The organism is Marinobacter segnicrescens (assembly GCF_900111555.1).
Taxonomy (GTDB): domain Bacteria; phylum Pseudomonadota; class Gammaproteobacteria; order Pseudomonadales; family Oleiphilaceae; genus Marinobacter; species Marinobacter segnicrescens.
Genome location: NZ_FOHZ01000004.1, coordinates 182,356 through 240,026, shown reverse-complemented (window position 1 = coordinate 240,026; position 57,671 = coordinate 182,356). Strand labels below are relative to the sequence as shown.

The window sequence follows — 57,671 nt, the reverse complement described above, 5'->3', positions numbered from 1 at the left end:
CAGCCCAAGCGATGTCCCGATAGTCTGACCGATTTTGTCTCCCCATTTGCTGAATTGTGAAGTGGAGCACCGATCAATCCGCTCAATGCTGTGCAGACGCTTCAGCCCTTTACCAGCGAGCGCCTTATCCACATCTACCGCAAATTTGCAGAAGTTGGGAAACTGGCGGTCACCAAAGCCCAGTACCGCGAAAGTCAGGGCTTTGCCGGGGCGGAAATTATCAAGCCTGGCCATAAAGCGCCGGGCCGAGGCGGGTGCATCGCCATCACCGTAAGTGGAGGTCAGCACGAAAAGCCTGGAGGCCTGTGGATAATGCTCAGCCAGGGCATTCATCTCACTACAATGCACCTTGAATCCCACCTTGCCCAGACTGGCATGCAGTTCCCGGGCAAAGCCCCAGGTGGTGTTCCCTTCAGAGCCTACCAGGATAACTGTATCCGCCCGGGCGGCACCGATATTGTCAGGCAACTTCCCTGACGAGCGGCGGCGTTGCCACCAGATGGTTATTCCGGTCACCGAAAGTACCGGCACGATCAGTGCGGCAGCCCCGAGAATCAGGCCCAGCCACCATAACCCCTCGCCAGTGTGCAAACTCACAATCCACTGCTGCACCACGCTGCCCTTAGCTAGTGGCTGGTACTGCAGCAACTCGCCCGTAGCCTGATCCACAAAACCAGAGCCGCCTGAAGTTGTCAGGGAATAAACATCCTGTGGGTCACCGGGATAGGGAAACACCAGTTCACGAAGTCCGCCAAGATCAACATTACCGAGCGCTTTCAAACTACCCACCGGGGCAGGTTGTCCGCCCGAGACCTCAGCCGGAAACCTCGGCCCGATTTCGGGCGCTTCCGGCAGCAAACCAAAGCGCTGAGCCGACATAAAGGTGCCGGTCAGAGCCGATAACAACAAGCCCAGTACGGCAAACCGGGCTAGCTCGGCATGAATTCGTTTACTGCCAGAGCCGGAAAGCGGCCTTAACAAATTCGCCCAGCCACCGGTACGTCGGGCCAGCAAAAACATTCCTGAAATACACAGAATAAGCATAAAAACAGCGAGTACTCCGGCCATCGCCCTTCCAGCATCATCCAGCATAAACGCGCGATGCAGGTCCTTGACCCAGCCGAAAAAAGCCGAGGACCCGTAGGGTGCAATGCCCTCACCAGTCAGTGGGTTAACCAGGTCCGCACCGGCCTGGCCATCTCGGCTGTAATAAACGATGACGTTGCCGGAATAGGTCCGGACAATCTGTTCGGTCTGCGGGTAATGGGCAACTATCCGGCCAGCCAGCTCGGCAACACTGACTTGGCCGGCACCTGGAATGACCGCGGAGGCTCTATCGAGCGCAGGTGCCAAAGCCAACACAGCACCCGTAACTGAGAGGACTATCAGAAACAGCCCTGCAAACAGGCCCGGTAAGCCGTGAAACTTGCGCAACATGGTGTTAACTCCTGCCGGCTTATTGAAGATCGTAGGTGAGAGAGCGCACATACCCGCGCCCGGAAACCGGCTTGCCCGAACCTTCCGTGGTCAGAGGGGCCACGACATCTGCCCTGATATCGCGCATATCCTCAACGGCAGAGTCAACCCGGACCTCATAGCCGTTGTCGATCAACGAATCATCCAGGTTCAGTGTAATTTTAAGGGTGCGGCCACTGGTGACACTGGCACCGGTCAGGCCATCATACTCCGCCGGATTTAGTCCACTGCCGCGGGCCCAGCCACCCAAGTGCTTGTAGTATTTTGATTTTTTACCCGAAACCCAAAGGGTGCCCTGGTACTCGCCGGCCGCATCCGTAAGATACAGAGCCAGATAGGCTCCATCGCCGTTGTAACTCTGTAACTCGGTCGTGAATGTCACGTCACGGGCCTGGGCGTAAGCGGGTAAAGCCAGAGCGGTGAAAAGACTGAAAGCCAGAACGAACTTTTTCATAACTTGTCTCCGATAAACCGGCGTAATACTGAAACAAATGGACAGAATCGCCCCTTTACTCAACGGTGACTGTCGGGCGACCCTTGACGATACCGTTGCCTGGAATTTGTCTTCTGGCGTTGTCCTGACCATTCTTTCCGGACCATTTGCCGGGGTCCTGGTCATCATCGTCTGCTTCTTCGCGTTCCCAGCTCATCATCATCAGTGAAGCAGGGGCGAAAGAAGCCTCTGCCCTAACGCCATTGGAATCAAATCCCTTGACTTCATAGCAGCCGTCATCGACTTTGATTCTGTGCACGGTCCAGCCTTCCGCTTCCAGCTTTTCACGAAGATTTTCACGGGGCTGCCAATTAGCTACGGGGTCATCGCAGTCATCATCGGCCAGAGCAGTGCCGCTCATAAGCAGCAAAGAAAGGCTCAGAACAATGGGTTTGGTTTTCATGGTGTTTCTCCTACCGGTTGCGTTACATTCACTCTACGACGCTAACCTGACAGTACCCTGAACAAACCAGGCCTTATCAGCGGAACTGGAAGGCTTCTTTATGGAAGCGAGTCAGGCGGAAGGGTGCACCCCTCAAGCCTTTTCGGATAGCTTGCCCCAGGCCTGCCGGACCGCAGAACCAGACCTCTGCAGCTGACCTGCTATTGGTGGACAGCTTATCTGCTGACAACGCCTGCCCCTTGCTACTATCGTGAATCTCGAGATTAATGCCGGAAAAGTCACTGCAAAGCACCCGGAGTCGATCCACCATCGGATCCTGGTCTGCGTTGCGCGTGCAGTAATGCAGATCTGCCTCAGGCACGGTGGCGGTGCAGCCGTCCAGCTCATCAAGCCAGGCCAGGAACGGCGTTACCCCGATGCCCCCGGCTATCCAGACCTGGTGGGACTTGCGGTTGCGTCGGTCGAAGTTAAAACGGCCGTAGGGGCCTTCAATCTTCACTGTTTGACCCACGCTGATTTTTTGGCTGAGATTGCGGGTATAGTCACCAAGGGATTTGATAAGAAACGTGACGGTGCCATTTGCCCGATCCGCACTGGCAAGGGTGAACGGGTGCGCCCCCTCCATACTGTCAAAGGTCACAAAAGCAAACTGTCCCGCACGATGTCCGCGCCATGCCGGCCCCATGTGGCAGGTAACCTCGGTAACATCCCGAGCCGGGGTCTTGATCGCTGTGACCCTGCCGCAAAGCTGGCGACGCCGGCCGACTCTACCAGCCAGGGAAAGCCCGCTGGCAATGCTGCCGCCCAGGAGAAGAATCGCCATCAGCACACCGATTGGCTGCTGCCACCATTGCAACGGAGTGAGCCACGCCGCATGGAAAGCAAGTAACAAATAAAGCACTGGTGTGCCGCGATGCAGATAGCGCCAGTATTTGTAAGGGAACTTGCGCCACAGGGTAATAACCAGCATTGCAAACAACAGATAAACGGCGAATTCGCCTACCTCTTCCGCGGCATCGCGCATGGTGTCGATAAACCCGGAATAATCCTGGTCGAACTTACCGGCCTCACCGAAAATTGACTCTATGACATCGTCGCCCATTTCAATCAGCCAGTGAGCTGCTGCGAATACCACGGCCAGGATGCCGGCCCATTTGTGGGTCAGGTAGATCTGGTCCAGCCCGCCCAGTGGTCGTTCCAGCCAAACCGGGCGCAGCGCCAGCATCATGGCCAGTGACATGAAGGCAATGGATAACAACCCACTGAGCAGTAAGCCCTGGTCGTAGACCGTCCAAGGGGAGCCGGCTCCCGGGCCCGCAGAGAGATTCCAGGCCCACATGCCTGAAACCAACGCAAGGAAAGGCAAAATGATCCGCATCATGAAATCTCCTGCGACCGACACCTGAAATATTCTGAGCAAGGCTACCCCCCGAACCTGACAGCCAGCTGAACGCCGGCGCAGAGCTATAACAGCCTTCATAGCCATTCAGGCTGTTGTCAGGTTCCGGCTGTAGTATCTTGGCCCCAATGCGGGATCAGAGGTGGGTTATGCGGGTACTGTTGGTGGAAGATACGGAGGGATTGGGTGAAGCCGTTCGGGATCAGATCGCAGACGACGGCCACGCGGTGGACTGGGTGCAAACGCTTGGCTTTGCAGAAGCAAGTGTTCAGACCACAACCTACGACCTGATTCTGCTAGACCTTATGTTGCCCGACGGCCATGGTTTCGGCTTTTTACGGAGGCTAAGGGCAGCTGGAATAACAACGCCTGTGATTATTCTTACCGCCAGGGATCAGGTGTCTGACCGAATAGAGGGGCTGAATGCCGGCGCCGACGACTATCTGGTAAAACCCTTTGATCTTTCCGAACTGTCAGCCCGTGTGGCTGCAGTAGCCCGAAGGTACCGGGGTGACCCGAACCCTGTCATACGTTTGGGTGAGCTGGAGGTCGATCTTCGCGACCATCGAATCCATCGCAGCGGACTGCCGATAGAACTCACGGCCCGGGAATGGGCCTTATTCGAGGGCTTTATCCAACGGCCTGGAATGCTACTATCCCGATCGCAACTGGAGGACCGCCTTTACGCCTTCGGAGCCGAGATCGAAAGCAATACGATTGAGGTTTATATCAGTCGCTTGCGAAAAAAACTGGGGCGGGACACGATCGTCACCGTTAGGGGAATGGGCTATCGCCTGGACACTCATGGCCACTAGAAACAGCCTGCAAAAAACTCTCGGTATTGGCCTGACTCTGGGCGTCACCCTGCTCTGGCTGCTGGGCGTTACCGCTTCCGGACTTGTGGCACAGCATGAAATGGATGAGGTCTTTGACAGCGCCCTGGAAGAAACCGCCCAGCGCATACTGCCGTTGGCCGTCACCGACATCCTGAACCGGGAGAATGGCAACGGCAGCCAACGCGCGCCCGCCCTGAAAGATCACGACGAGTATCTGACTTACCTGGTACGAGACGCACAGGGCAATCTCCTGTTGCGCTCCCACGACGCCAACCCTGAGGTTTTTGGCACAACACCCAAAGAGGGGTTTTCAAGCACGCCGACACACCGGCTATATGGCGTGTCGGCGGTCAGTAACACAATCTTTCTGGAAGTGGCTGAACCCCTCGCGCATCGGAGGGAATCTGCACTGGAGGCCGGGCTAGCCTTGCTCTTTCCTCTGATAGTGCTGGTTCCGGTCAGCCTAATGGGTGTCTGGTGGATCGTCCGGCTGTCCCTTCGCAGGGTCGTCGATTTTCAACGAGGCATTGAATCCCGCGGCGCGGGGGATCTTTCCCCTGTTGCAGAGGATAAGTTACCCCGCGAATTTCAACCGATCGCAGTTGCCGTCAACCGGCTGCTCGACCGATTGCACCGTGCGCTTGAGTCAGAACGAAGTTTTACCGCCAACAGTGCCCATGAATTGCGAACTCCACTCGCAACAGCACTCGCCAAAGTGCAGCGACTGAAAATCAGGATATCCGATGATCAAGTCAAAAAGGATGTTACGGAAATTGAAGAGGCTTTGCGTAGCCTGTCGATGTTGTCTGGAAAGCTGCTGGAACTAGCGAAAGCGGAAGGCGGCGGCGCACTTTCACAAAACCAACACGATCTTGTGCCCATACTCGCAATGATTGCCTCGGATCTTGAGGAGCAGGCGCCCGGACGAATCGTGACATCGATGCCGGAAAATGAAGTGAATTCCTTCATTGATCCCGATGCTTTCGCCATTCTTGTACGTAACCTTATCGAGAACGCACTCAAGCATGGCTCCCCGAACGAGCCAGTGGAAGTCAGCCTGTGTGAAGATGGCAGGCTGATAGTGCGAAATGGCGGCCACACAATTTCACCGGAACAGCTCAAGTTGTTGCGGAACCGATTTGAACGCTCGAATACCAATACCTCCGGTTCTGGTCTTGGCCTGGCCATTGCCGACGCGATTGCCGAAGGTGCCGGCATGACCTTGTATTTACGATCGCCGGCAACCGGCCGGCAGGACGGTTTTGAAGCCGAGCTTGTTGCTGAGTGAAACCTTCACTTACTCTCAACTGTGTGATCTGTCACAACTCAATGTCACGCCAATGCTCAGCCACCTAATAAGCCTTGTGCAAAATAACCGGTAGCAAAAGCCAATCCTTCAGCGGCATTACCCATCAAAGGTGTGCAAGGTCCCGGTCGCGAAACTGGTACGCCGTAGACTGCGTTCTTTAGCATGCCGGTAGCTAAAAACACTATCCCCGCCAGGCCAGGACTCGCCATGAATTGTTTTCAATATAGATAAAGAGCAGAGAAGAACAGGTCAGTCAGTTCCATCTCCGCCAAGGCGTGCACTCGCCCATTGATCGTAGACAACCGGGAGAGCAACGAAGACTCCACTTAGTCCAGCAATGAGCCAGTCGTCGAAATGCAATGGGCGCAGTGCCAGTAGCGTCGAAAGCATCGGCACCTGAATGAAAATCAAGGCCGAGAGAAGGGCCCCCGCCATGACTACTGATGCCGCTATACCACGAAACCTGCTCAATGCCGCAGTAAGACCCGCACCAGCGAATATCAGTACGGCGAGTGCCATTGCTCTCGCATGCTCGATGTCGCGACCTAAACCCAGGCTTCGAGCATAACTCCAGTAGACCAACACCGTGACAAGTAATCCGGTAAAGCCGATGATGACCGTCTGACGAGCATCAAAAAAATGCTTCACGCGTCTTGATGGGTGGGATCGAAGGGAATCATGTTGGGCGGCATTCTGAAAAACCAGTAGCGCCGTCGGGTGAATAATCAACTCAAGCCAGACAATGTGGATCGGCAAGTAGAGAATCGGGAAACCCATCAACGGAATCAACGCGGCAGTCAGAACAAGCGGGATGTGAATCATAAGCAGGTATTGATAACTCTGCTGAAGATTATTGAAGAGCTGCCGCCCCTCCGCGATTGCATCCACAATGGTTCGGAAATTGTCGTCCATCAGCACGATGGAAGCCACTTCCCTCGCTGCGCGTGTCCCCCGCTCCCCCATTGCAATGCCAATATCGGCGCACTTCAGTGCTGGCACGTCGTTCACGCCGTCCCCCGTTACTGCAACGAGTTCTCCCTGGGCTTGCAGATGCTGCACCAATGCGTGCTTTTGTGCTGGAATGGCGCGGGCGACCACATCGACAGCACGTATGGCTGTTACATCGTTGTTCGCCAGGCGCATGCGAGCACCTTGTGACCTTCCGCTGCAAGCTGGCCTACCTGTGTTTGCCAACTGGTCATTTCGGTCGTTGATACAGTACACATGGAAAGCACTGTCTCCGGCGCCCCCTTAACCAGGGCCATTGCCTTGCCCTGTTGCTCAACAACCGTGGTCTCACGTTTCCGAGCCTCTGTGAACGGAAAACTGGCGAGGACTGTTGGCTCATCGTCACAGCCGGAGGCTTGAAACAGGGCATCGTCCAGTGGGTCACCAGAGTCGCGACGTGACGCCAGACAGGCCATCGTCAGCAAACGTTCGCGAGAGCTACCTTCGACCGGGAGCGGATGAGCCAGGGCGGTATGTACGATCTCACCGTATAATGTTTCCCGACCGGTAAATACAACCCGAAGGTAGGCGTTGCCAGTAAGCATACGGGTTCCCGCAAACCCCCAGGCCGAATCATCGAGGGCCATATCCTTACCGGGAACCCAGCTCGAGCAAGCCGCTACCTTGCGCACCGGGTAGGCTTCCCCGGTCAGCGCCGATTCATCAACCTGCGCCGATTCAACAGAGACTAACAGACCATCCGCCGGGAATGGCTGGCCACCGGAGACCTCCACCAGGTCGCCGGGCACCAGCTCCCTCGCGTCGACTACCTCCCTCTGCCCTTGCCGTACAACGGTGGCCCGTGCAGCCAACAGGTCGGCTAGCGTGGCGGTGGAAGCCTGGGTGCGACGGTGCAAGTATGCGTCCATGCAAAGAAAAGGAATCAGCGCAATCGCCAGCACCAGCGATTCAGTACGGCTACCGGTCAGAAAAAAAAGGATGCTCGTGCCCAGCAGAAACCACAGCATCGGATCCCGCAGCGTATCCTTGACCAGGGCTGACCAGCCGCCGCCAGGCGCTTCAACGATTATGTTGGTACCGAATTTCTGTCGATTTTGAAGGACGCCTTGCGCAGAGAGACTTGCTAGCCCTTCGGGCAATGACCCCAGACGGTCTAAAGGGATAATTCTTTTCACGGGCAACCCAAGCGCTGAGCATCTCACCAAGTTTGCTTAACTCATAGTTGGTGCTCTTGATTTGTGCAACCTCCCTGAGAGAAAGGGAGGTGATCCATCGTCTATGTTACCTGCATGGCGCCCGGATTATTGTCGAACTACCCTTTCCAGGGTCTTCTACTCGAAGTCACTTCAGCTGAGTTGATGGCGGCAACTCCGCCCAAATCCGGCATAGGTAAAACTTGCTAATTGCATCTAGCCGGTCAATACCGTGCAATCCACTGCGCTGGACACGGGAGTTCCGAACTATGCTGATTGCCCTGATTGCTGTTGTTGCCGGACTGGTGTTGCTGGTCTGGAGTGCCGGCCGTTTTGTTGGAGGCGCTTCTGCCACGGCCGCTCATTTTGGCATGCCGCCACTGTTGATTGGCATGGTGATAGTGGGCTTCGGCACGTCCGCGCCGGAAATGGTGGTGTCTGCCCTTGCCGCATCGCAGGGTAATCCGGGGCTAGCCCTTGGCAACGCCTATGGCTCAAACATCACCAACATTGCGCTGATACTGGGTATCACCGCAATGCTGGCACCTATTGCGGTGCACTCCCAGGTGATGCGCAAAGAACTGCCCATTCTCACAGTTGTGACGTTGTTTGCTGGCTGGCAACTGTTTGATGGCGAGCTCAGTCGCATGGATGCCGCTGTCCTGATCGGGGTATTTTTAGTGCTGATAGGCTGGAGCATCTGGTCTGGTCTTCGAAGCCCTTCTGACTCCATGGCAGCGGACGTCTCAACCGAGCTGGGGGTCCACTCCATGCCGATCCGCAAGGCGTTGATCTGGCTGGTGGCCGGGCTGGTAGTGCTGATCATCAGCTCCCGGATCCTGGTGTGGGGGGCGGTTGACCTGGCCACCGCTTTTGGGGTGAGCGACCTGGTCATTGGCCTGACAATCGTGGCCATAGGCACGTCCCTGCCGGAGCTGGCCTCGTCGATCATCGCGGCCCGCAAGGGTGAGCACGACCTGGCTCTGGGCAATATCCTGGGCTCCAACCTGTTCAACACCCTGGCGGTGGTGGGCATCGCCGGAACGATTTCACCCATGGCCGTCGCCGGCGACGTACTGACCCGGGATCTGCCGGTCATGGTGCTGTTGACCATCGGATTGTTCGTGCTGGGGTATGGCTTTCGTGGACCTGGCCGGATCAACCGGTTTGAGGGGGCGGCGATGCTGGCTGTCTTTATCGGTTATACCGGTTACCTTGCCGCTACCGCTTTCTGATCAAAGGGTCCGGGAGACCGGCCACGCAGGATGCGTGACTGGACCGGAGGTCAGGACTGCGACAACCGGAACTGTTCGATGGTCTTGCGCAGGGTTTCTGCCATGGCCAGCAGGTCACCGGCGATACGGGCAGTTTCCTGGGCGTCACTGGAGGTCTGCTCTGCCGAGCGGCTGATCTCGATCACATTCTGGTTGATGGAGTCCGAGACCTCGCTCTGCTCGTTGGCCGCGTTTTCCATCTGTTCATTCAGACCGGTGATCTCGCGCACCTCGGTGGCAATGGTCTGAAGTTCCTTTTCCACCCGCAGTATGGCGTCAACCTGTTGCTGGGCCATCTCTGAGGCATGGCGCATGGTACCCACGCACTCCACCACTTCCTTCTTGAGCCCTTCAATCGTGCGGCGAATCTCCTCGGTGGAATCCTGGGTACGAGAAGCCAGCGCTCGCACTTCATCCGCCACCACCGAGAAGCCACGGCCCTGCTCCCCTGCCCTGGCGGCTTCAATGGCAGCGTTCAGGGCCAGCAGGTTGGTCTGGTCAGCGATCTCGGAGATCAGTTCCAGGCGGGTGGCCATTTCCGTCGTGCGCTGGTCCAGTTGCCCGATGCGGTGGGCACCTTCCTGTACTTCCGTGTTGAGCAACTCAATACCTTCCACGGCCTTGCGCGCCAGGCCCTCGCCATTCTCGGCAGACCGGGTAGTGTCGGCGGACTTGCGTGCAGTGGAAACGGCGTTTTCGCGGACCTGGACCGCGGAAGCGGCCATCTCCGTGGTGGCACTGGCCACCTGGTCGGTATTGTCTTTCTGGGCCAGCACCTCACGCTCGGTGGTTTCTGCCTTCGCGGCGATGGCACGGGCAGCGGTCTCCACTCGGGCAGCGCTGTCCATAACCGTATTCATGCTCTCGCGAATCTTGCTCACCATGCGGTTGAAGGCACGGGAGACGGAGCCGATCTCATCATTGCGGGTCACCTCAAGCTCCAGCGAGAGATCGGAATTACGGGAAATCTCGTCCATCCGATCGTGCAAGCCCTGGAGCCTCGAAAACACCAGCCGCCCCAGGAAGACGGTGGTAAGCAGGAAGATCACCAGAAAAATCAGTACCTGAATGCCACCGTTCACCATCAACTGCTGCTGCAGTCGTGCGTCACTCGCCGCCAGGGAGTAGTCCACACGAATGGCCCCAAGCACATCCCCTTCCTGCGCCTGGTGGCAACCAAGGCAATTGACACCCTGATAGTTCTCGCTGGCGACCACAGGCTCAATCATGGTGAAAACACGGCCCTGCTCGTTCTCGCTGTACAACTCAACCTTTTCACCGTCCAGCGCGCGCAGATCCTCAGGCTCCCGCCGCTGCTCATCGGAGTTGCCGGCACCGTACATGGCGTTAAGCTGATCACTGCGGATCACCCGCACATCCAGCACATCCTCCGGTGCCGTTACCTTATTGCGGAGCACTTCCCGGTTGCCGATGGTGCCGGTCACCATCATCGTATTCAGGCCGTCGAAATAGGACTTGGCCAGGTTATCTACGTACTTGTGACTGAACTCCTCGAGGTGCGCCTGCTGGGACCAGGAGCTGTAGGCCAGGGTAAACACCAGGATGACGGTAAAGGCGAGGGCCAACGCGGCAAGTAACAGGAAACGGATGGAGTATTGTTTTTTCATGGGGTCCCGGGATCAGTGAGCAACTACAGAATTGACGGCCGTACGGCGGATTACTTTATACCTCTGCGTCAATTTTTTACTGATCTGGGTCAGGTCAGAAACGACTCTCTCAGCTCACTGCCGAAAGCACCGCCTCACACACCTCATCATGAGTAAGGCCCGCCCCATTCACCGTTACATCCGCGTAGCGGGTGTACAGCGCAAAGCGTTCCTCAAACAGCTCGGACAGGGATTGATCAGGCCGTCGGGAAATGCCTCGCAGGCTGTAATCACCGATGCGCTCGACGACAACATCCAGGGGGATGTCGAGGAAGACCACGGTTCCATTGACTTTGAGGTGTTTCATGGCGGCGTCGCTGTATACCGCACTGCCGCCGGTGCTGATGACGTGGTTATCGACGGTAAGTTTCAGGAGCACCTGCTCCTCTATCTTTCGCAGAGCCTGGTAGCCGTCCTGGTCGACGATTTCCTGCAATGTGCGCCCCGACTCCTGCTGGATCAGCAGATCGGTATCCACGAAGCCCATTCCCAGTCGCTTGGCCACAAGCACACCTACGGTGCTCTTGCCGCTGCCGGGCATGCCGATAAAGACCAGGTTGCGTGCCATCGCCTGATTACCCCTCTTTGCGCTCGGCTGCTCGACAGGCGGCAGCGGTGAACAGTACGTCGGTAGACGAATTCAGGGCCGTTTCCGTCGAATCCTGGACAACGCTGATCACAAAGCCAATGGCGACCACCTGCATGGCAACTTCCGTAGAAATACCGAACAGGCTGGTCGCCAGCGGAATCAGCAGCAACGACCCGCCAGCAACACCGGAAACCCCGCAGGCCGCCAGGGCTGACACGACGCACAGCAGCAGTGCCGTAGCAAAGTCCACCGGGATGCCCAGCGTATTGGCAGCGGCCAGGGTAATGACGGAAATGGTGATCGCTGCGCCCGCCATATTGATAGTCGCACCCAGCGGGATAGAAATGCTGTAGGTGTCCGGGTCGAGCTTTAGCCGTTCACACAGCTCCATGTTAACTGGAATATTCGCGGCGGAGCTGCGAGTAAAGAACGCTGTGATCGCACTCCCCCTCAAACAGGCAAAGACCAGGGGGAAAGGGTTCTGGCGGGTTTTCAGGAACACGATCAGCGGGTTGGTCACCAATGCCACAAAGAGCATGCAACCGACAATAACGCCCAGCAGCCGGCCATATTCCAGCAGGGCCCCTATACCTGTCTCAGCCAGAGTGTTGGCCACCAGGCCCAGAATACCCAACGGCGCAAAGCGAATGACAATATGAACAATACCCGAAACGGCATCTGAAAGATCGTTCAGCACCTTGCTGGTGGCCTCATTGGCCTGTCGGAGCATGAAACCCAGCCCCACAGACCAGGCCAGTATGGCAATGAAGTTGCCTTCCATCAGCGCGGTAACCGGGTTAGCGACCATACTCAGCAGCAGGTCCCGCAGGATTTCGAGAATGCTTCCCGGTGGCTCGCCGCGTACCTCCGGCATATCCAGCGTCAGCTCTGTCGGAAAGATAAAACTGGCAACAACCGCAACCAGGGCAGCGATGAGGGTGCCAACGATATATAGCACCAGAACTCCACGGATATGCGTGGGCTGTCCCTTCTCATGGGCCGCGATGGCGGCTGCCACTAGCACGAATACAAGGATGGGAGCGACTGCCTTCAGCGCCGAAATAAACAACTGACCCAGGATGGAAAAAGACTTGGCAGTCTCGGGCGAAATCAGCGCCAGCGCTACCCCGGCAATGATGCCGATCGTTATCTGAGGGATCAGACCCAACTGCAGAAGGGGGCGGAAAAACTTGCTTAACCCGTTGGACACGAATGCCTCCTATTGGTCAGCGACGGACAACGTCTCCGCCACAGGTAGTTCAGATAGTCTGCCCCTGAAACAAAAAAAGAAAAGCAGATCAGCGATATGCTGATCTGCTTTTCTTTTTATAGTGTTTGGAACAATTTGTGCCGAGTATGATACCGCTGCCTGGCTATTGGCCGCAAATTGAGCCGGATCTCAGCCAGGCGGAGCATGGCGCGGACGGATCAGAACCGGACTTCAGGCCCGAAACTGAAGACCTGGATATCGGTCTCGCCGATGTCGTCGTTGCCAACATCAACGAGGTAATCCCAGTCTGCCCGCAGGCTGATGTCCTGGTTGATATCGTACCGCGCGCCGAGACCTGTACGCAGAGCGACACCATCTTCTTTGTCGGAATCAGAAACCCGAGCCAATCCATTGGTAGCGCTGACATTGTAATCAATCAGCCAATACATGGCGCCAGCTTTGGCAAAAACCTGAAATGGTCCTGTTCCGGGGATTCCAAGCTGCAACGTGGCATCAGCAAAATGACCGTTTGCCTCGGCTGCGGCAGTGATGCCTAGCGCACTGACAGAAGCATCCACATCGTCCATATAGCGATATCCGAACTCGATATCCGTATAACCATTGAGCTGAACACCGCCATGGATACGTCCGGTGAACGCCGTGTCATCGCAGGAATCAAGCGCACTGTCGCAAAAGTCTTTCACTTTCGCTTGCCCGAAAGACAGCCCAAAATAACCGGTTCCACCGTCTGCAGCATTGGCATGGCCAGCAAAGGCCAGGAGAGTCGTGGCGGTGATCAAAAGCGTTCTGGTTTTCACGTGTACATCCCTTTAAGGTTGTGGATATTTGAAGGGGCGCGAGTATCAGCAGATAGTTAGCAACCTTCAAGCCGGTTTGACGAAGATTTACATTTGGCCCTCCCTGATCGGACCGGTAATAACCCAACAAGCAGAAGGTCAGACAATGCCCCTGAACAATCCCGAATTCGCCACCATGACCGAGCTGGCCAAAGCCTACCGGTCCCGCGAGCTCTCCCCTGTTGAGGTCACCCGGCTGATGCTGGAGCGGATCGAGAAGCTGGACCCTCACCTGCGCAGCTTTGTCACAGTAACCGCCGACAAGGCCTTGGCGCAGGCCCGGCAGGCAGAGCAGGAAATGGCGCGGGGAGAATTCCGGGGACCAATGCACGGCGTTCCGGTTGGGTTGAAGGACCTGTGCAGGACCGCGGGGATCCGCACCACCTGGGGCACAAAGGTGCTCTCCGACTACATACCTGACGAAGACGCGACCGTGGTGCGCCGACTGGCAGACGCGGGCGCTGTTATGCTTGGAAAACTGCAGATGACAGAAGGAGCCTTTGGGGCCCACCATCCGGACATACCCGCCCCCCTCAATCCCTGGGGCGATGAATACTGGTCCGGCGTGTCGTCCAGTGGTTCCGGGGTCGCTACGGCGGCGGGCCTCTGCTATGGCGCCGTCGGCACGGATACCGGCGGTTCCATCCGCTACCCGTCCGGCGCCAATGGGCTGACCGGACTGAAACCAACCTGGGGCCGGGTCAGCCGACATGGAGTGCTGGCGCTGGCAGACTCCCTGGATCATATCGGCCCCATGACCCGTTCAGCCGCCGACGCCGGCGCCATGCTGGGCGCCATGGCCGGGGAAGATCCCCGTGACCCCACAAGCCTCCCCACTCCGGTGCCGGATTACCTGGCTAATATTGACAAGGGCATGCGGGGACCGACGATTGGCGTTGCACCTGCTGACATGGACGGGGTGTGCGATGCGGCGACACTCAGGGTCATCGACGAAGCCCGGCGGGTGATGACCGAACTGGGCGCGAAAGTCACTGAATACCAGTTGCCGCCCAGCTCGGCAGCAATGCGAAATAACTGGGGCCGGTACTGTGCGGTAGAGACAGCCATCGCCCATGAGGCTACCTACCCGTCACGCAAGGACGACTATGGCCCCGTGCTTGCGGGACTGATCGAAGCTGGCCGGCGCCTGGGCGCCACCGACCTGATGAAAATGCATCACACCCGACTCATGTTCGCCGGCGATCTGCGCAAACTCTTTGAGGCATTCGATTTACTGCTGGTGCCGGTGCACCCGTTCAGCAATCCCACGATTGAACGCTATAACCGCCTGCTGCGTGACCCGCAGACCATGAACGAGTCGTTACGTTATACAGCGCCCTACAATATGTCCGGCAGTCCCACGATCACCCTGCCGGGAGGCTTTACGGACACAGGTCTGCCGGTAGGCTTTCAGCTGGTTGGGCGGCACCTGGATGAAGCCTTACTGGTGCAAGCCGGGCATGCCTTCCAGCAGGTCACTGACTGGCACACACGACACCCCCAATCGGCCTGACACCCAACAGAACAACCAGTCGTCACCCCGCTCCTGGCAGGGTGACGACCAGTATCCCCATCATGACTCGGTAATCATCACCGACTTCACATTCACGAACTCATGCATGCCAAAGCCGCCATGTTCCCGGCCATAACCGCTTGCCTTCACCCCGCCGAACGGCAGGTTGGGTTGGGCCAGGTTGTAGCCATTGATGTTGACCATGCCGGTATCAAACTCTTCCCTGGCCATTTCGATGGCGCGGGCTTCGTTCTGGCTGAAGATACCGCCACCGAGGCCGTAAGGGGAGTCGTTGGCCACTTTCATGGCTTCCTCGGCGTCTTTTACCCGAATCAGTGACGCCACCGGGCCGAACAATTCCTCATCGTAGGCCGGCTGGCCTGGGACGACGTTTTCCAGCACCGTCGCCGGGTAGAAGCAGCCCTTGCCTTCCGGGATCTCGCCACCCAACAGACAGGTAGCACCGTTATCGACGGACTTGCGAACCTGCTCATGCAGGCCATCACGCAGGTCTTTCCTCGCCATCGGCCCCATCACCGTTTCTTTCTGGGTGGGGTCACCGAAAGTGATCTGCTTCATCTGCTCCAGGTAGGCATCCCGGAACTGGTCGTAGATGGCGTCTTCCACAATGAAGCGCTTGGCTGCAACACAGGTCTGACCGGTGTTATAGACCCGTCCCTGCACGCAGTACTGCACTGCTTTTTTCAGGTCTGCATCCGCCAGAATCAGGTAGGCGTCGTTACTGCCCAGCTCCAGCACGGTTTTCTTGAGCACCTTGGCTGCTCGTTGGGCCACCGCACGACCGGCGTTGGGACTGCCGGTCAGGGTGACACCACGAACCAACGGGTTCTCGATAACATCGTTGGAGACGTCATGGTCGATCAGCAGGGTGCGGAAGGCATTTTCCGGGAAGCCGGCATCGCGATAGAGCTTCTCTACTTCCAGGGCCATGCCCCAAACGTTCGGCGCGTGCTTGAGCAGCACGGTGTTGCCGGCAATCAGGTTGGCGGCACTGTAGCGAATCACCTGGTATAGCGGGAAGTTCCAGGGCTGGATACCGTAGATAACCCCCTCGGGCTGAAAGGTCACCAGGGCACGGCCACCGTTGAGTTCCCGCTCCTGGTCGGCCAGTTCTTTCGGGCCCTGCTCCGCGGTGTATTCACAGATGGCGGCACAAAGCTCGCATTCCTGTTTGCCCTGGGCCAGGGTCTTGCCCATTTCCCGGGTCATCAGTCTGGCGTATTCGTCCTTGCGCTCACGGATCAGTTCCGCTGCTTTGCGGAACGCCTTTGCCCGCTCGTCAAAGCTGGTTTTCCGCCAGGTCCCGAAGGCCTCGTGACATTGTTGGACAACCTTTGCAGCCTCGTCCCGGGACATTAGCTGGTAGGTTTCCAGTACCTCATCGGTTGCGGGGTTGACGGTTTGATAGGTGTCAGACATCGCCTTGCCTCCATTTTGGAGAAGTGAAGTTACGTCCGTTTGACGTCGCCATCGGTGGTACGAAGTCATCCCGAAAATGTAGCAGTCACAGTCCCAAAACGAGGCAAAGATTACCGAATCTTATTGTGGTACCCGTGTTGTTCCATTCAGGGCAACATCATTGGTGCAGCGACCTGGTCACGTACATCCTCGCCACAGACGCGGGCCACCAGCTCGAGTGCGAACTCCAGGGCAGAACCGGGGCCCTGACTGGTGATGCAGTTGCGATCCACAACCACCCGTTCATCAACCCGTGACTGGTCTGGCAAGGCCTCGCGGAAGCCTGCATGCCCCGTAGCGGCAACCCCGTCCAGCAGGCCGTGGGGCGCCAGTGCCACCGCAGGGGCTGCACAGATGGCGGCGTACCAGAAGCCTGCGTCCCGTTGCTTGCGCAGGCGGTCTATCAACAAGGCACAGTCCGACAGGTTCCGGGCACCGGGCATGCCGCCGGGCAAGGCAATCAGGTCATAATCGTGTTCGACGCAATCCTGTAGCAGGGCATCAGCCGTAATGCGGGTACGGCGGGACGCTGTGATGGTCTTGTGCTCATGGACGCTGGCCACGGTGACCTCCACATTTGCGCGCCGGAGCACATCAATGATAGTGACGGACTCGATCTCTTCACTGCCATCGGCAATGGGTACCAATGCGGTCTTGTTCATGGAACCTCCGGTTAACACTTGTTGGCGACCTGTTTTGGTCACATTACTGTACTATAGCAATAGCATCACCGACGCCCCGCAAGGATCGGCCATAGCCCATGTCCCCTGCTATCACCTTTGCCCTGTTTGCCCTCGCCGCCATCACCTTTGCGGTGTTCTATCTGTTCTTCTACCGGAACTGGCGGCGGAACCGCGAGTTGAAACGGCCATTCCCCAGGGCCTGGCGCAAGCTGCTCAAATCACAGGTGCCCCTCTATCGACGCTTGCCTGCACAACTGAAAAGGGAGCTGGAACAGCGAGTACAACTGTTCCTGTCCGAGAAGGACTTCTACGGCTGTGACGGCTTCGCAGTGGATGACCGGGTGCGGCTCACGGTCGCCGGACACGCCTGCCTGCTGATCCTCGCCCGCTCCTACAGCGACTACGACGAGGTGCGGAGCATACTGGTCTACCCCGGCGCCTATTACGTGACCGAACCTCGCCAGAACGGCATGGTGGTGGATATGGAGCACCAGGTACGCGCCGGCGAGGCATCGTCGTTTGGCCAGGTTGTGCTGTCCTGGGATGACTGCGAGCACGCTGCCCGGGCACCGGGCAGTGATCACAATGTCATTCTGCACGAGTTCGCCCACCAACTGGATTACCTGGATGGCAGTGCCGATGGCGCCCCTCCGCTAGCCGGGGAGCAGGCCCGTCACTGGCAAAAAACCATGAGCGAAGCCTACGAACAGCTGCAGCTCTCTCTGGAACGACACCAGGACAGCTGGCTCGACCCGTACGGGGCCACTGAACCCGCCGAGTTCTTTGCGGTACTCACGGAAACCTTTTACCAGCAGCCGGCCCACCTGAAGCAACAACAGCCCGGCGTATACCAGGCACTCTGCAACTTCTATCGGTTGAACCCGCTGGACTTCCATTAACGGTAAGACGGCGGCCGGAGCCCCGGAAGGATGACCGTCATCCGTGGCAGTCATCCCCTGACCACACGCCTGCGGTCAACGCCCTACCTCAGCATACAGCTCTTTCTTGGAGAGCTTGCCTACCGGCGTTTTCGGCAGTTCGTCGCGGATTTCCATGCTGTGAATCATTTCGTGCTTGCCCAGACGGGGTTTGAGGAACGCCTTCATCTCGTCCAGGGTGGGTTCCGGCTCGCCGTTCCGCAGGGTGATATAGGCCCGGGGGCTCTGGCCCCGGTATTCGTCCGGTACGCCAATGACCGATACCTCGGCAACCGCCGGGTGCTCGTAGATGGCTTCTTCGATATTACGCGGATACACGTTGTACCCACTGCAAATGATCATGTCCTTGGTGCGATCGACGATGTAGACGAAACCTTTTTCATCCATCCAGGCCACATCACCGGTGCGGAAGTAGCCCTTGTCTGTCATGGACTCGGCCGTGGCATCGTCTCGCTTCCAGTAGCCTTTCATGACATTCGGGCCCGCGATACACAGTTCGCCCCGTTCACCCTGGGGCATCTCCTGGTCGCTTCCGTCCATGGCGATGATCTTGAGGTCAATACCCGGTACCGGCACGCCACAGGCACCGGCCGGTGGCACCATGCCTTCAGGCGTGAAGGTTCCCAGGGCGGCCGTTTCTGTCATCCCCCAGCCCTCCTTGACGGAACAACCGGCGGCTTTCTGGAAACGCTGCTGAAGCTCGACAGGTAACGGCGCGCCACCGGAATTACACAGCTTGAGGGAGCCCAACTGATAGTTCCCCAGGTCGGGGCAGGCCAGCAGCGCGGAGAGCATGGTGGGGACGGCCGGGAACACCGTGATTTTGTCTTTCTGGATGGTTTCCAGGGCGGCATGGGGGTCAAACTTGAGGTGCTGGTACAAAGTGGCGCCGTTACGCAGGCCGAACAGCATGTTCACCACGATGGAATAGATATGAAACGGCGGCAAGACCGCCAGCACCCGTTCTTCGCCGGAAGCCACAGTCGTTTTCAGCGCCGAGCCCAACTGGTCCGCTGCAGCGGCAATATTACCGTGGGTCAGCATGGCCCCTTTCGGTGCACCGGTGGTGCCTCCCGTATATTGCAGCACGGCCAGGCCGTCCAGGTTCTCGGACTCCGGGTGACGCTGCCAGCTACCATCGTTATCCAGCAGTTCATCAAAGCCCATCACTCGCTCGTCCGCCGGCCACTCGGCCAGTTCACCGGCCTGGCGCAAGTGGTCGCGAACCGCCTCTGGTTGCAGGGCAAAGTCCTCTACTGAGCCCACCACCAGTTTCTGCAACCTGGAGTTGCCGAGAAACCCGGCCATTCTGGGCAACAGGGCTTGCAGGTCCAGGGTGACCATGATGTCGGTTTCACTGTCGGCGATCTTGTGCTCGAGAATGCGGTCGGCATCCAGCGGCGAATAGTTCACCACCACACCACCAGCACGCAACACCCCCAGGAAGCCGATAATGCCGTGCGGGGTGTTAGGCAGGTACAGGCCAACATGGACACCCGGGCCTACACCCAGTTGTTGCAGTCCAGCCGCCATGCGGGAGACCAGCTGGTCCAGCTCGGTATAGGACAGGTTCCGTCCCATAAAGTTGACGGCGACCTGCTCGGGCCACTGTTTCGTGGCATCCGCCAGCATCTGGTGAACGGCACGGCCGGACAGTTCCGGCTGGTGGGGAATCTCCGGTGGATAGCTGGCAAACCAGGGGGCATCGAGGGCGACAGGGTTGTTTTTCATGGGGACTCCGGAAGTCGGTTGTTATTGTATGGGGGTGTCGGCGGAGGCAAGGGTGTCAGGCACCGAAGGCGGTCCAGCCACCGTCCACCATGATGGTTTCACCGGTAATGTACGACGACGCTTCTGCCGCCAGGAATATGGCCGTGCCCACCATCTCCTCCGGGCGGGCCATACGCTTCATCGGTGTGCGGGCCGCCACTCGCTCAGCAAAGTCTGCCCGGGTATCGGTGATGGCTTTCACCAGCGGGGTTTCGGTATAGGCCGGCGCCAGGGCATTCACCCGCACGCCCCGTTCCGCCCACTCCACGGCCAGGGTCTTGGTCAGCATGTCTACTCCACCCTTGCTGGCGCAATAGGCGGAAGAGCCGGTAAGCCCGGTCTTGCCGGCAATAGAGGAAATGTTGACGATGCTGCCGCTGCGCTGGCTGAGCATATGACGGCCAACTGCCTGGGCCATCAGGAAGACCCCGGTCAGATTAATGTTGATGATGGTCTGCCAGTCTTCCAGGGGCAATTCTTCGGCGGGCTTTTTGATAGTGAGCCCGGCATTGTTGATCAGCACGTCAATCTGCCCGAATTCATCGATGGCGGCGTCTACCGTGGCGGAGATCTGGCCCGGATCGCTGACGTCACATGGCGCAACCAGGGTCCGTACACCCAGGGCCTCGGCTTCCTTAGCGACCGCTTCCAGCTCATCGCGACTGCGGCTGCATAACACGAGGTGACTGCCTGCTTCTGCCAGCCCCAGGGCGATGCTGCGACCAATGCCGCGTCCGGCTCCGGTGACCAGGCTGACCTTCCCACTCAAATCGAATAATGACATGGTATTACTGCCTTTTATGGGGTTGTTTTTATTGGGATCGCCTAAAGCAAAACATGGGAGCGGACAAAAAGCCAGCGCGAAAATTGCCCGCTTTCGACGGCATTGGCCCGCTTCCTGCTTGCACCCGGATAACGTGTCATTTTCTGGCCGGTTCAGACCGGAGGTAAGTCTCAATGTCGTTGCTGACATCACTGATCAAGGCGGGCACCCAGTTCCAGCAGGCGGCAACCCGTCGCAACGAAGATGCCCGGCCCGCCGCCACTGGCAAGGCGGAGCAGCCCCGGGGCGCCGATCACAACGGAACGAATGATGACCGTTTCACCCTCACCGGGGGACAGCCTGGAACCAAGACGGGGCGGCTGTCGGTGACTGAATACCGTCAGCAGGTCGGGCAGGATATTGCCTATGTCAGGGAAACCTTGCGGCACAAGCTTGCCGAATACGGTATGCAGCCCACCACCCAGATTGCCGTGTCCCGCACATCATCCGGAGAGGTAAGCATACAGGGGCGCATGCCTGAGCAGCCCCGCCAGCGCATCGAGCAGGACCTCAACAACAGCCGGGAGTTTCGGGACACCCTCAAGCGCCTGAGCGTCAATGAACCGACCCTGGCATTCGTGGACACCGCCCTGAAACTGAACCGGGCCTATGGCACCAGCAATACCGTTCTGGACACCCTGGTCAGCGACAATCAGCAGTTCAACGGCCTGCAGGACCTTGTGCACCGCTATGACAGTATTCGCAAGACCTTCGCCAGCAACGACGGACGAGTATCAGAGACGACCCGGGGCTATGCCTTCCGGCTGAACGCCCGGGCCTGATCCGCGCCTCGGTCAATCGACCCGGAAAGGTTCCGGGTCTCCCTTGCCGACGCGGGTAACCTCTGGCACCGCACCGGTCATGTTGACAACCGTGGTTGGCTCCATGCCACAGAAGCCGCCATCGATGATCAGCTCCAGTTCATGCTCCAGCGCATCCCGGATCTCTTCCGGATCCGTCATCGGGTTTTCCTCCCCCGGCAGGATCAGGGTGCTACTCATGATAGGCTCACCCAGCTCACCAAGCAGCGCCTGGACGATGGCATTGTCCGGCACCCGCAGACCGATGGTGCGACGCTTGGGGTGAAGCAACCGGCGCGGTACTTCACTGGTGGCATCAAGGATGAAGGTGTAAGGGCCGGGGGTGAAGGTCTTGAGCAGCCGGTACTGGGTATTGTCCACTTTCGCGTAGACGCCGACATCTGAAAGATCCCGGCACACCAGTGTGAAATTGTGCTTGTCATCGAGCTTGCGGATGCGCTTGATGCGATCGGCCGCCTGCTTGTCCCCCAGGTGACAGCCAATAGCGTAACCGGAATCGGTGGGATAGACGATCACACCACCCTGGCGGAGGATGTCCACCGCCTGCTTGATCAGCCGTTTTTGCGGGGTTTCCGGGTGAATCTGGAAAAACTGACTCATGATGCCTGCTCCCTTTTCGAACCACCCATACAGTTGGGCGACGCGGGTACCTGGCCACCGCTGGCCTCCCATTCCCGGGGAGTATAGAGATGTAACGCCAGGGCATGGACACCCCCCTGCATCTCGTCAGCCAGTGCCTGATAGACGGCCTGGTGACGGCGCACCTTTGACTGGCCTTCAAACTGGTCCGAAATCAGCGTCACCTTGAAGTGTGTTTCGGAGTTCGGCGGCACGCTGTGCATATGGCTTTCGTTTTCCACGGTCAGGTGACCGCCTTCGAAACGTTCGCCCAGTTTCTGTTCAATCGACTGCTGTAATCGCATATCGGTGCCTTTCTGGTTGGAATTGCCTGTTCCTGTTGATGGAATCAACATTCTGACTTGCCATCAGTTTACACCCTGTATGCTGTCTTGACAGGGGCTTCGCCAGACGCCATCTTGCGACTCCCTGACAACCCCGGATGCCGCCACACGCCATGCGCCTCTATATCGCCGAAAAACCCAGCCTGGGCCGCGCCATCGCCGATGCCCTGCCTGGCCCGCTAAAGAAGGGTCCTGGCTGGCTCAGGTGCGGTGACGGCGAGCAGGCAGTCATCGTCAGCTGGTGCATTGGCCACCTGCTGGAGCCCGCCGAACCGGCCAGCTACGATCCGCGCTGGAAATCCTGGCGCATGGCGGATCTTCCGGTCTTCCCGGACCAATGGCAACTGGCTCCCAGGGACAGTGTGGCAAAGCAGCTTGGGGTGCTGGAAGGCCTGGTTCGCAAGGCCGAGCTCATCTACCACGCCGGCGATCCGGACCGGGAAGGCCAGTTACTTGTGGATGAAGTACTGCGGTACTTCAATGTTCGCTGCCCGGTCCAACGGGTGCTGATCAACGACCTGAACCGGGATGCGGTGCGCAAGGCGCTGGCAGCCCCGCGAGATAACCGGGATTTCCGGCGGCTTTCGCACTCAGCCCTGGCCCGACAGCGCGCTGACTGGCTATACGGCATCAACCTCACCCGCTACTACACCCTGAGTTACCGGCAACAGGGCGCTGACGGCGTCTATTCAGTGGGTCGGGTGCAGACCCCGGTGCTTGGGCTGGTCGTTCACCGGGACGACACCATCGCCAACTTCGAACCAAAGCCCTGGTACCGGCTGACAATAACCGCACGCCCTTCCGGCGATGAAGCCCCGGACCAGGATTTCGAGGCCCGCTGGTTACCATCGGAGAATCAGCAGGAATTCCTGGACGATGAAGACCGGTTACTTGACCGGGAGGTGGCGGAAGACATCGCCAATGCGGTAAATGGCCGCCCCGGTCGTATCACCGCGGCCCGTTTCCGGGACCGGAAGGAAACCGCACCCCTGCCCCTGTCGCTCTCTGCCCTGCAAATCGAGGCGGGAAAGGCGTTCGGGATGGGCGCCAAGGCGGTACTGGACACCGCCCAGAGCCTGTACGAAAAGCACCAACTGATCACCTACCCACGTTCCGATTCCCGCTATCTGCCGGAGGGGCACCTGGAGCAGGCCGCGGGAGTATGCCAGGCCATTGCTAAAGTGGATGACAGCCTTGCCGACACGGCCAGTGGGGTGAACCTGGATCGCCGCTCGGCGGCCTGGAACGACAGCAAGGTCGACGCCCACCACGCCATCATCCCCACACTCCGGGCCCGCCCGGCGGGACAGCTGAGCCAGCAGGAGCGCAGCGTCTACAACCTGGTGGCTCGCTATTACCTGATGCAGTTCATGCCCGACGCAGTTCACCGGGAAGGGCGGCTGGACCTGGCCATCAGCGACCATCGTTTCCGCGCCACCGAAACCGCCCTGCTCGAACCCGGCTGGAAATTACTGGAACCCCGGCAACGCTCCTCGAAAACCTCCGCCGAGGCCCCGAGAAAGCCCCTGCCACGGCTTGAGCCGGGTGATGATGTGACCTGTATCGACAGCACAATCAAGGAGCGCCTGACACAGCCACCCCAGCATTTCACCGATGCAACTTTGCTGGCGGCCATGACCAACATTGCCCGCTTCGTCAGCGACCCGCAGTTGCGAAAAACCCTGCGGGAGACAGATGGACTGGGCACCGAAGCCACCCGGGCGGCCATCATCGAAACCCTCTTCCGCCGCGATTACCTGTTCCGGGAAGGGCGCCATATACGTGCCACGGAGAAAGGCCAAAGCCTGATCCATGCATTGCCCGAGGCCATCAGCGAACCGGACATGACCGCCCTGTGGGAAGCGACCCTGGAGCAGATCCGCGCAGGGGACGGCGACCCTCGACAGTTCCTTGAGGAACTAAAGGGCCAGATCAGCGGTTTTATCCGGCAACCGGCCAGCAGTCCGGTGAAGACGTCCACCGGTACCAGTACAGAAACACTTCCACAGGCCGACTCGGATGGCATCCACTGCCCGAAGTGCCGCGCGCCCATGCGCGTCCGCGAGGGCAAGTTTGGCCGCTTCCATGCCTGCACCCGCTTCCCGGATTGCAACGGTACCCGGCCGCTGGAAGACAGCGCCCCCCAGGACGGCACCAGTCAGCGCCCCTGGCCCTGCCCCGCCTGCTACGCACCCCTCGTGCGCAGAAAAAGTCACCGCGGTTGGTTCTGGGGCTGCAGTAATTTCCCTTCCTGCCGACAAACAGTGAACGACGACAACGGCAGCCCGGTGGCGGTCAGGCGTCCGCCGGCCCGGTAATGGCTCCTCGCTTCCGGCAGACCGGCGTAAGAGTTACCTAAATCAAACACAATGACACTGAAGTGTGCGCAGAGATTTGACACAATATTGTGATATAAACGGTCGTTTAAGTGACACCCGCACCATGCGGCTTGGCATCCCCCAGGAGACAGACCATGCGAATAGCCCTGCTTGAAGACGAGCATGAACAGGCTCAGCATGTACAACAGATTCTGGCTGACCAGGGCCATCCCTGTGACAGTTTCCCTACCGGCCAGGCGTTTATCAGCGCAGCCCTGCACCGCAGCTATGACCTGATGATCCTGGACTGGCAGATCCCCGACATGACAGGTCTGGACGTGCTGCGGGACATCCGCTCCCAGCTCAACTGGCCAGTTCCCGTGGTATTCCTGACCCAACGGGACAGTGAGCAGGACATCGTGCAGGCCCTGGACGCCGGCGCCGATGACTACCTGGCCAAGCCCGCTCGGCCTGCAGAACTGATTGCCCGCATCAACGCCCTGGCCCGGCGCTCCAACCCCGACGCCGACAAGGAAGAGCTGCACTACGGACCGTTCGTGGTCAATACCAGCCGTCGCACCATCACTTTGCACGGCGAGTTGCTCACCCTGACCGACAAGGATTTCGACCTGACCCTGTTCCTCTTCCAGAACCAGGGTCGGTTACTGACCCGGGAAATGCTCCTGGAACGGGTCTGGGGGCTGACCCGGGATATCAACACTCGCACAGTCGATACCCACATGAGCCGACTTCGCCGCAGGCTGGGCCTGAACCCTGACAATGGGTTCAGGATCAAGACCATCTATCAGCGGGGCTACCGTCTTGAATCCATGTCCGAAGCCACCGCCGAAGAAGAACCCACTACCGCCTGATACAGGAAGCTGCTGTTGCATTCCGTAGCCGACATGATTCGACGAGTTCGCGCGGCCCTGGCCATGGTGTGTGCCATGGCATTGCTGTCAGCCGCGATGCCTGCAGTGGTAAGCGCCGAGCTTGCCGTCACCAAAGGCTCTTCGGCCCGGGCCCCGGGTGTCGTCAGCGGCAGCAGTGAGTGGACCTACACGCTGAAACCCGGTGAGAGCTTTGACCGGGTGGCCCGCGAGCTGCTCCGGGCCGACGTGTCCGGCCGCCAGCTGGCCAGCTACAACGGCGCATCCTCATCCAGCCACTTCCGGCAAGGCGACCGCGTACGTATCCCTATTGCCTGGCTGCGCCAGCAGCCAGAGCCTGCGCGGGTGATCGCCGTCAGCGGCCATGCCCAGGTGCGCTCGTCCAGTGGTGGCTCGCTGCGCCGGCTTGGCGGCGGCGACATCATCCGGGCCGGCGACACCATCATTACCCGCGATGGTGTGGTTAGCGTAGAGCTGGCAGATGGCTCCAGCGTTCGCATCAACCCGTCCAGCTCCGTTGTGTTCAACCGCCTTACTCGCTATGGCCGGACCGGCATGACCGATACCCGCATGCGCCTTGAGCGAGGTGGACTCAGTAATCGGGTCAATCCCCTGATCGAGGAGGGGGCCAGGTTCGAGATTGAAACCCCTTCGGCCATTGCCGCTGTCAGGGGTACGGCATTCTCCCTGCAAACCGACCGTCAGGGTAGCCATTTGCAGGTTACCGAAGGTCGGGTGGAGTTTGGCCGGCCCGGTGCCACCCGGGAAATTCCGGCTGGCTTTGCCGCCTCTGTGAGCAGTTCCGGTCCCACCGACCTTGTGATTCGCCGACTACCGCCGGCACCAAAGCTCGCTGAACTGCCCGGCACCCTCACTAGCCTGCCCGGCACCATTAGCTGGCAACCCGGCAGTGGCGACCGGTACCAGGTCGATATTGTGGACGATGAATCCGGACAATGGGTTCGCCGTGAACAGGTCCGCGGTAACCAGCTGACCCTGACCGACCTGGATAACGGTAACTATCGCCTGGAAATAGCCTCTCTCTCAGCAGGAGGCACCCAGGGCATGCCCGCCAGCGCAAACCTGCAGGTGGACCTTTCTGCACGCGCCGCTGAGCTGGTCGAACCCGCGGCAAATGCCCGGCTCGATACCGACCTGCCCCGCTTTCGGTGGCGCTACCAGGGCGACAGCGAACGGGCGCGTGTGGAAATAGCGCAGGACCCTGACTTTACCAACCTGGCGGCCAGCAGCGACTGGAGCCAGCGAGAAATCGCCACGCCTGACCGCTCCCTGGACGCCGGCGCCTATTACTGGCGTGTGGTCACTGAGGCAGGTGGTAGCTCTGTCGCCACCAGCGAAGCCCGGGCACTGACGATCAATGGAACCCTGGAGCCGGTTCGCGTACTCAGCGCCAATTACATGGATCGGCAAGTGCGCATTTTCTGGGAAACCATCGACCAGGCTTCAGGCTATCTGTTACAGCTCTCTGAAGACCCCGCGTTCGAAGACGTAATCAAGGAGGCCACCGTGGACGACACCACCGCAGCCTTGCGCCTGATTCCCGGAAGGAGGTATTTTGTCCGGCTACGGGCGGTGTCCGAAGGTCCAATGGCGGGCCGGTGGGGCCCTGGCAGAGAATTATATGTAGAATAAGGCGACTGTCTGACGGGACTTCCGGAAACTGGCAGTGCCCGAATCCACCACGCACCACAGCAGGCCCCATGAAGAGGGATTGGTTTATCACCAGACATTCAGCCTGGACGCTAGCCCTGCCCCTCATCGGCATCCTGCTGCTGCTCCAGCTGAGCACCCTGCCCCAGCGGCTCGACAACTGGCTGTATGACACGCTCGTGACCGCCTTCCCCCCTGCCAGCTCCGAAGATGTGGTCATCGTCGCCATTGACGAGAACAGCCTGTCAGAAATCGGCCCCTGGCCCTGGCCCCGGGCAGTACACGCCCGTCTGATCCGTAACCTGACGGCGGCCGGCGCGAACCGCATCGTGATGGATATCCTCTTTCCGGAACCAACAACGGATGACCCGGTGCTGGCTGACGCCATGCGCGAGCACGGTGGTGTCATTCTGCCGCTTTACCTTGCACCGGGCAGTCAATCAGACCTTTTCCGGGAGCAACTGCCCACTCCAACCCTGGCCACTGCCGCCTTTGCTCTCGGCCACGCCCATGTTGAACTGGACTCCGATGGTATCGCCCGCGGGCTGTATCTCTATAATGGCCTTGGCAACAGTCTCTGGCCAGCCATGGCATTACAGGCAGGAGCCAGTGAACCATCCCGGGGGCCCACTGCCTTCCCGGAACAACAGGCACCCCCATACGTTAACGTACGCCGTGAGTTCAGGCGGGTCCCACTGGCCGGTCGAAGCGGGGCCTATACCACCCTGTCGTACAGTGACTTGCTGGACAACCCTGCCGGCCACCCCTGGCTGGACGGCAAGACCGTATTGGTTGGCGCCACTGCCGCAGGCTTCGGCGACGTGTTGCCGACCCCATTCTCCGGACTGGCCCAGCCCATGTCCGGGGTTGAATTCCATGCCAACGCCCTGGCTGCTGCCCAGCGTGGGGAGCTCATCAGGGAGGCGCCCCGATACTGGATGGCAGGGCTGTCACTGCTGACCGTACTGATGGTGGTTCTGGTACTGCCCCGGTTGCGCCCCAGCGGCACCTTCGTGTTTTCCTGCCTGATGTTCACGGCCATTGTCACCGGGGCAGTAACAACCCTGCTTGTGCTGAACCTCTGGGTACCCATAGCCCATGCCCTGCTGGTAGTGGTCATCGCATTCCCGCTCTGGAGTGCACGCCGGCTGTCGCTGGCCAACCACTTCCTCAATCAGCAGATAGACCAACTGGAACGGGGTAACCTGCTCCACCTGCCAGCTACCTGGAGCCGCAGCCCGCGGCAGATCCTCGCCAACCTGCGGGCGCTGCTGACCCCGGACGGCTGGCTGTTAATGGAAGACAACCAAGTGCTGGAGCAACACAACCTGCGCCCTGAAGATCGTCATCCGGGCTGGCAAGGCTCGCCCGGCACCTGGCACCACGACCAGGGCGTCAGCCGGATTACGCTGACCCGGGGAGATAACCGCTATCGCCTAGCCCTGTTACTGCCACCTGGCCTTGCTGGTGCGGCAGCGGAACGTTATCTGGGACGACTCACCCTCCAGGCACCGGATCGGGAACCGGTAGCGGTGATCCGTGAGAACCTTTCCACACGGATTAACCGCGCGCAGGAAGCGACCCAGAAACTCAATCATATACAGGGTTTTATCTGGCGCAGCTTCGAACACATGCCCGACGGCATTATTGTGACCGACCCGCTGGGCCTGATCCTGTTCGCTAACAGCCACGTTCCCCGCTGGTTCAACGAGCCCCAGCCAAGCCTGCAGAGTATGTCACTGGCAACGCTGCTTCAGGGCCACGACCCCCGCAATCCTGGCTGGGCTGAAACCCTGGCTGACACCCTGACCCAGCAACAAAGCCGTACCGTGGATCTGCGCCTGCACGGGAGGGACTTCCTGATCCACTTTGCGCCCTTCCTGCTGCCGGACAGCAACCAGAACGGCATTATCGCCAACATCTCTGACATCTCTGAACTTCGGGAACAGCAGCGCCAGCACCGGGAGGCCATCGACTTTATCTCCCACGACGTCCGCTCCCCGCTGGTTTCCCAGCTGGCATTGATCGAACAGCTGAAGCGTCGCCCCGGTGAGGTCCAGGCCGAGCAACTGGACCAGCTCCGCAAGCTGGCCCGTCGCAGTTACCATCTCGCGGAAGAATTCGTACAGCTGGCCCGGGCGGAACAGCTGACCGAAACGCGGTTCTACGACTGTGAGTTCCTGTCGATTGTCGAGAACGCCCGTGACAGTGTCAGTGAGCAGGCGCTGGAGAAGAGCATCAAGCTGGTCCTGCTGGGGAACGATGACCTGTGGCTCAGAGGCAATGCGGAGCTTCTGGAAAGGGCGGTCATCAACCTGCTGACCAATGCGGTCCAGTACTCGGAACCGGGTACTGCAGTGACCATGCAGGTATTCCGCGCCGGCCACCAGGCCTGCCTGACCGTGACCGACGAGGGGCCAGGAATCGCAGCCTCAGAACTGCCAACACTGTTCGATCGCTTCCAGCGCCAGAAAAGCAGCGAACTCGCTGGCAAGCACGGCGTCGGTCTCGGGCTGTCTTTCGTAAGCGTCGTGGTGGAAAAGCACAAGGGCGAGATTGCCGTTGAATCGAAGGAAGGCGAGGGATCGGCCTTCACGCTCAAATTACCGGTGGCCGATCATCCCGACGAAAGCCGGGATGGCAGAGGGAATTAGAGAGTCCGTGACACCGGTGCACTGGGCGCGCTGATCAGACCGTTACTGTCAACCGTTTGCACAGCGAAGTACCAGGTGCCGGATGACAGTCCGTTGACATTGTAGCCACATTCAAGCACCTCACAATCAACCACTGCCTGCTGGTCCAACTCCGACGGACTCTGCCCATACCGTACGATGTAGCCATCGATATCGGTCTGGTAGCTGAGCTGCTCGCCGTTAACCCGCTGTGCGGGTGCCAGCCAGCTAAGATACACCGCCTCGCCACCGGAGCTGTTGGCCTCCGCGACATAGGATTCGTTAGCCGTTCCGGAACTGGCGCTGGAGCCGCCGCCCCCGCACCCGGCCAGTACGATTACACTAAATAAAGCGGCAAAGGCAGCCCCTGAAAATCCCGGACTGGCTGAATGCATCTATACGGCTCCGTCTACTGCTGGTTGATTTTTCATTATTTTACAAAATGATTGCGGCTGACTTTGTGAACAAAGTCGTCGTTCAGGTCATCAATGACGGGAAAATTGTAAGATCCAGTAACGAGGGGTAACGACGAGTAAGCCAGAAACGCGAACAACCCGGTCACGGGCGCCACGAAATCCGAAAATAAGAAGCAGTAAAAATGGTGGGTGGTGCAGGGATCGAACCTGCGACCCTCGCCTTGTAAGGGCGATGCTCTCCCAGCTGAGCTAACCACCCGGGAAGGAAAAATGGCGGAGCGGACGGGACTCGAACCCGCGACCCCCGGCGTGACAGGCCGGTATTCTAACCAGCTGAACTACCGCTCCGCATCGTCAACAAAAAGACCGGTGCCTTTCTGCCAACCACTGCTGACCGGGGTTAGCCAGCAGTCCGGAAAATGGTGGGTGGTGCAGGGATCGAACCTGCGACCCTCGCCTTGTAAGGGCGATGCTCTCCCAGCTGAGCTAACCACCCATCTCCGGGTCACCCGGTTGACGTTGCCGGCGTGTCGCCGTGTTCATCAACCAAGTGAGACGCGCATTTTAAGTATTTCTGAGGCGGTGTCAAATGTTTCCGGGAAATTTCCATGAATTTTTTCCACCACCTCTGAAGCCGTCTAATTTCCAACCAATTCCGTGATTTACACGAACTCCTCTATTGTGCCCTGAGCTGGTCAACCTGCTGTTGCAAACGGACGAGCCGCGACGTCAGCTGGGCCCGGGAAGCGTCCACCGATTCCAGCGTCTGCTCCGCCTCACTGAGCCGGCTGCGAGTGGCCGACAACTGCCGGCTGAGCTCAGCCACCCGGCCGTCCCCGGACTCCAGGGACTGTATTCGGCTTTCAAGCCCCTCTATGGTCAGGGACTGTTCCTGGCGGAACCGGGTCAACTGCTGATTCACCCTTTCATCAACGCCCTCCAGGTCATTCACCAGGGACGCTACCCGCTGCTGGACATCACCGATGCCCTGTTCCAGCGTTTCCACCGACGTCGCCAGCTCCGCCTGGCGTTGTCCGGCCTGTTCAACCGTGCCGCCGAGGCTATCGAGTTCATCCGTCACCGTAACGACCGATGCCTTCGTATCGGACAAGCCGGTGGCCAGGGTTTCCAGGCGCCCGCTCAATGCTTCCTGCTGCTCCCCAAGCGCCTCGATCCGGGGCCGGTTCTTGTCATTGGCCAGAACCCAGAGTTTGCGAATTTCGTCATTGACCTCTCCCAGTGTCTGGCCAACCTCTGTCAATCGCTCCTCCATGGACGACCCCGTCTCCTCCAGGTTCTCCCCGGTCTCGGACAGGTCCCCCTCGAACCGCGCCAGCGCCAGCTTGCTTTGCCGGCTCCAGTAATCGGCCTCTTCCAATTGATTTTCCATTGCAGAGAGCTTCTGCTGCATATGCCAGCCAAACCAGCCGGCAACACCGGCACTGACCAACAACAGCAACACCAGTAACCAGGTGACCCCACGGCCGGAACCGCCGGAGCCTTCGACCTTGCGAGGCGGTGGAGGGGTGCCACCATTACGTCCACCCTTGGGGTGCTTACCCTCCCCTGGCGGAACTGTCGCCTTGCCACCCTTCCCGGTAATCGGCTCCCGGGCGCGAAGCTCATCTTCATCGGGGCGAATCGAATCCATAACGTCTCCTGGATCAGTCAACTGCACGCATGCTGGAAACATAACTATACAATGGCGTGTGATCATATCGGCTCCCGTGCACCATGACCAACCGGCCAGCAACATCGAAACCTGTCGGATCGGTTTGCATGGCGAACAGTCAGATCCTAAAATGGCGGGCTTTCCCGACGACGGGCCTGGCCCAATCCGGCAACGCACCTGGCAAGCCAGCCGGATAAAAAGCCAGCATACCCGCTGCCGACACCTTCATTGCCGGGGACACCACTATGCAACCGCTGGTAGGCATCATCATGGGCTCCAAATCGGACTGGCCCACCATGGAACATGCCGCCCAAATGCTCGACAAACTGGGCGTCAGCTATGAGACCCGGGTGGTTTCCGCCCATCGCACACCGGACCTGCTGTTTGACTACGCCAAGAGCGCGTCGGACCGTGGCCTGAAAGTGATCATCGCGGGCGCTGGCGGTGCCGCCCACCTGCCCGGTATGGTGGCGTCCCAGACATCGTTACCCGTCCTGGGCGTACCCGTACAGTCAAAGGCCCTGAACGGCCTGGACTCCCTGCTGTCCATCGTCCAGATGCCAGGAGGGGTCGCGGTAGGCACCCTGGCCATCGGCAACGCCGGCGCCACCAACGCCGGACTGCTGGCGGCACAGATCATCGGCAGCTTTGATAACCAGGTCCGTCAAGCGGTGGATGCTTTCAGGGCAACCCAGACCGAGACAGTCCTGGACAACCCGGACCCGAGACCCTGACCAGGCCAACTTCGCTACCCGAACTCCGAAGCGTTAACGTTACCAGGAGAAACCGAATGAGAATTGGCGTACTAGGCGCAGGCCAACTGGGAAGAATGCTCGCACTGGCCGGCTACCCACTGGCCAAGACCTTTACCTTCTACGACATGTCCGGCAATCCAAGCGCCGGGGTTGGTGAGGTCATCATCGACAAGGAAGGCAGCAACCTGGATGAGTTCCTGGCCAGGGTGGACGTGGTCACCTACGAATTCGAACACCTGCCCGTAGCAATTGCCGAAAGGATCGCTGAGAGCAAGCCGGTACACCCGGTACCCCGCGCCCTTCAGGTTTGCCAGAACCGGGAAGCTGAAAAGACGTTGTTCGGCAACCTGGGCATACCCACCCCCCAGTGGCGTATGGCCGACAGCGCGGACGCCCTGCGCCAGGCAGCGGAAAGGCTTGGCTGTCCGGTCGTCGCCAAGTCCAATACCGAAGGCTACGACGGCAAGGGCCAGGCTGTCCTGCGTAGCCCGGAAGACGCCGAACAGGCCTGGAATGCCATCGGACACGACCGCCTGATGGTGGAAAAGTTTGTCGAGTTCACTCGGGAAGTCTCGATCATCGCCGTACGTGGCACCGACGGTGACGTCGCTTTTTACCCCATTGCGGAAAATGTCCACCATGAGGGCATCCTGCGGTACTCCATCGCACCGGCACCGAGCCTGAGCCGTGAACTGGAAGAAAAGGCCGACGGCTACATCCGCGCCTTGCTCAATGAGCTGGATTACGTCGGCGTACTGGCACTTGAGTTGTTTGAAACCGCAGATGGGCTTGTCGCCAACGAAATGGCCCCCCGTGTCCATAACTCGGGCCACTGGACCATGGAAGGCGCCATGACCAGCCAGTTCGAGAACCATATCCGCGCGGTTGCCGGCCATCCACTTGGCAATACCGCCGCACGGGGCCTCAGCTGTATGGTGAACATCATCGGCGAACACGGAGAAATCAACCGCATACTCGAGCTGCCATACGCCCACCTGCACCTCTACGCCAAGGAAGAGCGCCCGGGGCGCAAGCTTGGCCACGTCAACGTGCTGGCAGACAGTTATGAAGAGCTCAAATGGCGGGTACGCAACGTCGCCCAGTTCCTGCCCGGCAGCCCGGAACTGGACTGCTCACTGACCCGGAGTGCCGTGTAAACCCGGACCATCGTTAATCCGGGGCCGGCGCGCCCGCGTAAAGTTTTAGCCGGCTGCCCTTGAAAAAAATCAAGCAGGCCCGATACTTGATGGTTGCAGAGTTACAAACAAGTGCTGTTGTAACGCAGTATCACTGCAACACCAACGCGCTATAAACGCTCATCGGGGGTATCAACGACCCCTGAAATACTGAGAGAAACCAGGGAGAACGACCTCATGGCTTTTGAACTTCCCGCACTTCCATATGCCAAGAACGCACTGGAACCGCACATCTCCGAAGAAACTCTGGAATACCATTACGGCAAGCACCACAACACCTACGTCACCAAGCTCAATGGCCTGGTTGAAGGTACTGATGATGCCAACAAGTCCCTGGAAGACATCATCAAGAGCGCCAGCGGCCCGCTGTTCAATAACGCCGCTCAGGTCTGGAACCATACCTTCTACTGGCACTGCCTGAGCCCCAACGGCGGTGGTGAGCCCACCGGAGCAGCCAAGGAAGCTATCGAGAAAGCTTTTGGCTCCTTCGAAGACTTCAAGAAAGAGTTTAACGACAAGGCCGCCAACAACTTCGGTTCAGGCTGGACCTGGCTGGTAAAGAAGGCCGACGGCTCAGTAGCCATCGCCAACACCAGCAACGCTGAAACTCCGCTGACCGGCCCGGACAAGCCAGTCCTGACTGTGGATGTGTGGGAGCACGCCTACTACATCGACTACCGCAACAGCCGTCCCAACTACCTGGAAGCCTTCTGGAACCTGGTAAACTGGGATTTCGTGAACGAAAACCTGGCCTGATCCTGCCGTTTTCGGTATCACCGGTGCCTGACCAGCGGCACCCCGGAAAGCCCGCCACCGTGCGGGCTTTTTGTTTAAGCGACACCAGAACCGAGCATCCTGTCCCCTCCTTAACAAATTGAAACACCACCTACTGCACTATTCTGAAAAAATGGTTATCTGGTCAGTGCAAACAACGAGATCTGGTCCATACTGAATCATTAGTGTGCTGTATCAAAAAAACAACGGAACCAGGCGAACTCATCACAATGCGACAACGATGACCGAAGACTTTCAACTGGAACGACGACTCGGCTCCCGCATGCTCCGCTGGGTGCTGTCTGCTGCCATCCTGGCCGGTATCCTGCTGAGCGTGGTGCAGATAATCACTGACGCCCGCCGGGTGTCCGCGGAAGTGGACCGTCATGCCGAGCAAACGATAGAGCTTGTCCGGGATGCTGCCACCCAGGCGATCTTCAGCCTCGATGAAGCCCTGGGAAACCAGGTTGTCTCCGGGCTCTTGGGCCAGGACGAATTGCAGAAAGCGACGATCCGGCATCCGGAAGGGGAAGTACTGGCCGGTCATCAACGACCACTGAGTGAGTCCCCCTGGCGCCGCCTCACTGACTGGATCTTCGGTGAAACCCGTGTCTATACCGCAGACCTCCAACGCAGCGACCTGTCGCAGGCCATGCGCCCGGTTATCTACGGCGAACTGGAACTCACCTATGACACCGCACCTGCTGCCAAGGCCTGGGTAGAACGCTCGGCGCTGACCTTACTTGTCGGTATTATTCGCGCGATCATCGTCGGGCTGGTGCTCTTTACGGTGGTCTACTGGCTGATTACGAAACCCCTGCAGAACCTGGTCCGGTCATTGGTCCACGTTGATCCAGTACACCCGGACCGGCACTTGCTGCAACGGCCGAGAAGTCACCAGGGCGATGAACTGGACATCCTCGTGCGTGCCATCAATCACCTCCTGGTCGCCATCGAAGACACCCACCGAAAACACCAGGATGCGGAAAACAGGGCTAACAGGCTGACCCGCTACGACCAGCTAACCGGCCTGCCGAGCCGGGAAACCATCCTCTCGTCACTGACGAACGCCCTGGACGAATGCAAAAGAAACCGGGACAACCTGGCGGTGTACTGCTGCGGCATCGATGATTTCAAATCCATCAACGAACAACTCGGCTATAAAACCGGCGACCAGATACTGCAGGTGCTGGCAGAGCGCCTGAACGAGCAATCCACTCACCAAAGGATACTCGCCGGCCGACTTAACGGTGACCAGTTCGTCGTCATCGCCAACCCGGTAGAAGACCAGTATGAAGCCGCCGAACTGTCTGAATGCCTGCTACAACTGTTCAGGGAACCAATCCAGGTCAACTGCAGCACCCTCGACATCACCGCTACCATCGGTGTCGCCATGTACCCGGCCGATGCCGACGAAGCCGGCCACCTGCTGCAGCACGCTGAACACACCATGACCCTGGCCAAGGCCGAGGCAAACAATCACAGCCGCTTTTACATCGCCAGTGTCGACCAGGAAATCCGCGCCCGCAAACAACTGGAGAAAGACCTGGCCCAGGCCCTTGGCCGGGGCGAATTCCACCTGGTCTACCAACCCCAGATCAGCCTTCAGAGCAACCGCATCATCGGTGCAGAAGCACTACTCCGGTGGTCCCACCCGGACCGAGGCATGGTACCGCCCGACCATTTCATCCCGGTGGCCGAACTCAACGGTACCATTGTTGAAATCGGGCAATGGGTACTCGACGAATCCTGCCGCCAGGCAGCTGCCTGGGCCGCCAGCGGCATGCCCCTGCGCATTGCCGTCAACCTGTCAGCGGTTCAGCTGCGCCAACCCGACATCGTCGGCACCATCCTGGCCACCCTGGGCCGCCACGAAATTCCCCCGGGCCGGCTGGAGGTGGAAATCACCGAAACCGGTTTCATGGAAAACCTGGAAGACGCCGTCGAGAAACTTCGACAGCTCAACGGGGCCGGAATCAGCATCGCTGTAGACGACTTCGGCACCGGCTACTCGTCGCTCACCTACCTCAAGCGCATGCCGGTCCAGCATATCAAGATCGACAAACAGTTCGTCCAGGACCTGCTCACCAACGACGACGACACCCGCATCGCCAACACCATCATTGATCTTGGCAAGAGCCTCAACCTGTCGGTTATCGCTGAGGGCGTCGAAACCCACGAACAGGAATTCTACCTTCGCCAGCGCGGCTGCCAGATTGCACAGGGTTACCACTTCAGCCGCCCACTGACGCCGGAAGCTTTTCGGGAATTTGTGGCGCAATTCCATGGCAAACTTGAGGAAAACGTGGACAATCCGCAATATAACCGCTGAATCCAACCAGGAACGGACCCACTATGACCTCCACCCTCATCGGCCTCGCCGTAATCGCCGTTGTCGTTATCTACATCATCGCCATCTACAACCAGCTGGTCTCCTACCGCAACCAGTTCAAAAACGGCTTCGCCCAGATCGATGTCCAGCTACAACGTCGCCACGACCTCATCCCCAATCTCGTAGAATCAGCCAAGGCCTACATGAGCCACGAACGGGGCACCCTTACTGAAGTCATGGAAGCCCGAAATGGCGCTGTGAACGCCCAGAAGGACGCCGCGACGGATCCCGGCGAAGCGGGCAAGATGAAAAAGCTCGGGATGGCAGAAGGCCTGCTGGACAAGGCCCTGGCCAACTTCTATGCGGTGGCGGAGAACTATCCGGACCTCAAGGCCAACGAAACCGTCCAGCAACTGATGGAAGAGCTTTCCAGTACCGAAAATCGCGTTGCCTTCGCCCGCCAGGCCTATAACGACAGCGTGATGAGCTACAACATCCACCGGGAGAAGTTCCCCAACAACATCGTAGCCGGGTTGTTCTCGTTCAAGCCTACGGCGCAATTGGAGCTGGAGACCCTCGAGGCGCGGACCGCACCAAAGGTTTCGTTTTAATGGAAGCCTGCACCACAGCATGAGGACAGGGCCCCGGTATCGCTTTCCCGGACCTTCAAAAACAGGGACGTTTTTGAAGAGCCTCCATGGATGGATTCACGGCGTGTCCGGGAAAGCGATACCGGGGCCCTGGCCCGCCACCCAAGCCCGCCAGTTTGTCTTCCCCGGAATGTAAGATATGGCCAAAAAAGGATTCTTCGAACGCCAGGCCAACGCCAAACGCAATACCGCCTTACTGGTCTTCCTGTTCGCCATAGCCGTCACCCTCATCGCCCTGGCCGTCTGCGTGGTAGGCTACTTCGTCACCCGCAGCGAAACCACCAGCCTGCCCTTCCACCAGTGGCTGATGAGCTACCACGGGCTCATGACCGCCACCGTCGTCGTCCTGCTTATAACGGGCGCCTCCGCCATCCGCTGGATCGACCTGGCCGGAGGCGGGGACCGCGTCGCCAACATGGTCGGAGCGAGGCTACTCGATCCATCCAGCCAGGACTCCGACGAACGCCGCTACCGAAACGTGGTCGAAGAAATGGCCATCGCCAGCGGCGTCCCCGTACCGCAGCTCTACGTTATGGACCACGAAACCGGCATAAACGCCTTCGTCGCCGGCTACAGCCCCAACGAAGCCGTCATGGTGGTGACTCACGGAGCCCTCACCCAACTCAGCAGGGACGAACTCCAGGGCGTTATTGGCCACGAATTCAGCCACATACTCAATGGCGACATGCGCATCAACGTCCGACTGATCGCACTGCTGGCCGGCATCCTCGCCATTGGCCAGATTGGCACCTTCCTGCTTCACAGTGCCAGTGGGCGCACCCATGTCAGCAGCTCACGCGGTCGTAATAACGGCCAGGGCGTGATACTCATCGTTGCCCTGGCACTTACAGTCATTGGCTACGTGGGGGTATTCTTCGGGCGCCTTATCCAGGCCGCCGTGTCCCGGGAACGGGAGCGACTGGCCGACGCATCGTCGGTGCAGTTCACACGCAACCCCGAAGGCATCGGCGGAGCCCTCTACAAGATCGGGCTTACCAGTGGCTACTTCCAGAGCACCAGTCATGCCAGCGACATGAATCACATGTGCTTTGGCGAAACCACCAAAATGGCGTTCAGCAGGTTGCTGGGCTCCCACCCGCCCATCGACGAACGCATTGAAGCCATCCAACCGGGACTGATAACCCGACTCCGAAGCCGGCTTCGGGACCAGCCAGCTGAATACCAGGCCTCACAAGACGCGGGACAGGCCGACACCCCCCGAGGCGCCAGCGGTTTTAGCGGCACAGGCACGGGCGACCACCCCAGTTCCATAACTGCCAGCGCAGGAACGGTCACCCCCGGCACCGAGCAGTACGCGAGCCAGCTACTGGCCCACCTCCCTGCCAACATACGTGAACTGCTATACACCCGGGCAGGAGCCGTTCAGCTGGTATACGCACTGCTCACCCGGGACCTGCCCCAGGCAACGGCAGACGGTATGTTGAGCTTCCCGGAGGACCATGTCGTCCTGCGGCCGCGCCCTGACCTGGTCGGCAAGATCATGCCCACCCTGCTCAGGGAGAGCGACGCCATACGCCTGCCGGCCCTGGAGCTGGCCATGCCGGCCCTGCGAAAACTGGACCCGGATGAGCGCCTGGCGTTGGTGAAACGGGTGGCCGAGCTGGTCCAGGCGGACAGCCGGGTTACCCTGTTCGAATTTGCCCTGTACAGCTTCCTGAAACGCCATCTCGCATCCGATGCCGGCCGGGTGGTACCGGTGCGTTATCGCAACTATAAGGCGGTGGAGACGGACCTGAGCCTGCTGTTCAGCCTTATGGCCCGCGCCGGCACGTCCAATGACCAGGAAGCGAAGCAATTGCACCAGCAGGTCATCGCCAGCTTCATCAGAGGACAGCGGGGCTCAAGCCCGGTGCTTTTCCCGAGGGCCACGGTGGCATCGCTGAGTAATTCCCTCAAACGCCTGAACCAGCTGTCACCCTTGCTGAAGCCGGCGGTCCTGGACGCCTGTGCACAGTGCGTACAGCATGACGGGCAGGTAGAAGCCAGGGAATATGAACTCCTCAGGCTTGTTGCTGACCAGCTGGACATCCCCTTGCCCCTGCTGCGAGGCACACCAGCTGCCTAGGACGCCGGAACCCCCCGCGCACACCCTTTGTCAGGATAAAAAAAAACGCCATCAGCTGAACTGATGGCGTTATTTATTTCAGATTACGATCCAGGCCTGGTGTCCGAATTCAGGAAGCCTCGTCCAGGGCGTCAACATCCTCTTCCACCATGCCCTGCTTGCCCTTGAACATACTTTCGATGGGGGGAGGGTCCTTTTCGTCCGGCAGGCCGAGCTTCTCTCGGACGCCGAGATTAATGTCCCACAAGCCCTGGTATTTCTCACCTGTGACCTCGGCAGTCTTGGCCTTGTCCAGCATGATAGTGGGTCGCAGGAACACCAGCAGGTTACGCTTCTCCCGAGTCTCGGACTCCGAGGAGAACAGCTTGCCGAGGATCGGGATATCACCCAGCAGGGGCACCTTGCTCTTGTTGACGCGCAGGTTGTCGTTGATGAGGCCACCCAGCACGATAGTTTCACCATCGTCCGCCAGGACCGTCGTCTTGATTTCCCGTTTGTTGGTGACAATATCCGATGCGTTCTCTACGCTGTCAGCCACATCCTCGGTGGTCTGCTCCACTACCAGGCGCACCAGCCCATCATCGCTGATACTCGGGGTGACCTTCAGGGTCAGACCGATATCCCGGCGCTCAATAGTGGTAAACGGGTTACTCAGGCCGTCTCCGGCCGTGGCCTGCTGGCCGGTCCTGAAAGGTACGTTCTGGCCGACAATAATCTCTGATTCCTGGTTATCCAGGGTGATAATGCTGGGAGTGGACAGCAGGTTGGCCGCGGCCGAGGTGGACAGCGCCTGTAACAGGACCCCCCAGGTAATACCATCACGATCACGTTGGCCGGCACCTATGGTAATACCACCCACCGCGGGGGTAATCACGCTGTCCGACAGAATGGCACTGATAACGTCACCAATGCTGCGCCCGACGTTATTAAAGTTACTCCCGATGACCGGTGTCGACGAGCCACCTTCATCGCCTACTGCAAACTGTACACCCAGGTCACTACCCAACTGATCACTGATCTCGACAATGGCCGCTTCGATCATTACCTGGGCCCGGCGCACATCCAGCTGGGAGATAATCATCTCCGCTTCCTGCATCATGGATGGTTCGCCGCGAAGCACCAGCGCATTCAGGCCCTCATCAGCGAACACCGAGAAACCGGTACTGTTCCGCCGGCGGGTATTACCTCCGCTGCCACCCTCGCCCTCAGCCTCACGGACCACTTCGCCCATGACCCCTTCAAGGATTTCCGTAAGGTTCTTGGCATCACCGTGGTTGAGTCGGACAACCTTGGTGGTGCCGCCCGACGCCGACGGCTGGTCAAGTTGGCGAATCAGGTTCCGCATCTTGTCCCGGAAATTCTTGTCTCCCCGGAGGATCAGGCGATTGCTGCGCTCATCGGCAGTCACGCTGAATTTGCGGGACGGGGATTCACCGCCAGCAGCACGGCCAAGCTCATCAGGTGCCAGTTCCTGCAACAGGGTAACCATATCTCCCACCCAGGCCTCGTCGAGCTGGATCACTTCCACTTCGTATTCCGCCGGGCTGTCCAGGTCGCGGACAATGTTCTCGATGCGACGAATGTTGTTCTCATGGTCGCTGACGATAAGGGCATTGGCCGCAGCCACTCCAGCCAGGTGCCCGTACTTGGCAACCAGCGGCCGAAGAATGGGTACCAGTTCAAGGGCGTTGGCGTTATTGACGGCAATAACACGGGTGACCAGTTGTTCGCTGGGAGTTTGTTCAAACCGGGTGAGGTCCTCGGCATTCTGCTTGGCATCCACCTGCTGGATAACCTTGATAACCTCTTCGCCGGGAATCGCGGTAAAGCCATGAACCTGGAGGACGGCCAGGAACAGGTCATAGATCTCGTCCTTGTTCATGGGGGCGCTGGAAAGCACGGTAACCTTGCCCTTGACCCGGGGGTCGACCACAAAACTGTAACCGGTAATGTCTGCCACCTGGGTAACAAAGGCGCGGATATCAGCGTCCTTGAGGTTAAGGCGCCAGGTGCCTTCGCCGGAGTCCTGCGCCATGGCCATCAGTGGCAACAAAAGGGCCAGAACCAGGGCCCGCATGAGGTTTGTGGTGAGCTTAGTCATGCAACGATTGCGTCCTGTATCGATGAAGCCTTTCGGGGCCTCTGAATCATCCCGTTCGCCATCCGGCATCCAGGGGCCATCCAGCTTTCTGCGTATACCCGGAGACACCGCGCCCCGGCCTTGATTGAGAAACCGCAGCCGCCCCTACTGCGGCAGCGCATAGGTCACCGTGAAGCGGGCACCGTCCCGTTCCACTTCTACCTGCACCTGAGGCTCAGAGCGCAGGGTTTCCAGTAACTGGCGGTCCTGTTCAAGGTCGCCCAGGGGGTAACCATTGATTGCGGTAATCACGTCTCCTTCCCTGAGATTGACCGCCCGCAACATGGCGTTGGAGCCATCAAACACATACCCCTGGGAGCCGCCATCGTCCACCGGCCGAAGGCCGAATGCAAGTAACGCGTTCGCACCTTCGCTATCGAGCCGCGCCTGGGCCTGGTCAAGAAAGTCGCCTGGGGAGTCTGCGGTGCTGGCCGGCTCCTCGGAAACCAGTTCAGTCCCCTCAAAATCGTCGTCGAACGTCAGCGACTCATAGGCTCCCTGACGCCGGATCAGTATACGCCCGGGCTCTACCTCGACAAGTTCCGCATTACCTGGCAAGACGTCACCCACCCTATAATGGGCAGTAACGTTACCTCCGCTTGTGACTATAGCACCGGAGTTCTCAGGCTGCGCCGCTACCAGCACGCCTTCAAGCGACAGCCGCAAAGTGGTTTCCGGAGCACTCTCCCGCACCGACCTTGCAATCGGCTGGGTGCTGGTCGGGCGGCCGAACAGTTCGAAACTCGCCAACGGTGCGTTCACTGAAGCGCCCCCGCTAGCGGCCGGCGAGCCAGACTGATACAACGGCGCGATACCCTGTTCATTCCATAACGCCTGCCAGGTCAGCCACCCCAGGACAATGGCCAGGTATACCACCAGCCCCGCCAGCAACAGATTGGCCAGCCACCGCGGAATCCATGCCGGCACACGTGCCCGTTGCGACCGGGGCATCAGAATCGTCCTCCTGGCAGTAACGGTTGCTGGACCTGAAAAATGACATCACCCGGCTGTGCCGCGCCGGACCAGGATTGACCTGCCAAATCCACCATGCGCTTGTACACCCGGATATCCATCATTCCATTTAACGCCAGGCTGGCTTCGGCCGCCGGCTCAGCCTTGCCTTGCTCACTGACTCTGAGCAAGAGGCCGCTGGTGGAGTCTGTCAAGGTCGCCTGCATTGGGGGGAACACCGCGCTCTGGCGACGATCCCCCATTGGCCAGCTGACATTGCCACCAGGCCAGCGCGCCAGGCCGGCAGCGCTGTCCAGTCTCCTGTCAGCCATTGTCACTCGTAACCGGTCTATGACCACATCGCCTTCCAGCAGGGCACCACCGCTCTGACGAATGACGTCAGCAAACTCGGGAACATGCAGGCGGCCGGACAGATCTGCCACCAGGGACCCGGGCCAACCCAGCGTCAGGTTTCCATCTACCCTGGATGACACCGTCTCAAGGCTCAGCGCCACCGGCTGGCGCAATCCGATAACATCAGGCCAGGCTAACTGCCAGTCTACCCGGACGGGTTTGCGCTGCACGTCAACCCGGGCAGCGCCGCTCCAGAGCGTGCCGGACACCTGTTGCACAGAAATCCCCGGGGGCAGCTGGATATGAGACGACGCCTGCGCCCAGACCCAGCCTGCCGGCAGCCAGACCACCAGGGCAACGCCATAGACAAGCAGCGCCAGCAATACCAGGAGGATCACCTTGGCAGGTCTGATAAAGGATCGGTTGGATGAATCTGTCATCGTTATTCGGGCGCCACGGCGAATCCCTGTTTCCTGAATTATGGCAGCAACCTGCACCAACTTTATGTCATTGATTCACAGGTTGAAGGCCACCCGGGGCATTCTACGTTAACTGCCACACGATGAGAAAACATGAAACACAAAAAAACCCCGCAGGGGAGAGTCCCATGCGGGGTTTTGGGGCAGGCACCGCCTTGTAGCTAAGCAATGCCTCAGGTGCCGGGCGGGCTGATTACATCATGCCGCCCATGCCACCCATGCCGCCCATATCCGGCATACCACCGCCGGCGCCTTCTTCCTGCGGCTCATCAGCAACCATCGCTTCGGTGGTGATGATGAGGGACGCTACGGAAGCAGCGGCCTGCAGCGCAGAGCGGGTAACCTTGGCCGGGTCCAGGATGCCCATCTCCAGCATGTCGCCGTATTCTTCAGTGGCAGCGTTGTACCCGAAGGCGCCTTCGCCGTCACGAACCTTGGCCACAACGACGGAGGACTCACCACCGGCGTTGAACACGATCTGGCGCAGCGGTGCTTCCATGGCACGACGCAGGATGTTGACACCGGCCTTCTGCTCTTCGTTAATGGCATCCACTTTCTCCAGAGCCGCGATGGCACGGATCAGGGTGACACCACCGCCAGCCACGATGCCTTCTTCAACGGCAGCGCGGGTGGAGTGCAGCGCGTCTTCAACACGGGCCTTCTTCTCTTTCATTTCCACTTCAGAACCGGCGCCTACCTTGATGACGGCAACACCGCCAGCCAGCTTGGCAACACGCTCCTGCAGCTTTTCCTTGTCGTAGTCGGAAGAGCTGTCCTCGATCTGCTTGCGGATCTGCTCAACGCGGGCGTTGATGTCCGCCTCGGCACCGGCACCGCCGATGATGGTGGTGTTTTCCTTGGTGACGTTGACACGCTTGGCAGTGCCCAGGTCGTCCAGGGTGGTGTTCTCGAGGGTCAGGCCCACTTCTTCGGAGATCACGGTACCACCGGTCAGGATAGCGATGTCCTGCAGCATTTCCTTGCGACGGTCACCAAAGCCAGGCGCCTTCACAGCGTTGACCTTAACGATGCCACGCATGTTGTTGACCACCAGGGTAGCCAGCGCTTCACCTTCGATGTCCTCTGCGATGATCTGCAGCGGCTTGCCAGCCTTGGCGACGGCTTCCAGTACCGGCAGCAGTTCGCGGATGTTGGAGATCTTCTTGTCGACCAGCAGGATGTACGGGTCTTCCAGCTCGGCGGACATGTTGTCCTGGTTGTTGATGAAGTACGGGCTCAGGAAACCACGGTCGAACTGCATACCTTCAACCACGTCCAGCTCGTCTTCCAGGCTGCGGCCTTCCTCAACGGTGATGACGCCTTCCTGACCTACACGCTCCATGGCATCCGCGATCAGCTTGCCGATGGTCTCGTCGCCGTTGGCGGAGATGGTGCCAACCTGGGCGATATTGCGGCTGTCGTTGCACGGAGTGGCCATTTCACGGATCGCCTTGACGGCTTCAGCGGCCGCCTTGTCGATGCCCCGCTTCAGGTCCATCGGGTTCATGCCGGCAGTAACGGCCTTGATACCCTCGTTGACAATGGCCTGGGCCAGAACGGTTGCAGTCGTGGTACCGTCACCGGCGTTCTCGTTGGCCTGGGAAGCGACTTCCTTCACCATCTGGGCGCCCATGTTCTCGAACTTGTCTTTCAGTTCGATTTCCTTGGCCACGGACACGCCATCCTTGGTGACATTGGGAGCACCGAAGGACTTGTCCAGAACCACGTTGCGGCCTTTCGGGCCGAGGGTTACCTTGACGGCATCTGCGAGTACGTTGACGCCTGCAACCATGCGCTTACGCGCGCTGTCACCGAATTTGACTTCTTTAGCTGCCATAGTTCTCTATTCCTGTTCGATTAAGCCAATCGTCTGAAGTGTTCAGCAAACAATCGGATTGAATGCGTGATCCGGTTTGCGGCAGGCCTCAGCCCTCAAGCACACCGTAGATTTCGTTCTCGCTCATGATCAGCAGTTCTTCACCGTCGATCTTGACGGTGTTACCGGCGTACTGGCCGAAAACCACTGTGTCACCTGCCTTGACCGCCAGCGCGCGGGTCTCACCGTTCTCGAGAATACGGCCGTTACCTACAGCCACTACCTCGCCCTGAGACGGCTTTTCCTTGGCATTACCGGGCAGCACGATACCACCGGCAGTTTTCTCTTCTTCTTCCTTACGGCGTACGACAACACGGTCGTGAAGCGGACGAATTTTCATTCTCGGTTTCTCCAGTGTCAGACTGTCTTTGACAATGACGTTGCGTTAAAAGCCGGGGCAGTTAACCCTCTGTTTTGCAGATGATTATCTGCCCGCAGCGAACTTGTGAGACGTTAATGGGGGTCGCAGTTTGGTTTTCAACACCCCGGGCAAAATTTTTTTTACTTTTTTTCGATGCGATCGTGGTCCCGCTCGGTCTCATCCCGGTACTCACCCTCAATGGGATCTTCCCCGCCGGGGCGACGACCAAAAGGCCCCTGCCCACCAAAGGGATCACCGCCGCCGGAAGTAAAAAAGAAGCTGCTGCTCTGTCCACGGACCACCATGCGCTTCATGGCCTGATGTACGAACCAGTGACGTGTGCCCGGGATCAGGCAGAGGAAACCGACGGTGTCGGTAATAAAACCCGGGGTCAGCAGCAAGGCACCACCAACGGCAAGGATCAGGCCCTCCGCCACTTCCCTTGCCGGCAGTTCGCCACTGTTGAGACGCTGATTTGCCCGGGTCAGTGTGGCCAGCCCCTGCTGTTTGAGCAGCGCCGCGCCAATCACGGCAGTCAACAGAACCAGGCCAATTGTCGGTAGTACACCGATCATCGTGCCCACCTGAATCAACACCGCCATCTCCGCAATGGGCATTACGATGAATAGAAAGACAAATACCGGCAATCGATGCCTCCCGGGGCTCACCCCAACGATTACTTTACAGCCAGGCACAGGCGGCATGGCAATTCAACGTGATCTGGAAACCCGGGCACGGCTCATAGCCCGGACACCCGGCTTCCATTACCATCAGGGCAAAGTTGGAAACTTCAAGTTCAGGCGGACCATTACCTTATGGAACCAACCCGGGAACAGAAAATCTGGCAAGTGGTGCTGGCGATCCCGCCCGGGCACGTTGCGAGTTATGGTCAGGTGGCTGATATGGCAGGCCTGGCGCGACAGGCGCGATTTGTCGGGAAGGCATTGGGCAGGTTACCGAACGGGCATTCCGTACCCTGGTTCCGGGTGATCCGCAATACCGGCCAGATCGCCTTTCAGGAAGGCTCGGAGACCTTTGAGCGGCAGAAATCCCTGCTCGAAAACGAGGGCGTCGAGGTTATTAATGGGCGGGTGGCTATGAGCCGGTTTCGCTGGCGTCCTTGACCGGCGCCCGCTCATCCAGCCGCTGGCCGTTTTTCAGCATGTACATGGACAGCAGAATCGCCGGCACACCCATGGCGCCCGCCACCAGGAAGAACTCCGCGTAGCCGAAGTCGGCGACCACGATACCGGAAAAGCCCCCCAGGAATTTGCCAGGCAGGGTCATCAGGGAGCTGAACAGGGCATACTGCGTGGCCGTGAAGGACGCACTGGTCATGCTCGACAGCCAGGCAATCAGCGCGACATTGGCGATTCCGCCACTGAGGTTGTCCGCACTGACCACTACGGCCAGGGTCACAATATCCGGCGGCATCTGGGCGAGCCAGACAAACAGCAGATTGGTTGCCGCAGTCATTACTGCGCCCAGTACAAGGATTGTCCGCACACCGTAACGAACGACCATCACACCCCCCACCATGGAGCCGGCAATGGTCATAAAGAAGCCAAATACCTTGGTGACATCCGCCACCTCGGTCTTCGAGAAGCCCATAAAGTTCAGGTAGAACGGGTTGGCCATCACGCCCATGGCGATGTCAGAGATACGGTAGACGGCAACCGTCAGCAGGATCAGTAACGCCAGCTCCCGGTAACGCTGGAAAAAATCGAGAAACGGGCCAGCCACCGCCGCGGAGAACCAGCCCGCCAGTTTCGCCAGCCCCATGGGCAAATGGGCTCGCCGCTCGGCTTCAGCCTGTACCCGGTGGGCGATATCCGCAGCCGCTTCAAAATGATTGACCACCGGCTCCCGGACAACCAGTACCGTCAGCATCCCCACGCCCACCAGCAAGGCCATCACCTGGTAGGACACGGTCCAGGACCAGAATTCCGCCAGGTATAACGCGCCCGCACCGGCTACCAGCAAGGCCAGCCGGTAACCGAAGATGTAGGTGGATGCCAGTGCCGCCTGCAGGCGCTCCGGCGCGATTTCAATCCGGTAGGCGTCGATAGCCACATCCTGGGTCGCAGAGGAGAAGGCCACCAGTAATCCGAACAGGGCCATCATTTCCGGAGCGACCACCGGATCCACGGTGGCCATAAGGAACAGCCCTGTGGCAATGCCAGCCTGGGCGAGGAAGATCCAGCTGCGGCGCTTGCCCAGTAACCGGTCCAGCACGGGCAACCGCAGGCGGTCCACCACCGGCGCCCAGAACACTTTGATGGAATAGGTAATACCCAGCCAGCTGAAGAAGCCGATGGTGGCGGTTTCTACCCCCACATCCGCCAGCCGCGCATTCAGCGTGGAAAACACCAGCAGAAAAGGCAGGCCGGCGGAAAAACCCAGAAACAACAGGGCAATCACCTGCCAGCGGGTGAAGGTATAGACCGTTTCCTTCAGCCAGACGGAGTCCACACGGGGAAAGATGGCGAAGCTCCGGTCAGTCGCGGAAGTTGTTGAACTGCAGCGGCAGTTCAAGGTCCGAGTCCCTTAGCATGGCAATGACTTCCTGCAGATCATCACGCTTCTTGCCAGTCACACGGACCTTGTCACCCTGAATGCTGGCCTGGACCTTCATCTTGGCGTCCTTGATCATCTTGACGATCTTTTTGCCCTGGTCGGTCTCGATGCCCTGGCGGAGCTTCAGGTGCTTCTTCACCAGCTTGCCGGCCTTGCTTTCACCGTCATCATCGATGGCGCGGGTATCAATGTTCCGTTTGGCAAAGGCCATACGCAGCATGTCCATCAGTTGCTCCAGCTGGAACTCCTGCTCGGCACTGATGGTGATGGTCTGATCATCCAGCTCGATATCCGCCTCCACATTCTTGAAATCCCAGCGATTGCCCAGCTCCCGTTTGGCCTGGTCCACGGCGTTGGTGACTTCGTGCATGTCGATTTCGGAAACGATATCAAAGGAAGGCATGGTGATTTCTCCTGCAAAGAATCGCCCTCTGGTATGGGCTGACGAATGGCCGATAGCATAGCGGCAAACGTCCTCCACATCGACCCCGCCGGGGCGCGATTACACAAGCGTTAGTTCAGGAGACCGGACACCAGAAACACGCGGTAACACACGAAAACACAAGCTCAACAGACTTCGGGCGGGCGGGAGCTTACTCTATACACGTGGATCAGGGGAATCAGGCAGTATCTCCTGGCAGTATCCACCCCCAACGGTGGAGGATCCGGGCAGTACCTCCATCGGTATTTTGGGACATCGTTGTGTGTTGTTTCAGGCAGTTTCGAACTTTCCTTGTTTGTTGTTCTCAGGCCGGCTCCGAATGGGGTTGGCCTTTTTTATTTGGGCTGGTTGCCCCGCAGAGTTTACGGCAGGTGTTCCCTCTCCCTGGACGGGAGAGGGCCAGGGTGAGGGTGATAAGCGACGGACTACGGAGTTAAAGCCTCCACCCTCACCCCAACCCCTCTCCCTTCGAGGGAGAGGGACTCAACCGGGATTTATAGCTTCCGGCCCTTGCCCGCAGCAATCCGCAACCGCAGGGCGTTCAGCTTGATAAAGCCTTCCGCATCCTTCTGGTTGTAGGCGCCTTCGTCTTCCTCGAAGGTGGCGATCTTCTCGTCAAACAGGGAGTCTTCGGACTTGCGGCCAACCACATCCACGTTGCCCTTGTAGAGTTTCAGGCGAACGGTACCGTTGACGTACTCCTGGGTCTTGTCGATCAGTGCCTGCAGGGCTTCGCGCTCCGGTGACCACCAGTAGCCGTTGTAGATCACTTCCGCATAGCGCGGCATGATGCTGTCCTTCAGGTGGGCAACCTCACGGTCCAGGGTGATGGACTCGATGGCACGGTGGGCCCGCAGCATGATGGTGCCGCCGGGGGTTTCGTAACAACCGCGGGACTTCATGCCCACGTAGCGGTTCTCGACGATATCAATACGGCCGATACCGTTGTCGCCGCCTACCTTGTTCAGGTGCTCCAGTACTTCGTGGGGCTTCATGGCCTGGCCGTCGATAGCGACGATATCGCCCTTCTCGTAGGTCACTTCAATGTAGGTCGGCTGGTCCGGGGCGGCTTCCGGGGAAACGCTCCAGCGCCACATATCTTCCTCGGCTTCCGCCCAGGGGTCTTCCAGGTTGATGCCTTCGTAGGAGATGTGCAGCAGGTTGGCATCCATAGAATACGGGCTCTTGCCCTTTTTCTTCTCCACCGGGATATTGCGCTCGTCGCAGTAAGCCATCAGCTTCTCGCGGGAGTTCAGGTCCCACTCCCGCCAGGGAGCGATTACCTTCACACCGGGCTTCAGCGCATAGGCGCCCAGCTCGAAACGCACCTGGTCGTTACCCTTGCCGGTAGCGCCGTGGGAGATGGCATCAGCGCCAGTCTCGTTGGCAATCTCGATGAGGCGGCGGGCGATCAGCGGGCGGGCAATGGAGGTACCCAGCAGGTACTCGCCTTCATAAATGGTGTTGGCGCGGAACATGGGGAACACGTAGTCCCGTACGTACTCCTCTCGCAGGTCCTCGATGTAGATTTCCTTCACGCCCAGGGCCTTGGCCTTTTCACGGGCCGGCTCCACTTCCTCGCCCTGACCAATGTCGGCGGTAAAGGTCACCACCTCACAGTTGTAGGTGTCCTGCAGCCAGCGGACGATCACGGATGTATCCAGACCACCGGAATAGGCCAGCACCACCTTCTTGATATCAGACATGCCCTTGCTCCTGCGAATCACGAAAACGAAAAAACGAGGCTGCGCCCCGTCTTCTGACTCTGAAAAGAAGGCGCATATTGTACGGAAGTGCAGGAGGAATGGCTATTGGTGCAAGTCTGGCCGACCGGATGCGGAAGACCAGGTAGAGAAAAGAAGGTTTTTGCCACGGAATCCACGGAAGAACACGGAAAAAAGAGAAAACAAGGAAAAATCTTTGCCACTAAATCCACGAAATCCACGAAAGTTAAAAAATAGCTTTTCGTGGATTTCGTGGATTTAGTGGCCAGTAACTTATTGTCTTTTCGGTTTTTCTTTCCGTGTTCTCCCGTGGCTAGAACAGCGAAATCAGCCTACGGCCTGCGCCTGCTGGCTGGACACTTCCTCACGGATACCATCCCAGCCTTCCTTGACGGAACGCAGCAGGTTGGCCACTTCATCCAGCTTGGCCAGATCATTCTTTGCGCTGGCTTCCAGCAGGGTGCGCTCCATGTAGTCATAGAGGGCTTCCAGCCGCAGGGCCAGTTCGCCGCCCTTCTCGAAGTCCAGGAAGCTGCGCAGGCCGCCGACAATCTCGATGGCCTTGTTGATCAGCTGGGCCTTGGCGCCGTAGTCCTTCTGCTGGATCTTCGCCTTGGCCATGTTGATGCGCTCCAGAGCCCCGTTATACAGCAGCTGGATCAGCTTGTGGGGATCCGCATCGGTGATGCTGGTCTGGGTGTTTACGCGCTGATAGGCCTGCAAACCGTTCATAATCTACCTCTTTGTTACCGGCTTTCCGGTTATGCCTTGTTGGCTGCCAAACCTCGGTATGGCGAATTCATGTCAACGGCGATCAGTTATCGCGGTTGTTATTGGGCGCCAGGGCGGCCAGCTGCTGGCTGACATAGTCCCGGGTGCTGTTGAGCTGGGCAATAAGCGAGTCCGCTGCGCTGAACTGACTGACCAGCCGTTCCCGGTAGGCCGCAATTCGTTCTTCCAGGCGGACCTGGCTGTCCTGGATCTGCTCCAGCTCCCGGTTCAGGCTGTCGGTACGGGACTCGATAGCACCACCAGCGCCCACCATGCTGGTGACCATATCGACGGTACGTTCGCCGACGCCCTCCACAAAGGTGATGGAACCACGGCTACCGGTCTGGTCACCCAGAATCCGAACCTGGAGACCAGAAGCACCGCCGTTACCGCTGCCCAGGTAAAGGACCTGACCATCGCCTTCTGCTGCGCGGCCGTCAATGGTGCCAGCGACGTCCACGCCAGCGGTACTGGTATTGGTGTCCAGTCCGAACGTGGCTCCATCCTCCGCCGACGACAGAGCCACACTGGACTCGCTGCCATACTGGGAGGAGGTAAATGTCAGCTGGCCCGCGCCATCCACACCGACCTGCACCGACGTGCCGGCGGCATTCAGGGCATTGTTGGCATCCAGCTGAGCCTGAATCTCGTCCAGCATGCTTTGCTGGTCAGCGTATGTACCCTGGGTCAAGGCCAGGTTAACGGTGATGTCGTCGTTGACCGTCAGGGCTAGCTCATCGTTGGTGTCTGTAATATTGAAACTGGTACCGAGGGCGGAGCCGCCTACAAGCTGCCCACGGGTGGCCGCCTGGGTCACATTAATGTCGTAACTGCCAGGCTGGGTATCCAGGCCGCTGCGCACAAACTCTACCTGGCTGTCGGTGGTTCTGCCCTGCTCCGCAAACAGCGCGGTGACGTCGTCCGGGTTGGCCTTGAGCTGCTCTTCAAACTTCGCCCGGTCAAATTCCAGACCACCGGTCTCCCAGTCCGTGGTGATACCCACATCCGCCAGGCTCCGCACACTGGCGTTCTCCATGCCGGGAACCACCCTGGTGAGAATGCTTCGCAACTGATTCTGGACGCCTCGAACCGTAGAATCGCCGGTTAGCAGACTGCCGACCCCGGCTTCGGCGTTAAACCCGGCAAGGCTGTCAATGGTCGACTGCAGGCCATTGAACTTGTCCACAAAGCCCTGAACCCGGTCAGCCACTGCCCCCAGATCCTGGGACACCTTAATGGTGGACGTACCCTCGGCCTTGATATCAAAGGTCAGGCCATCGATAACATTTTCGAAAGTATTGGTGGAGCGTGTGACTTCAACACCGTTAACCTTCATTACCGCATCGCTGGCTGCGATGGTTTCCTGAAGACCCGCATCCGCGTCCATGCCCGTATTAAAGGCAAAGCGGGAAAGGCCTTCATTATCGGTGTCGGTACCACCGGTATCGCCCGTTACCGAGATGCTGACCGCATTGGCGGTGCCCGTTTCATCGGCGGACAATACCAGCTGGTACCCTGAACCGGTATCAATCACACCGGCAGAGACACCGGCATCGGATTCATTAATGGCGTTGGCCAGGCCCTGCAAGGTGTCATTGCTGCTGTCGATGGTAATGTTGGTGATCTTGTCACCCACAGACAATTGCAGCTCGCCCTGCCCCACACTGGTCGCGTCGCGGTCGGCGAATACCGTTTGGGAAGCCAGTGCCTGAGCCGAAGCCAGACTGGTCACTTCAACACTGTAGGTGCCCCGGCTGGCCTTGGTGGCGTCCACCGACACTCCGATATCGTCATTGCTGGAGGAGGCAGAAAACGCCTTCAGGTTATCCGGCGAGCTCAACTGACGCATGGGCAGGCGCAGCTCCGTCACGGCACTGCGGAGCTTGCCATAGGCTGAAAGCAGCGCTTCCGTCTGCTGCGTCTTCTGGGTCAGCCGGGTTTCCGTGGGCTTGCGCTCCGCGGCAACCAGCTGATCGACCAGGTCCGAAGTGAGAACTCCGGAACCGACGCCTAATGATGAAATTGCCATAACCATGCCTCCTCAAGGGGGCTCAATTCGCTACTGTTCAGTTTATCGGCAGCGGGCGGCAAAACTTTGCCTCTTTTCGCTAAATCCCTATGCCGATTTGTAACAGCGTGTAACAAGATCTTTTTTATCCACGAAAACCACGGAAGAACACAGAAAAAAAGGACTTTTGCCACTAAATCCACGAAATCCACAAAACCTATTCTTTAATTTTCGTGGATTTCGTGGATTTAGTGGCCAGTAACTTTTTGTCTTTTCAGTTTTTCTTTCCGTCCACCCTGAGACTGTCGAAGGGTCGCTCCACCGCAATCACTCAGAACGCAGAACACCGCCGGACCCTCTCAGGTGCGGCGGTGCTGGATAACCGTTGCTAGCATCAGGCCAAAAGCGGCAAGCTTCTACACCTTGATGTTTAACAACGTCAGCGGTTCGTTCTGCTGCAAGTTCTCTGCCAACCTCATGGCAACCTCATCCGGAATCTGGCGGATAACCTCCTTGGTCTCCTGATCCACCACCTTCACGATGGTCTGACCAGCGTCATTATCCACCTCGAACTGCAGGTCCCGCTGAACGTTCTGTACGAAGTCATTCAGCTGGGTAACGGCCTCACCCAGTTGCTCTTGCTGATCCTCATTGCGATCCTGAAGCCTTTCGGCCCTGGAAGGCTCACTGGACTGCTCGGCGGAGCGGGCTTGCGCCGTACGGCCTGCGGATGACGATGCCAGGTCGGAGGCATTCCTGCCTTCGGCCTGAGATGACGACAGTGCCTTCACCGGTGCCTGGTCGCTGGCGCGCACCAGCTTCAGGTTCGGGTTGCTCAGGTTAACGTCATTCATAGCTTTACCTCGCTATCCTCAAACGGCGGAAAGCCGGAACCCGAAGGTTCCGGCTGTTACCGTCAGCCCCTTACTGCAGGAGGGACAGAACCTGCTGCGGCCGGGCGTTGGCCTGGGCCAGGACGGAGATACCGGCCTGTTGCAGTACCTGGGACTTGGAGAGCTTCGCGGTTTCTGCGGCGAAGTCGGCGTCCAGAATTCGGCTGTTGGCTGCGCTCAGGTTTTCTGAGGTTGAAGCGATATTCGAAATTGTGGATTCGAAACGGTTCTGCACCGCACCCAACTCTGCCCGGAGACTGTTCACCTGATCCAGGGCGAAATCAACTGTAGTAATTGCACTCGCCGCAGAGGTCGGATCGGCAACGGAAAGTGTGGACAACTTACTCTGGCTCGTAGTTAAGGTATTAAGGCCATAAGCTGCGGTGGCATCCCCCGCTACTGCGATAGTGTTATCCACGGCACCGGTAAGCTTAATACCTGACTCGTATGTTCCTGATTGATTAGCAGAACCGAAAATGAAGGCAGTACCCGAGCCCGCCCCATCAGCATCTGCGTCTGTCAGAGTGAACTTTGTATCCTGAGAGGTAATAGTGATTTCATTGGTCGCAGAAACCTCTGCGGTCACGCCAGCCCCAGCAGCGTTAATCTTTTCTGCGATGTCATTCTCGTCATCACCGCTAACCAAATCGATCTCAGTGCCATTAACCTTAATCGTCGCGGCGGCAGTGGCATCGGTAATTGTAAATTTCTGACTTACCTCCGCTTCCCGCTGTGCAGTGACACCAGTTTTTTCTGTCTTCGCATTAATAGCATCGACAACTTGGTCTAGACTGGTAAGACCATTCACGTCTACAGCAATGGCTCCTTCACCATTACCGCCGTCAATAGTCAAATCGCCAGTGCCGTCAGCTGTATTCGAAAAATCTTTTACCGCAGTGCCAGTCGCGACTGATGCACCCAGCTGTGATGTTCGTGAGTCAACACCAGACACTTTGATGACCTGACCTTCGTTTGCCCCAACCTGAAACGTCAGATCTGCAAGGGTACCATCCAGAATGTTCTGACCGTTGAACTGAGTACTCTGGGAAATTCGTTCAACCTCATCTTTTAGAGCGGTCACTTCCTGGTCAAGGGCCGCGCGATCAGAACTACTGTTAGTAGAGTTTACTGATTGAACGGAGAGGTCACGGATTCGCTGAAGAGCGTTTGTAATTTCGCCAAGCGCACCTTCCGCTGTCTGAGCGTAAGAAATGCCATCGTTAGCGTTTCTTTGAGCAACATTCAGACCCGAGATCTGGGCACTGAAACGGGTTGAGATCGCCAGGCCAGCGGCATCGTCTTTTGCAGAATTGATCCGCAGCCCCGATGACAAACGTTCAAGAGCTTGATCGTTCAGCTTTTGGGAATTGCTCAATTGGTTCTGAGCAGACAGTGACGCAACGTTAGTGTTAATACCGAGAGCCATTATGCTTCTCCTTCGACAGATGTCGTTATTTCATGGAAAAGGTCTGGCGCCCGTTCTCATCTGGTTGGGAGCGCCGCCCTGTTGCAATGCTTAACGGCGCTTCACCAGGTTCCTTTAGAAAAAATTTCGTGGATTTTGTAAAGGAATGTAAAAGCCCACTCAGCCGTCAGTCCGGGCATTCAGGTGAGGCCCGGCCCACAGGGACGACTGGGACAGACACTCTCCAAAGAAAACCCGCCCTGACCGCAGCGCCACTGCATTTCATCGGAACAATTGGGACCGGGGTCAGCCACGTTCCATCGCTCATCCTGAGTTCGTCGAAGGATGGGGGCACCGAGTAGGTACCCTTCGACAGCAGGCCCCCCGTGGCCGATACTGATCACCTGAAAATAGCCCCGACCTAACAAAAATGAGGTGATCAGTAATGACCAAACTGTTGACACGAGATACCGACAATAACGGGATTACCACGCTCACACTGAATGAGCCCGACCAGCGCAACAGCCTTTCCATGGCCATGCTTGATGCCCTGTCGGAGGCCCTCACGGATATTGCAACAGACGACACTACACGGGTAGTGGTGCTTGGGGCTGCGGGTAATGTGTTTTGCGCAGGGCACAACCTTAAAGAAATCCGCGACCAGCTTGATAGCTATGAATTCCAGTTAGCGCTTTTTGATAAGTGCAGCAAAGTGATGCAACAGGTTGTGAATCTGCCAAAGCCAGTGATTGCCCGGGTGGCTGGCGTGGCAACGGCGGCCGGGTGTCAGTTGGTGGCCAGCTGTGACCTGGCGGTTGCGGCGGATTCAGCCCGTTTTGCCACACCGGGGGTGAATATCGGGTTGTTCTGTTCAACGCCCATGGTGGCCCTGTCGCGCAATGTGTCCCGAAAGCACGCTATGGAGATGCTGCTCACCGGTGAAATGATCAGTGCTGCCCGCGCGGAACAGATCGGGCTGATCAACAGGGTTGTTGATGAATCGATGCTGGATGAAACGGTATACACCATGGCCCGCACGATTGCCGGAAAATCCGGACACACGCTGAAGATCGGTAAGGGTGCATTTTATCAGCAACTGGAGATGCCACTGGCTGAGGCTTATGACTATACCGCTCAGATCATGGCGGACAACCTGCAGGCAGATGATGCGCGGGAAGGTATCTGTGCATTTCTGGAGAAGCGCAAGCCGGAATGGACAGACAGCTAAGGTGCTCCTCAGGGGGCGCCCTCTCGCCCCCTTTTCTCCGGGACAGACACCCCAGATCAGCCCCGCAGTAATTCCCCCTATTCAACCCAAAATCAGCGTCTCCACCGGCTACACTGACACTTTCAGACTCAACATGAAGGAAGGTGTGCAATGGCTGACCCGTATCAGGATTTTCATCTGCAACCGCTGGCCGGTGAATGGCGCGAGGGCAGCAGTGAAACCACGCGCCCGGTGATGAACCCGTACTCCGGAGAGGAACTGGTGAGCATCCGGCTCGCCAACTCTGAAGATCTGGACAAGGCCTACCGCAAGGCCGAGGCGGCCCAGCAGGACTGGGCCAACCGGGGGCCTTCAGAGCGGTCAGCC

General features: G+C 58.7%; 50 protein-coding genes and 3 tRNA genes (2 of these 53 only partly in view). 19 read left to right on the top strand and 34 right to left on the bottom strand.

The annotated features are described in order from the left end of the window. From BM036_RS06690 to BM036_RS06675, 4 genes are all read right to left on the bottom strand, one after another. Positions 1-1,437: the 5' portion of a PepSY domain-containing protein gene (locus tag BM036_RS06690; RefSeq protein ID WP_091849733.1), read on the bottom strand. It extends 780 nt beyond the left edge of the window; only the first 1,437 of its 2,217 coding nucleotides appear in the window; it begins with the start codon at positions 1,435-1,437; its stop codon lies beyond the left edge, outside the window. Positions 1,438-1,456: 19 nt separating this feature from the next. Next, positions 1,457-1,930, bottom strand: coding sequence for a DUF2271 domain-containing protein (locus tag BM036_RS06685; RefSeq protein ID WP_091849731.1), 474 nt, complete (start codon positions 1,928-1,930; stop codon positions 1,457-1,459). Between the two features lie 55 nt (positions 1,931-1,985). Then, the gene (locus BM036_RS06680; protein WP_091849729.1) at positions 1,986-2,372 is read right to left on the bottom strand and encodes a PepSY domain-containing protein; all 387 of its coding nucleotides are present in this window, start codon (positions 2,370-2,372) and stop codon (positions 1,986-1,988) included. 76 nt (positions 2,373-2,448) lie between these two features. Continuing rightward, a complete protein-coding gene (locus BM036_RS06675) occupies positions 2,449-3,753 on the bottom strand; it encodes a ferredoxin reductase family protein (RefSeq protein WP_091849727.1) in 1,305 nt (434 codons plus the stop codon). Between the two features lie 167 nt (positions 3,754-3,920). Here BM036_RS06675 and BM036_RS06670 point away from each other — a divergent pair, with 167 nt between their 5' ends. After that, complete coding sequence (locus BM036_RS06670; RefSeq protein WP_091849778.1) at positions 3,921-4,586, top strand: response regulator; 666 nt, start codon at positions 3,921-3,923, stop codon at positions 4,584-4,586. Next, positions 4,576-5,895 carry a sensor histidine kinase gene (locus BM036_RS06665; protein ID WP_091849725.1) on the top strand — a complete coding sequence of 440 codons (1,320 nt, stop codon included), beginning with the start codon at positions 4,576-4,578 and terminating at the stop codon, positions 5,893-5,895. The genes BM036_RS06670 and BM036_RS06665 overlap by 11 nt, the downstream gene beginning before the upstream one ends. A 270-nt stretch (positions 5,896-6,165) precedes the next feature. Here BM036_RS06665 and BM036_RS06660 read toward each other — a convergent pair whose 3' ends face one another. Both BM036_RS06660 and BM036_RS06655 read right to left on the bottom strand, forming a co-directional pair. Further along, positions 6,166-7,059 carry an HAD-IC family P-type ATPase gene (locus tag BM036_RS06660; RefSeq protein WP_091849723.1) on the bottom strand — a complete coding sequence of 298 codons (894 nt, stop codon included), beginning with the start codon at positions 7,057-7,059 and terminating at the stop codon, positions 6,166-6,168. After that, positions 7,035-8,060, bottom strand: a complete 1,026-nt coding sequence (locus BM036_RS06655) for a P-type ATPase actuator domain-containing protein (protein WP_177186014.1) — start codon at positions 8,058-8,060, stop codon at positions 7,035-7,037. Before BM036_RS06655 ends, BM036_RS06660 begins: the two co-directional genes overlap by 25 nt. Before the next feature lie 287 nt (positions 8,061-8,347). On the opposite strand from BM036_RS06655, the gene BM036_RS06650 reads away from it, so the two are divergent. Further along, entirely contained in the window at positions 8,348-9,313 is a 966-nt protein-coding gene (locus BM036_RS06650) for a calcium/sodium antiporter (RefSeq protein ID WP_091849719.1), read from the top strand. A 50-nt stretch (positions 9,314-9,363) separates the two neighbouring features. On the opposite strand, the gene BM036_RS06645 is transcribed toward BM036_RS06650, so the two are convergent. From BM036_RS06645 to BM036_RS06630, 4 genes are all read right to left on the bottom strand, one after another. After that, a complete protein-coding gene (locus BM036_RS06645) occupies positions 9,364-10,980 on the bottom strand; it encodes a methyl-accepting chemotaxis protein (protein ID WP_091849717.1) in 1,617 nt (538 codons plus the stop codon). A gap of 109 nt (positions 10,981-11,089) precedes the next feature. Next, positions 11,090-11,587: a shikimate kinase gene (locus tag BM036_RS06640; RefSeq protein WP_091849715.1), complete on the bottom strand. Its 498-nt coding sequence runs from the start codon at positions 11,585-11,587 to the stop codon at positions 11,090-11,092. 7 nt (positions 11,588-11,594) lie between these two features. Next, a complete protein-coding gene (gene sstT, locus BM036_RS06635; protein WP_091849714.1) occupies positions 11,595-12,818 on the bottom strand; it encodes a serine/threonine transporter SstT in 1,224 nt (407 codons plus the stop codon). A gap of 218 nt (positions 12,819-13,036) precedes the next feature. Continuing rightward, positions 13,037-13,636, bottom strand: coding sequence for an outer membrane beta-barrel protein (locus tag BM036_RS06630; RefSeq protein ID WP_091849712.1), 600 nt, complete (start codon positions 13,634-13,636; stop codon positions 13,037-13,039). 145 nt (positions 13,637-13,781) lie between these two features. Here BM036_RS06630 and BM036_RS06625 point away from each other — a divergent pair, with 145 nt between their 5' ends. After that, a complete protein-coding gene (locus BM036_RS06625; protein ID WP_091849710.1) occupies positions 13,782-15,188 on the top strand; it encodes an amidase in 1,407 nt (468 codons plus the stop codon). 60 nt (positions 15,189-15,248) lie between these two features. On the opposite strand, the gene BM036_RS06620 is transcribed toward BM036_RS06625, so the two are convergent. Then, positions 15,249-16,628, bottom strand: coding sequence for an NAD-dependent succinate-semialdehyde dehydrogenase (locus tag BM036_RS06620; protein ID WP_091849708.1), 1,380 nt, complete (start codon positions 16,626-16,628; stop codon positions 15,249-15,251). A 146-nt stretch (positions 16,629-16,774) separates the two neighbouring features. Beyond that, positions 16,775-17,329 carry a DJ-1 family glyoxalase III gene (locus BM036_RS06615; protein WP_091849706.1) on the bottom strand — a complete coding sequence of 185 codons (555 nt, stop codon included), beginning with the start codon at positions 17,327-17,329 and terminating at the stop codon, positions 16,775-16,777. A gap of 98 nt (positions 17,330-17,427) precedes the next feature. Between BM036_RS06615 and BM036_RS06610 the strand changes: the two genes are divergently transcribed. Then, a complete protein-coding gene (locus BM036_RS06610; protein WP_091849704.1) occupies positions 17,428-18,249 on the top strand; it encodes a M90 family metallopeptidase in 822 nt (273 codons plus the stop codon). A gap of 75 nt (positions 18,250-18,324) precedes the next feature. Here the strand turns inward: BM036_RS06610 and BM036_RS06605 are convergent, their stop codons facing one another. Both BM036_RS06605 and BM036_RS06600 read right to left on the bottom strand, forming a co-directional pair. After that, positions 18,325-20,019: a long-chain-fatty-acid--CoA ligase gene (locus BM036_RS06605; protein ID WP_091849702.1), complete on the bottom strand. Its 1,695-nt coding sequence runs from the start codon at positions 20,017-20,019 to the stop codon at positions 18,325-18,327. 55 nt (positions 20,020-20,074) lie between these two features. After that, complete coding sequence (locus tag BM036_RS06600; RefSeq protein ID WP_177186013.1) at positions 20,075-20,842, bottom strand: SDR family NAD(P)-dependent oxidoreductase; 768 nt, start codon at positions 20,840-20,842, stop codon at positions 20,075-20,077. A 173-nt stretch (positions 20,843-21,015) separates the two neighbouring features. On the opposite strand from BM036_RS06600, the gene BM036_RS06595 reads away from it, so the two are divergent. Continuing rightward, positions 21,016-21,663 (top strand): hypothetical protein, encoded by a 648-nt coding sequence (locus BM036_RS06595; protein ID WP_091849776.1) that lies wholly within the window; start codon positions 21,016-21,018, stop codon positions 21,661-21,663. 12 nt (positions 21,664-21,675) lie between these two features. On the opposite strand, the gene BM036_RS06590 is transcribed toward BM036_RS06595, so the two are convergent. Both BM036_RS06590 and BM036_RS06585 read right to left on the bottom strand, forming a co-directional pair. Further along, entirely contained in the window at positions 21,676-22,302 is a 627-nt protein-coding gene (locus BM036_RS06590; protein WP_091849698.1) for an L-threonylcarbamoyladenylate synthase, read from the bottom strand. Further along, on the bottom strand, positions 22,299-22,625 hold the full coding sequence (locus tag BM036_RS06585; RefSeq protein ID WP_091849696.1) for a BolA family protein: 327 nt from the start codon (positions 22,623-22,625) through the stop codon (positions 22,299-22,301). The genes BM036_RS06590 and BM036_RS06585 overlap by 4 nt, the downstream gene beginning before the upstream one ends. A gap of 152 nt (positions 22,626-22,777) precedes the next feature. On the opposite strand from BM036_RS06585, the gene BM036_RS06580 reads away from it, so the two are divergent. The 4 genes from BM036_RS06580 (at position 22,778) to BM036_RS06565 (ending at position 30,197) form a co-directional block, all read left to right on the top strand. Further along, on the top strand, positions 22,778-24,982 hold the full coding sequence (locus tag BM036_RS06580) for a DNA topoisomerase III (RefSeq protein WP_091849694.1): 2,205 nt from the start codon (positions 22,778-22,780) through the stop codon (positions 24,980-24,982). Between the two features lie 155 nt (positions 24,983-25,137). Then, entirely contained in the window at positions 25,138-25,854 is a 717-nt protein-coding gene (locus tag BM036_RS06575; RefSeq protein ID WP_091849692.1) for a response regulator transcription factor, read from the top strand. Positions 25,855-25,869: 15 nt separating this feature from the next. Beyond that, positions 25,870-27,525 (top strand): FecR domain-containing protein, encoded by a 1,656-nt coding sequence (locus tag BM036_RS06570; protein ID WP_245742509.1) that lies wholly within the window; start codon positions 25,870-25,872, stop codon positions 27,523-27,525. A 68-nt stretch (positions 27,526-27,593) separates the two neighbouring features. Continuing rightward, a complete protein-coding gene (locus BM036_RS06565; protein WP_091849688.1) occupies positions 27,594-30,197 on the top strand; it encodes a CHASE2 domain-containing protein in 2,604 nt (867 codons plus the stop codon). Here the strand turns inward: BM036_RS06565 and BM036_RS20280 are convergent. The 5 genes from BM036_RS20280 to BM036_RS06540 form a co-directional block, all read right to left on the bottom strand. Further along, the gene (locus tag BM036_RS20280; protein ID WP_245742508.1) at positions 30,194-30,610 is read right to left on the bottom strand and encodes a fibronectin type III domain-containing protein; all 417 of its coding nucleotides are present in this window, start codon (positions 30,608-30,610) and stop codon (positions 30,194-30,196) included. The genes BM036_RS06565 and BM036_RS20280 overlap by 4 nt on opposite strands. 204 nt (positions 30,611-30,814) lie before the next feature. After that, positions 30,815-30,890, bottom strand: a tRNA-Val gene (locus BM036_RS06555). A gap of 12 nt (positions 30,891-30,902) precedes the next feature. Further along, a tRNA-Asp gene (locus BM036_RS06550) sits at positions 30,903-30,979 on the bottom strand. Positions 30,980-31,051: 72 nt separating this feature from the next. Beyond that, positions 31,052-31,127 (bottom strand) — tRNA-Val (locus BM036_RS06545). Between the two features lie 180 nt (positions 31,128-31,307). Continuing rightward, positions 31,308-32,282: a coiled-coil domain-containing protein gene (locus BM036_RS06540; protein ID WP_091849686.1), complete on the bottom strand. Its 975-nt coding sequence runs from the start codon at positions 32,280-32,282 to the stop codon at positions 31,308-31,310. A gap of 266 nt (positions 32,283-32,548) precedes the next feature. Between BM036_RS06540 and purE the strand changes: the two genes are divergently transcribed. The 6 genes from purE to BM036_RS06510 all read left to right on the top strand — a co-directional run bounded on the left by purE (position 32,549) and on the right by BM036_RS06510 (position 40,096). Continuing rightward, positions 32,549-33,037, top strand: coding sequence for a 5-(carboxyamino)imidazole ribonucleotide mutase (purE, locus tag BM036_RS06535; protein WP_091849684.1), 489 nt, complete (start codon positions 32,549-32,551; stop codon positions 33,035-33,037). Positions 33,038-33,093: 56 nt separating this feature from the next. Next, a complete protein-coding gene (locus BM036_RS06530; RefSeq protein ID WP_091849682.1) occupies positions 33,094-34,215 on the top strand; it encodes a 5-(carboxyamino)imidazole ribonucleotide synthase in 1,122 nt (373 codons plus the stop codon). 216 nt (positions 34,216-34,431) lie between these two features. Further along, positions 34,432-35,010 (top strand): superoxide dismutase [Fe], encoded by a 579-nt coding sequence (gene sodB / locus BM036_RS06525; protein WP_091849680.1) that lies wholly within the window; start codon positions 34,432-34,434, stop codon positions 35,008-35,010. 259 nt (positions 35,011-35,269) lie between these two features. Then, on the top strand, positions 35,270-37,360 hold the full coding sequence (locus BM036_RS06520; protein ID WP_091849678.1) for a putative bifunctional diguanylate cyclase/phosphodiesterase: 2,091 nt from the start codon (positions 35,270-35,272) through the stop codon (positions 37,358-37,360). Positions 37,361-37,383: 23 nt separating this feature from the next. Further along, on the top strand, positions 37,384-37,971 hold the full coding sequence (locus BM036_RS06515) for a LemA family protein (RefSeq protein ID WP_091849676.1): 588 nt from the start codon (positions 37,384-37,386) through the stop codon (positions 37,969-37,971). A gap of 178 nt (positions 37,972-38,149) precedes the next feature. Then, positions 38,150-40,096 (top strand): M48 family metallopeptidase, encoded by a 1,947-nt coding sequence (locus BM036_RS06510; RefSeq protein ID WP_091849674.1) that lies wholly within the window; start codon positions 38,150-38,152, stop codon positions 40,094-40,096. 109 nt (positions 40,097-40,205) lie between these two features. Here BM036_RS06510 and gspD read toward each other — a convergent pair whose 3' ends face one another. The 6 genes from gspD to BM036_RS06480 all read right to left on the bottom strand — a co-directional run bounded on the left by gspD (position 40,206) and on the right by BM036_RS06480 (position 46,904). Beyond that, the gene (gene gspD / locus BM036_RS06505) at positions 40,206-42,197 is read right to left on the bottom strand and encodes a type II secretion system secretin GspD (protein ID WP_091849772.1); all 1,992 of its coding nucleotides are present in this window, start codon (positions 42,195-42,197) and stop codon (positions 40,206-40,208) included. A gap of 144 nt (positions 42,198-42,341) precedes the next feature. Next, positions 42,342-43,187 (bottom strand): type II secretion system protein N, encoded by an 846-nt coding sequence (locus BM036_RS06500; protein ID WP_091849673.1) that lies wholly within the window; start codon positions 43,185-43,187, stop codon positions 42,342-42,344. Further along, on the bottom strand, positions 43,187-43,981 hold the full coding sequence (gene gspN / locus BM036_RS06495) for a type II secretion system protein N (RefSeq protein WP_091849661.1): 795 nt from the start codon (positions 43,979-43,981) through the stop codon (positions 43,187-43,189). Before gspN ends, BM036_RS06500 begins: the two co-directional genes overlap by 1 nt. Before the next feature lie 232 nt (positions 43,982-44,213). Next, entirely contained in the window at positions 44,214-45,857 is a 1,644-nt protein-coding gene (gene groL, locus BM036_RS06490) for a chaperonin GroEL (protein ID WP_091849659.1), read from the bottom strand. Between the two features lie 88 nt (positions 45,858-45,945). Further along, the gene (gene groES / locus BM036_RS06485; RefSeq protein ID WP_091849657.1) at positions 45,946-46,236 is read right to left on the bottom strand and encodes a co-chaperone GroES; all 291 of its coding nucleotides are present in this window, start codon (positions 46,234-46,236) and stop codon (positions 45,946-45,948) included. A gap of 161 nt (positions 46,237-46,397) precedes the next feature. Next, a complete protein-coding gene (locus tag BM036_RS06480) occupies positions 46,398-46,904 on the bottom strand; it encodes an FxsA family protein (RefSeq protein ID WP_091849655.1) in 507 nt (168 codons plus the stop codon). A 168-nt stretch (positions 46,905-47,072) separates the two neighbouring features. On the opposite strand from BM036_RS06480, the gene BM036_RS06475 reads away from it, so the two are divergent. After that, on the top strand, positions 47,073-47,381 hold the full coding sequence (locus BM036_RS06475) for an MGMT family protein (protein ID WP_091849653.1): 309 nt from the start codon (positions 47,073-47,075) through the stop codon (positions 47,379-47,381). Here the strand turns inward: BM036_RS06475 and BM036_RS06470 are convergent. The 7 genes from BM036_RS06470 to BM036_RS06440 all read right to left on the bottom strand — a co-directional run bounded on the left by BM036_RS06470 (position 47,353) and on the right by BM036_RS06440 (position 56,098). Beyond that, complete coding sequence (locus tag BM036_RS06470) at positions 47,353-48,792, bottom strand: AmpG family muropeptide MFS transporter (protein ID WP_425434076.1); 1,440 nt, start codon at positions 48,790-48,792, stop codon at positions 47,353-47,355. The two genes, BM036_RS06475 and BM036_RS06470, sit on opposite strands and share 29 nt — an antisense overlap. Continuing rightward, on the bottom strand, positions 48,755-49,237 hold the full coding sequence (locus tag BM036_RS06465; protein ID WP_091849651.1) for a YajQ family cyclic di-GMP-binding protein: 483 nt from the start codon (positions 49,235-49,237) through the stop codon (positions 48,755-48,757). Before BM036_RS06465 ends, BM036_RS06470 begins: the two co-directional genes overlap by 38 nt. A 533-nt stretch (positions 49,238-49,770) precedes the next feature. Further along, complete coding sequence (locus BM036_RS06460; protein ID WP_091849649.1) at positions 49,771-50,982, bottom strand: argininosuccinate synthase; 1,212 nt, start codon at positions 50,980-50,982, stop codon at positions 49,771-49,773. 345 nt (positions 50,983-51,327) lie between these two features. Then, positions 51,328-51,732: a flagellar export chaperone FliS gene (gene fliS, locus BM036_RS06455; RefSeq protein ID WP_091849647.1), complete on the bottom strand. Its 405-nt coding sequence runs from the start codon at positions 51,730-51,732 to the stop codon at positions 51,328-51,330. Between the two features lie 82 nt (positions 51,733-51,814). After that, positions 51,815-53,806: a flagellar filament capping protein FliD gene (gene fliD, locus BM036_RS06450; protein ID WP_091849645.1), complete on the bottom strand. Its 1,992-nt coding sequence runs from the start codon at positions 53,804-53,806 to the stop codon at positions 51,815-51,817. Positions 53,807-54,195: 389 nt separating this feature from the next. Further along, complete coding sequence (locus BM036_RS06445; protein WP_091849643.1) at positions 54,196-54,633, bottom strand: flagellar protein FlaG; 438 nt, start codon at positions 54,631-54,633, stop codon at positions 54,196-54,198. Positions 54,634-54,703: 70 nt separating this feature from the next. Then, positions 54,704-56,098, bottom strand: a complete 1,395-nt coding sequence (locus BM036_RS06440; protein ID WP_091849641.1) for a flagellin N-terminal helical domain-containing protein — start codon at positions 56,096-56,098, stop codon at positions 54,704-54,706. A 424-nt stretch (positions 56,099-56,522) separates the two neighbouring features. Here BM036_RS06440 and BM036_RS06435 point away from each other — a divergent pair, with 424 nt between their 5' ends. Together BM036_RS06435 and BM036_RS06430 are read left to right on the top strand one after the other, a co-directional pair. Next, positions 56,523-57,305: an enoyl-CoA hydratase gene (locus BM036_RS06435; RefSeq protein WP_091849639.1), complete on the top strand. Its 783-nt coding sequence runs from the start codon at positions 56,523-56,525 to the stop codon at positions 57,303-57,305. Positions 57,306-57,455: 150 nt separating this feature from the next. Next, positions 57,456-57,671, top strand: partial view of an aldehyde dehydrogenase family protein gene (locus BM036_RS06430; RefSeq protein ID WP_091849637.1) — the 5' end (the start) only. It continues 1,251 nt past the right edge of the window; only the first 216 of its 1,467 coding nucleotides appear in the window; the start codon lies at positions 57,456-57,458; the stop codon falls past the right edge of the window.

Coding starts and splice junctions, on each gene's coding strand:
- BM036_RS06520 (WP_091849678.1), top strand. CDS start 35,270: ATGACCGAAGACTTTCAACTGGAACGACGACTCGGCTCCCGCATGCTC.
- BM036_RS06590 (WP_091849698.1), bottom strand. CDS start 22,302: ATGAGTCAGTTTTTCCAGATTCACCCGGAAACCCCGCAAAAACGGCTG.
- BM036_RS20280 (WP_245742508.1), bottom strand. CDS start 30,610: ATGCATTCAGCCAGTCCGGGATTTTCAGGGGCTGCCTTTGCCGCTTTA.
- BM036_RS06435 (WP_091849639.1), top strand. CDS start 56,523: ATGACCAAACTGTTGACACGAGATACCGACAATAACGGGATTACCACG.
- fliS (WP_091849647.1), bottom strand. CDS start 51,732: ATGAACGGTTTGCAGGCCTATCAGCGCGTAAACACCCAGACCAGCATC.
- BM036_RS06465 (WP_091849651.1), bottom strand. CDS start 49,237: ATGCCTTCCTTTGATATCGTTTCCGAAATCGACATGCACGAAGTCACC.
- BM036_RS06530 (WP_091849682.1), top strand. CDS start 33,094: ATGAGAATTGGCGTACTAGGCGCAGGCCAACTGGGAAGAATGCTCGCA.
- BM036_RS06445 (WP_091849643.1), bottom strand. CDS start 54,633: ATGAATGACGTTAACCTGAGCAACCCGAACCTGAAGCTGGTGCGCGCC.
- BM036_RS06670 (WP_091849778.1), top strand. CDS start 3,921: ATGCGGGTACTGTTGGTGGAAGATACGGAGGGATTGGGTGAAGCCGTT.
- BM036_RS06605 (WP_091849702.1), bottom strand. CDS start 20,019: ATGAAAAACAACCCTGTCGCCCTCGATGCCCCCTGGTTTGCCAGCTAT.
- BM036_RS06580 (WP_091849694.1), top strand. CDS start 22,778: ATGCGCCTCTATATCGCCGAAAAACCCAGCCTGGGCCGCGCCATCGCC.
- BM036_RS06685 (WP_091849731.1), bottom strand. CDS start 1,930: ATGAAAAAGTTCGTTCTGGCTTTCAGTCTTTTCACCGCTCTGGCTTTA.
- BM036_RS06620 (WP_091849708.1), bottom strand. CDS start 16,628: ATGTCTGACACCTATCAAACCGTCAACCCCGCAACCGATGAGGTACTG.
- BM036_RS06615 (WP_091849706.1), bottom strand. CDS start 17,329: ATGAACAAGACCGCATTGGTACCCATTGCCGATGGCAGTGAAGAGATC.
- fliD (WP_091849645.1), bottom strand. CDS start 53,806: ATGGTTATGGCAATTTCATCATTAGGCGTCGGTTCCGGAGTTCTCACT.
- BM036_RS06650 (WP_091849719.1), top strand. CDS start 8,348: ATGCTGATTGCCCTGATTGCTGTTGTTGCCGGACTGGTGTTGCTGGTC.
- BM036_RS06565 (WP_091849688.1), top strand. CDS start 27,594: ATGAAGAGGGATTGGTTTATCACCAGACATTCAGCCTGGACGCTAGCC.
- BM036_RS06585 (WP_091849696.1), bottom strand. CDS start 22,625: ATGCGATTACAGCAGTCGATTGAACAGAAACTGGGCGAACGTTTCGAA.
- BM036_RS06515 (WP_091849676.1), top strand. CDS start 37,384: ATGACCTCCACCCTCATCGGCCTCGCCGTAATCGCCGTTGTCGTTATC.
- BM036_RS06475 (WP_091849653.1), top strand. CDS start 47,073: ATGGAACCAACCCGGGAACAGAAAATCTGGCAAGTGGTGCTGGCGATC.
- BM036_RS06575 (WP_091849692.1), top strand. CDS start 25,138: ATGCGAATAGCCCTGCTTGAAGACGAGCATGAACAGGCTCAGCATGTA.
- BM036_RS06540 (WP_091849686.1), bottom strand. CDS start 32,282: ATGGATTCGATTCGCCCCGATGAAGATGAGCTTCGCGCCCGGGAGCCG.
- BM036_RS06500 (WP_091849673.1), bottom strand. CDS start 43,187: ATGCCCCGGTCGCAACGGGCACGTGTGCCGGCATGGATTCCGCGGTGG.
- BM036_RS06680 (WP_091849729.1), bottom strand. CDS start 2,372: ATGAAAACCAAACCCATTGTTCTGAGCCTTTCTTTGCTGCTTATGAGC.
- BM036_RS06600 (WP_177186013.1), bottom strand. CDS start 20,842: ATGTCATTATTCGATTTGAGTGGGAAGGTCAGCCTGGTCACCGGAGCC.
- BM036_RS06610 (WP_091849704.1), top strand. CDS start 17,428: ATGTCCCCTGCTATCACCTTTGCCCTGTTTGCCCTCGCCGCCATCACC.
- purE (WP_091849684.1), top strand. CDS start 32,549: ATGCAACCGCTGGTAGGCATCATCATGGGCTCCAAATCGGACTGGCCC.
- BM036_RS06665 (WP_091849725.1), top strand. CDS start 4,576: ATGGCCACTAGAAACAGCCTGCAAAAAACTCTCGGTATTGGCCTGACT.
- BM036_RS06460 (WP_091849649.1), bottom strand. CDS start 50,982: ATGTCTGATATCAAGAAGGTGGTGCTGGCCTATTCCGGTGGTCTGGAT.
- sodB (WP_091849680.1), top strand. CDS start 34,432: ATGGCTTTTGAACTTCCCGCACTTCCATATGCCAAGAACGCACTGGAA.
- BM036_RS06675 (WP_091849727.1), bottom strand. CDS start 3,753: ATGATGCGGATCATTTTGCCTTTCCTTGCGTTGGTTTCAGGCATGTGG.
- gspD (WP_091849772.1), bottom strand. CDS start 42,197: ATGACTAAGCTCACCACAAACCTCATGCGGGCCCTGGTTCTGGCCCTT.
- groL (WP_091849659.1), bottom strand. CDS start 45,857: ATGGCAGCTAAAGAAGTCAAATTCGGTGACAGCGCGCGTAAGCGCATG.
- gspN (WP_091849661.1), bottom strand. CDS start 43,981: ATGACAGATTCATCCAACCGATCCTTTATCAGACCTGCCAAGGTGATC.
- BM036_RS06640 (WP_091849715.1), bottom strand. CDS start 11,587: ATGGCACGCAACCTGGTCTTTATCGGCATGCCCGGCAGCGGCAAGAGC.
- BM036_RS06645 (WP_091849717.1), bottom strand. CDS start 10,980: ATGAAAAAACAATACTCCATCCGTTTCCTGTTACTTGCCGCGTTGGCC.
- BM036_RS06595 (WP_091849776.1), top strand. CDS start 21,016: ATGTCGTTGCTGACATCACTGATCAAGGCGGGCACCCAGTTCCAGCAG.
- BM036_RS06625 (WP_091849710.1), top strand. CDS start 13,782: ATGCCCCTGAACAATCCCGAATTCGCCACCATGACCGAGCTGGCCAAA.
- groES (WP_091849657.1), bottom strand. CDS start 46,236: ATGAAAATTCGTCCGCTTCACGACCGTGTTGTCGTACGCCGTAAGGAA.
- BM036_RS06660 (WP_091849723.1), bottom strand. CDS start 7,059: ATGCGCCTGGCGAACAACGATGTAACAGCCATACGTGCTGTCGATGTG.
- BM036_RS06510 (WP_091849674.1), top strand. CDS start 38,150: ATGGCCAAAAAAGGATTCTTCGAACGCCAGGCCAACGCCAAACGCAAT.
- BM036_RS06440 (WP_091849641.1), bottom strand. CDS start 56,098: ATGGCTCTCGGTATTAACACTAACGTTGCGTCACTGTCTGCTCAGAAC.